This is a genomic window from Pseudidiomarina halophila, from assembly GCF_003987215.1.
Taxonomy (GTDB): Bacteria; Pseudomonadota; Gammaproteobacteria; order Enterobacterales; family Alteromonadaceae; genus Pseudidiomarina; species Pseudidiomarina halophila.
Map to the genome: position 1 here is coordinate 801,844 of NZ_PIPW01000001.1, position 57,671 is coordinate 859,514.

General features: G+C 48.7%; 49 protein-coding genes (2 of these 49 only partly in view). 25 read left to right on the plus strand and 24 right to left on the minus strand.

Annotated elements, in window-relative coordinates; genetic code table 11:
* The 4 genes in view from aroA to gyrA are tightly spaced (at most 18 nt apart) and all read right to left on the minus strand, a layout consistent with a single transcriptional unit that may run on beyond the window.
* Positions 1-389: the beginning of a 3-phosphoshikimate 1-carboxyvinyltransferase gene (gene aroA / locus CWI69_RS03845; RefSeq protein WP_377094588.1), read on the minus strand. 886 nt of this gene lie to the left of the window's left edge; the window shows 389 of its 1,275 coding nt (coding positions 1-389); the start codon lies at positions 387-389; the stop codon falls past the left edge of the window.
* Between the two features lie 7 nt (positions 390-396).
* Positions 397-1,494, minus strand: a complete 1,098-nt coding sequence (gene hisC / locus CWI69_RS03850) for a histidinol-phosphate transaminase (RefSeq protein WP_126762049.1) — start codon at positions 1,492-1,494, stop codon at positions 397-399.
* 18 nt (positions 1,495-1,512) lie between these two features.
* Complete coding sequence (gene serC, locus CWI69_RS03855; protein WP_126762840.1) at positions 1,513-2,601, minus strand: 3-phosphoserine/phosphohydroxythreonine transaminase; 1,089 nt, start codon at positions 2,599-2,601, stop codon at positions 1,513-1,515.
* A gap of 9 nt (positions 2,602-2,610) precedes the next feature.
* Positions 2,611-5,250 carry a DNA topoisomerase (ATP-hydrolyzing) subunit A gene (gyrA, locus tag CWI69_RS03860; RefSeq protein ID WP_126762050.1) on the minus strand — a complete coding sequence of 880 codons (2,640 nt, stop codon included), beginning with the start codon at positions 5,248-5,250 and terminating at the stop codon, positions 2,611-2,613.
* A 182-nt stretch (positions 5,251-5,432) separates the two neighbouring features.
* Here gyrA and ubiG point away from each other — a divergent pair, with 182 nt between their 5' ends.
* The 14 genes from ubiG to CWI69_RS03930 all read left to right on the plus strand — a co-directional run bounded on the left by ubiG (position 5,433) and on the right by CWI69_RS03930 (position 25,381).
* Positions 5,433-6,143 carry a bifunctional 2-polyprenyl-6-hydroxyphenol methylase/3-demethylubiquinol 3-O-methyltransferase UbiG gene (gene ubiG / locus CWI69_RS03865; protein WP_126762051.1) on the plus strand — a complete coding sequence of 237 codons (711 nt, stop codon included), beginning with the start codon at positions 5,433-5,435 and terminating at the stop codon, positions 6,141-6,143.
* Positions 6,144-6,151: 8 nt separating this feature from the next.
* The gene (locus CWI69_RS03870; RefSeq protein WP_126762053.1) at positions 6,152-6,817 is read left to right on the plus strand and encodes an HAD family hydrolase; all 666 of its coding nucleotides are present in this window, start codon (positions 6,152-6,154) and stop codon (positions 6,815-6,817) included.
* Positions 6,818-7,174: 357 nt separating this feature from the next.
* The gene (nrdA, locus tag CWI69_RS03875; protein ID WP_126762055.1) at positions 7,175-9,514 is read left to right on the plus strand and encodes a class 1a ribonucleoside-diphosphate reductase subunit alpha; all 2,340 of its coding nucleotides are present in this window, start codon (positions 7,175-7,177) and stop codon (positions 9,512-9,514) included.
* A 146-nt stretch (positions 9,515-9,660) separates the two neighbouring features.
* Complete coding sequence (locus tag CWI69_RS03880) at positions 9,661-10,938, plus strand: tyrosine-type recombinase/integrase (protein WP_126762057.1); 1,278 nt, start codon at positions 9,661-9,663, stop codon at positions 10,936-10,938.
* The gene (locus tag CWI69_RS03885) at positions 10,904-12,535 is read left to right on the plus strand and encodes a site-specific integrase (RefSeq protein ID WP_126762058.1); all 1,632 of its coding nucleotides are present in this window, start codon (positions 10,904-10,906) and stop codon (positions 12,533-12,535) included. The genes CWI69_RS03880 and CWI69_RS03885 overlap by 35 nt, the downstream gene beginning before the upstream one ends.
* Entirely contained in the window at positions 12,532-14,736 is a 2,205-nt protein-coding gene (locus CWI69_RS03890; RefSeq protein ID WP_126762060.1) for a hypothetical protein, read from the plus strand. The genes CWI69_RS03885 and CWI69_RS03890 overlap by 4 nt, the downstream gene beginning before the upstream one ends.
* A complete protein-coding gene (locus tag CWI69_RS03895) occupies positions 14,737-15,132 on the plus strand; it encodes a hypothetical protein (protein ID WP_126762062.1) in 396 nt (131 codons plus the stop codon). It begins immediately after the preceding gene.
* Position 15,133: 1 nt separating this feature from the next.
* Entirely contained in the window at positions 15,134-15,577 is a 444-nt protein-coding gene (locus CWI69_RS03900; RefSeq protein WP_157984236.1) for a BglII/BstYI family type II restriction endonuclease, read from the plus strand.
* 4 nt (positions 15,578-15,581) lie between these two features.
* Entirely contained in the window at positions 15,582-17,798 is a 2,217-nt protein-coding gene (locus tag CWI69_RS03905; protein WP_126762066.1) for an AAA family ATPase, read from the plus strand.
* 686 nt (positions 17,799-18,484) lie between these two features.
* Entirely contained in the window at positions 18,485-19,735 is a 1,251-nt protein-coding gene (locus tag CWI69_RS03910) for a TolC family protein (RefSeq protein WP_075610843.1), read from the plus strand.
* Between the two features lie 3 nt (positions 19,736-19,738).
* Positions 19,739-20,884, plus strand: a complete 1,146-nt coding sequence (locus tag CWI69_RS03915; RefSeq protein WP_058577379.1) for an efflux RND transporter periplasmic adaptor subunit — start codon at positions 19,739-19,741, stop codon at positions 20,882-20,884.
* Between the two features lie 11 nt (positions 20,885-20,895).
* A complete protein-coding gene (locus CWI69_RS03920; RefSeq protein ID WP_126762068.1) occupies positions 20,896-24,093 on the plus strand; it encodes an efflux RND transporter permease subunit in 3,198 nt (1,065 codons plus the stop codon).
* Positions 24,094-24,155: 62 nt separating this feature from the next.
* Positions 24,156-25,043 carry a cation diffusion facilitator family transporter gene (locus CWI69_RS03925; protein WP_011234878.1) on the plus strand — a complete coding sequence of 296 codons (888 nt, stop codon included), beginning with the start codon at positions 24,156-24,158 and terminating at the stop codon, positions 25,041-25,043.
* Between the two features lie 2 nt (positions 25,044-25,045).
* Positions 25,046-25,381, plus strand: a complete 336-nt coding sequence (locus tag CWI69_RS03930; RefSeq protein WP_011234879.1) for a YnfA family protein — start codon at positions 25,046-25,048, stop codon at positions 25,379-25,381.
* Between the two features lie 51 nt (positions 25,382-25,432).
* Here CWI69_RS03930 and merR read toward each other — a convergent pair whose 3' ends face one another.
* Entirely contained in the window at positions 25,433-25,876 is a 444-nt protein-coding gene (gene merR / locus CWI69_RS03935) for an Hg(II)-responsive transcriptional regulator (RefSeq protein ID WP_011234880.1), read from the minus strand.
* Between the two features lie 74 nt (positions 25,877-25,950).
* On the opposite strand from merR, the gene merT reads away from it, so the two are divergent.
* The 6 genes from merT (at position 25,951) to CWI69_RS03965 (ending at position 31,294) form a co-directional block, all read left to right on the plus strand.
* Positions 25,951-26,301, plus strand: a complete 351-nt coding sequence (gene merT, locus CWI69_RS03940) for a mercuric ion transporter MerT (RefSeq protein WP_011234881.1) — start codon at positions 25,951-25,953, stop codon at positions 26,299-26,301.
* A 13-nt stretch (positions 26,302-26,314) separates the two neighbouring features.
* Positions 26,315-26,614 (plus strand): mercury resistance system periplasmic binding protein MerP, encoded by a 300-nt coding sequence (gene merP / locus CWI69_RS03945; RefSeq protein ID WP_034818174.1) that lies wholly within the window; start codon positions 26,315-26,317, stop codon positions 26,612-26,614.
* Positions 26,615-26,669: 55 nt separating this feature from the next.
* Positions 26,670-28,073 carry a mercury(II) reductase gene (merA, locus tag CWI69_RS03950; RefSeq protein ID WP_126762070.1) on the plus strand — a complete coding sequence of 468 codons (1,404 nt, stop codon included), beginning with the start codon at positions 26,670-26,672 and terminating at the stop codon, positions 28,071-28,073.
* Positions 28,074-29,522: 1,449 nt separating this feature from the next.
* Positions 29,523-30,653 carry a class Ia ribonucleoside-diphosphate reductase subunit beta gene (nrdB, locus tag CWI69_RS03955; RefSeq protein ID WP_126762071.1) on the plus strand — a complete coding sequence of 377 codons (1,131 nt, stop codon included), beginning with the start codon at positions 29,523-29,525 and terminating at the stop codon, positions 30,651-30,653.
* Between the two features lie 5 nt (positions 30,654-30,658).
* Positions 30,659-30,922, plus strand: a complete 264-nt coding sequence (yfaE, locus tag CWI69_RS03960) for a class I ribonucleotide reductase maintenance protein YfaE (RefSeq protein ID WP_126762073.1) — start codon at positions 30,659-30,661, stop codon at positions 30,920-30,922.
* Between the two features lie 105 nt (positions 30,923-31,027).
* Positions 31,028-31,294: a GrxA family glutaredoxin gene (locus tag CWI69_RS03965; protein WP_126762075.1), complete on the plus strand. Its 267-nt coding sequence runs from the start codon at positions 31,028-31,030 to the stop codon at positions 31,292-31,294.
* Here CWI69_RS03965 and hrpA read toward each other — a convergent pair.
* The 3 genes from hrpA to CWI69_RS03980 are packed head-to-tail and all read right to left on the minus strand — an operon-like array spanning position 31,291 to position 36,604.
* A complete protein-coding gene (hrpA, locus tag CWI69_RS03970; protein WP_126762077.1) occupies positions 31,291-35,028 on the minus strand; it encodes an ATP-dependent RNA helicase HrpA in 3,738 nt (1,245 codons plus the stop codon). The two genes, CWI69_RS03965 and hrpA, sit on opposite strands and share 4 nt — an antisense overlap.
* Before the next feature lie 60 nt (positions 35,029-35,088).
* Positions 35,089-35,511, minus strand: a complete 423-nt coding sequence (locus tag CWI69_RS03975) for a CBS domain-containing protein (RefSeq protein WP_126762079.1) — start codon at positions 35,509-35,511, stop codon at positions 35,089-35,091.
* Between the two features lie 58 nt (positions 35,512-35,569).
* Complete coding sequence (locus CWI69_RS03980; protein WP_126762081.1) at positions 35,570-36,604, minus strand: isoaspartyl peptidase/L-asparaginase family protein; 1,035 nt, start codon at positions 36,602-36,604, stop codon at positions 35,570-35,572.
* Positions 36,605-36,691: 87 nt separating this feature from the next.
* Here CWI69_RS03980 and sbcB point away from each other — a divergent pair, with 87 nt between their 5' ends.
* Complete coding sequence (gene sbcB / locus CWI69_RS03985; protein WP_241971021.1) at positions 36,692-38,209, plus strand: exodeoxyribonuclease I; 1,518 nt, start codon at positions 36,692-36,694, stop codon at positions 38,207-38,209.
* Positions 38,193-39,812 carry a GMC family oxidoreductase gene (locus CWI69_RS03990; protein ID WP_126762082.1) on the plus strand — a complete coding sequence of 540 codons (1,620 nt, stop codon included), beginning with the start codon at positions 38,193-38,195 and terminating at the stop codon, positions 39,810-39,812. Before sbcB ends, CWI69_RS03990 begins: the two co-directional genes overlap by 17 nt.
* A gap of 17 nt (positions 39,813-39,829) precedes the next feature.
* On the opposite strand, the gene CWI69_RS03995 is transcribed toward CWI69_RS03990, so the two are convergent.
* Both CWI69_RS03995 and CWI69_RS04000 read right to left on the minus strand, forming a co-directional pair.
* Positions 39,830-42,172, minus strand: coding sequence for an efflux RND transporter permease subunit (locus tag CWI69_RS03995; protein ID WP_126762084.1), 2,343 nt, complete (start codon positions 42,170-42,172; stop codon positions 39,830-39,832).
* Positions 42,173-42,179: 7 nt separating this feature from the next.
* Positions 42,180-43,325 (minus strand): WD40/YVTN/BNR-like repeat-containing protein, encoded by a 1,146-nt coding sequence (locus CWI69_RS04000; RefSeq protein ID WP_198678877.1) that lies wholly within the window; start codon positions 43,323-43,325, stop codon positions 42,180-42,182.
* Positions 43,326-43,571: 246 nt separating this feature from the next.
* On the opposite strand from CWI69_RS04000, the gene CWI69_RS04005 reads away from it, so the two are divergent.
* Positions 43,572-44,933, plus strand: coding sequence for a DUF1329 domain-containing protein (locus tag CWI69_RS04005; RefSeq protein WP_126762088.1), 1,362 nt, complete (start codon positions 43,572-43,574; stop codon positions 44,931-44,933).
* 160 nt (positions 44,934-45,093) lie between these two features.
* On the opposite strand, the gene CWI69_RS04010 is transcribed toward CWI69_RS04005, so the two are convergent.
* The 4 genes from CWI69_RS04010 to CWI69_RS04025 are packed head-to-tail and all read right to left on the minus strand — an operon-like array spanning position 45,094 to position 48,430.
* A complete protein-coding gene (locus tag CWI69_RS04010) occupies positions 45,094-45,960 on the minus strand; it encodes an NAD(P)-dependent oxidoreductase (protein ID WP_198678903.1) in 867 nt (288 codons plus the stop codon).
* A gap of 15 nt (positions 45,961-45,975) precedes the next feature.
* Positions 45,976-46,875, minus strand: a complete 900-nt coding sequence (locus CWI69_RS04015) for a diacylglycerol/lipid kinase family protein (RefSeq protein WP_126762092.1) — start codon at positions 46,873-46,875, stop codon at positions 45,976-45,978.
* A complete protein-coding gene (locus CWI69_RS04020; protein WP_126762094.1) occupies positions 46,865-47,641 on the minus strand; it encodes a methyltransferase domain-containing protein in 777 nt (258 codons plus the stop codon). Before CWI69_RS04020 ends, CWI69_RS04015 begins: the two co-directional genes overlap by 11 nt.
* 6 nt (positions 47,642-47,647) lie before the next feature.
* Entirely contained in the window at positions 47,648-48,430 is a 783-nt protein-coding gene (locus tag CWI69_RS04025; protein WP_126762096.1) for a Nif3-like dinuclear metal center hexameric protein, read from the minus strand.
* Positions 48,431-48,511: 81 nt separating this feature from the next.
* Here CWI69_RS04025 and CWI69_RS04030 point away from each other — a divergent pair, with 81 nt between their 5' ends.
* Positions 48,512-48,901 carry a hypothetical protein gene (locus tag CWI69_RS04030; protein ID WP_126762098.1) on the plus strand — a complete coding sequence of 130 codons (390 nt, stop codon included), beginning with the start codon at positions 48,512-48,514 and terminating at the stop codon, positions 48,899-48,901.
* A 64-nt stretch (positions 48,902-48,965) separates the two neighbouring features.
* Here CWI69_RS04030 and CWI69_RS04035 read toward each other — a convergent pair whose 3' ends face one another.
* From CWI69_RS04035 to CWI69_RS04080, 10 genes are all read right to left on the minus strand, one after another.
* A complete protein-coding gene (locus tag CWI69_RS04035) occupies positions 48,966-49,493 on the minus strand; it encodes a DUF3833 domain-containing protein (RefSeq protein WP_126762100.1) in 528 nt (175 codons plus the stop codon).
* Entirely contained in the window at positions 49,490-50,014 is a 525-nt protein-coding gene (locus CWI69_RS04040) for a chalcone isomerase family protein (protein ID WP_126762102.1), read from the minus strand. The genes CWI69_RS04035 and CWI69_RS04040 overlap by 4 nt, the downstream gene beginning before the upstream one ends.
* The gene (locus tag CWI69_RS04045; protein ID WP_126762104.1) at positions 50,007-50,561 is read right to left on the minus strand and encodes a DUF2878 domain-containing protein; all 555 of its coding nucleotides are present in this window, start codon (positions 50,559-50,561) and stop codon (positions 50,007-50,009) included. The genes CWI69_RS04040 and CWI69_RS04045 overlap by 8 nt, the downstream gene beginning before the upstream one ends.
* A complete protein-coding gene (locus CWI69_RS04050) occupies positions 50,552-51,787 on the minus strand; it encodes an SAM-dependent methyltransferase (RefSeq protein WP_126762106.1) in 1,236 nt (411 codons plus the stop codon). Before CWI69_RS04050 ends, CWI69_RS04045 begins: the two co-directional genes overlap by 10 nt.
* 29 nt (positions 51,788-51,816) lie before the next feature.
* Positions 51,817-52,548 (minus strand): DUF1365 domain-containing protein, encoded by a 732-nt coding sequence (locus CWI69_RS04055; protein ID WP_126762108.1) that lies wholly within the window; start codon positions 52,546-52,548, stop codon positions 51,817-51,819.
* Positions 52,541-53,824 (minus strand): NAD(P)/FAD-dependent oxidoreductase, encoded by a 1,284-nt coding sequence (locus CWI69_RS04060; RefSeq protein WP_126762110.1) that lies wholly within the window; start codon positions 53,822-53,824, stop codon positions 52,541-52,543. Before CWI69_RS04060 ends, CWI69_RS04055 begins: the two co-directional genes overlap by 8 nt.
* 34 nt (positions 53,825-53,858) lie before the next feature.
* Positions 53,859-54,584: an SDR family NAD(P)-dependent oxidoreductase gene (locus CWI69_RS04065; protein WP_126762112.1), complete on the minus strand. Its 726-nt coding sequence runs from the start codon at positions 54,582-54,584 to the stop codon at positions 53,859-53,861.
* Positions 54,581-55,063 carry a nuclear transport factor 2 family protein gene (locus CWI69_RS04070; RefSeq protein WP_126762114.1) on the minus strand — a complete coding sequence of 161 codons (483 nt, stop codon included), beginning with the start codon at positions 55,061-55,063 and terminating at the stop codon, positions 54,581-54,583. Before CWI69_RS04070 ends, CWI69_RS04065 begins: the two co-directional genes overlap by 4 nt.
* Positions 55,064-55,127: 64 nt before the next feature.
* A complete protein-coding gene (phrB, locus tag CWI69_RS04075) occupies positions 55,128-56,534 on the minus strand; it encodes a deoxyribodipyrimidine photo-lyase (protein ID WP_126762116.1) in 1,407 nt (468 codons plus the stop codon).
* On the minus strand, positions 56,534-57,472 hold the full coding sequence (locus tag CWI69_RS04080; RefSeq protein ID WP_126762118.1) for a YbgA family protein: 939 nt from the start codon (positions 57,470-57,472) through the stop codon (positions 56,534-56,536). Before CWI69_RS04080 ends, phrB begins: the two co-directional genes overlap by 1 nt.
* A gap of 140 nt (positions 57,473-57,612) precedes the next feature.
* Here CWI69_RS04080 and CWI69_RS04085 point away from each other — a divergent pair, with 140 nt between their 5' ends.
* On the plus strand, positions 57,613-57,671 hold the 5' end (the start) of the coding sequence (locus CWI69_RS04085) for an LON peptidase substrate-binding domain-containing protein (protein ID WP_126762120.1). Its footprint extends 547 nt past the window's final position; 59 of the gene's 606 nt are visible here — the first part of the coding sequence; it begins with the start codon at positions 57,613-57,615; the stop codon falls past the right edge of the window.

Genomic DNA, 57,671 nt, shown 5'->3' on the forward strand with positions numbered 1-57,671 from the left:
ACCAGATCAGCGATAGGCCGCTGTTGCATGCGGGCATCACCGGTAAGGCAGACCGGAGCTGCGGACGTTGCCGCCAGCACCGCAGTGAGCGGCCGCATGGCTGTACCGGCATTTCCCAGATAAAGCTCGTCGGGCTGCAACGGCCAGGCACCACCACAGCCAGTTACCCTTACTGTGGTCGCATTCAGCTCCTCGATGGTCACGCCAAGCGCGCGCAGGGCTTCAAGCATGCGCTGCGTATCATCACTGCGCAACATGTGGCGCAGTTCAGTAACTCCGCCACATAACGCTGCCATCAGCAATGCACGGTTGGCAATGCTCTTCGAACCTGGCAAATCAACCGTGCCACGACAGCTGGTTAAGCCCTTAAGCGTTAGCGTCTTAGCCACCCGGGGATTAGCCCAATAACTTACGCATGGCGCGGATGAAAGCTTCATTTTCTTCCGGCAGGCCGATACTTACCCGTAAATGCCGTGGCAATTCGTAACCTGCAACCGGGCGCACGATGACCCCTTCGTGCAACAGCTGCTGATAAAGCTCGGCAGCATTATCGCCAACTTCGATGGTCAGGAAGTTGCCGTGTGACGGAATATAATTAAGGCCTGCTGATTCGCAAAACGCAATCAGCTGCTCCATACCTGCTGCGTTTACCGCAACGGATTGTTGCAGATAATCCTCATCATCGAGGGCAACTTCCGCCGCGCGCAGACTTAAACTGTTCATGTTAAATGGCTGACGACCACGATTCATTAAATCCGCGATGTCAGGATGCGATACCGCATAGCCGGCACGCAGACCCGCTAACCCATAAGCTTTGGAGAAGGTGCGGGTAACGATGAGATTAGGATACTCTGCAACCCATGCAAACGATGGTGCGCGCTCATCTTCCGCAACATATTCAGAATAGGCCTCGTCGAGAATGATCAAGACATTTTCCGGCACTTTACTAATGAATGACTGCAGCGCTTCGCTGCTTAAAAAGGTACCCGTAGGGTTATTCGGGTTAGCGACAAAGATCATCCGTGTTTTATCAGTAATGGCAGCCAGCATGGTATCCAGATCATGGCCATAATCTTTCGCCGGTACCGCGATCCCCTTAGCACCTATCGCTTGGGTAACAAGCGGATAAACGACGAAAGCATGTTGGGAAAAGATAACTTCGTGCTCAGCATTAACAAAGGTCCGTGCCACCAACTCAAGCACGTCATTGGAGCCATTACCAAGGGTAAGTTGCGCGCTATCAAGGCCGAACTTTTTGGCTAGTTTCGACTTAAGGTAAAAGCCATTTGCGTCCGGATAGCGTGCCAGACCGCTTAGGGTTTCCTGCAATGCCGCACGCACTTTTGAGCTCAGGCCCAGCGGATTCTCATTTGACGCAAGTTTAACAATACCCTGAATACCGAGTTCACGTTCAAGCTCTTCGATAGGTTTACCTGCCTGATAAGGCTGCAGATTACGTATGCCCTGGTTAGCTAACTGTTTTGCATCAAACATAATTTATGTGTCTTTTTATTAGGAGTGTTTTTGCTCAAATTCACGCATAAAGTCGACCAGTGCGACCACGCCCTCAAGCGGCATTGCGTTATAGATACTCGCCCGCATACCACCAACAAAACGATGTCCCTTTAAGCCCAGCAGCCCTTGTTGCTCTGCTGCTTTAAGGAAGTCACCATCGCGCTGCGCATCGGCAAGCACAAAGGGTACGTTCATTTTCGAACGAAAGTCAGGATGCACCTGATTACGATAGAAGTCGGAACTGTCAATAAGGTTATACAAAAGGTCCGCTTTGCGCTGATTCACCTGCCCCATGGCTGCTAAGCCACCCTGCTCTTTAAGCCATTCAAAGACCAGTCCGGACAGGTACCACGCCCAGGTGTTCGGCGTATTGTACATCGAGCGCTCCTTGGCCTGCGCCGTGTAGTCCATGATGGTGGAGGTATTGCTCTGAGCGCGGCCAAGCAGATCGTCACGAACGATAGCAATAGCAAAACCTGACGGTCCGATATTTTTCTGGGCTCCGGCATAGATAACACCAAAGCGTTCTACCGCCAGAGGTTCAGACAGGATATTCGAAGACATATCAGCCACGACGGGTGCGGTAACTGCTTCGGGGATGTCATGCAGAGCGACACCGTCCATGGTCTCGTTGGGACAATAATGGAAGTAGGCAGCGTCGGCACTTAACTGCCAGGACTCAGGTGAAGCAAGAGCGCGACCCCGTTTGGTATCAATGGCGCCGCCAACGACGTTTACCTGAGCGACATATTTTTGTGCTTCGCGGATGGCAAAGTCCGACCAGATACCACTGTTCAGATAATCGACCGTAGCATGGGGACCGGCAATATTTTGCGGTACCGCGCTAAACTGACCACGGCCGCCGCCGTGCATAAACAAGACCTGATAGTTCTCCGGAATAGCCATGAGATCACGCAAGTCTTGTTCTGCTTTGGCTGCCATTTGCATAAATGCCGGATCACGATGACTGATTTCCATCACCGAAGTGCCGCTGCCCCGCCAACTTCGTAACTCCTTTTGCGCACGTTCCAATACCGCACGCGGTAACATCGCTGGACCAGCAGAGAAATTATACGGGGCCGTCATCATGCTTTATTACTCCTCGTTCACATCCGTTGCGTTGTCGCCATCGTTACCCGTCGAGCTCTCAGTAGAGTCAGCTGCATCCAGCTCAGCTGCTTCAAGTTCTTCGACATCATCAAGCTCATCGATACGCTGCATACCGACCACTTTTTCATCAGCGGCGGTGCGAATCAAACGTACACCCTGGGTATTACGGCCAACAATTGAAACTTCATTCACACGGGTGCGCACCAGCGTACCCTTGTTACTGATCAACATGATCTGGTTGGTATCAACAACTTCCATCGCACCAACCACGGAGCCGTTACGCTCACTGACTTTAATTGAGACAACGCCTTTAGTGGCACGGCTCTTCGCAGGATAGTCAGTAATCGGTGTACGTTTACCAAAACCGTTCTCGGTGACCGTAAGAATGGTCGGAACTTCTTCTTCGATCTTACGCGGTACAATCAGTGATACAACCCGCTGACCTTCAGCCAGACGGATACCACGAACACCTGTGGCCGTACGGCCCATCGAACGTACCTGGTCTTCACTGAAGCGGACCACTTTACCAGCATCAGAGAACAACATGACCTCGTCGCCTGCAGAGGTCATATCAACCCCGATAAGCTCGTCCCCTTCAACCAGATTTAGCGCGATAATGCCGCCATTACGCGGCCGTGAGTAATCCACCATCGGGGTTTTCTTGACGGTGCCGTGCTTGGTCGCCATCAGAATAAACTTGTCTTCCGGGTAATCACGGGTTGGCAGAATTGCGGTAATCCGCTCATCCGCTTCCAACGGCAACAGGTTGACGATAGGCCGGCCGCGGGATGCACGGCTTGCTAACGGCAACTGGTACACTTTCATCCAGTAAATCCGGCCACGGGTCGAGAAGCACAAAATAGTGTCGTGGGTATTCGCTACCCATAAGCGTTCGATGAAGTCTTCATCCTTCATCTTCGTTGCTGCTTTACCCTTACCGCCACGGCGTTGTGCTTCGTACTCAGTCAATGGCTGATACTTCACATAACCGTGGTGCGACAAGGTCACCACAACATCTTCTTCGTTAATCAGGTCTTCCATGGAGATGTCATGAGCCGCTGCGGTAATTTCAGTGCGGCGCACATCACCATATTCTGCTTTGATTTTTTCCAGCTCTTCACGGATGACTTCCATCAGCCGCTCTGAACTATTCAGAATCAGCAATAACTCTTCAATCTGGCCAAGCAAATTCTTGTATTCTTCAAGAATTTTCTCATGTTCAAGCCCGGTCAGCTTGTGCAAACGCAAATCAAGAATTGCCTGTGCCTGTTCTTCAGTCAGGTGGTACTGACCGTCACGAATACCATACTCCGGCGCCAGGTGGTCTGGCCGCGCAGCATCAACGCCTGCGCGTTCGAGCATGTTGGCCACGTCACCTAAGATCCAGGCGCGGCTGACTAAACCAGCTTTTGCTTCCGCTGCAGTTTGCGAGCGGCGAATTAATTCAATGACATCATCAATGTTAGCCAGAGCAATAGCTAAGCCTTCAAGGATATGAGCCCGTTCACGGGCTTTACGCAATTCGTATACCGAGCGACGCGTCACCACTTCACGACGATGCAAAATAAAGCAATCGATCATGTCACGCAGATTGAACAGGCGCGGCTGGTTTTTATCCAGTGCAACCATGTTGATACCAAAGACCACTTGCATCTGCGTATTCGCATACAAGTGATTCAGTACCACTTCGCCAACTTCGCCACGTTTCAGCTCAATAACGATGCGCATGCCATCTTTATCAGACTCATCGCGTAAACCGCTGATACCTTCAAGGCGTTTTTCTTTAACCAACTCAGCGATTTTTTCAATCAACTTCGCTTTGTTAACCTGGTAAGGAATTTCGTTGACGATGATGGCTTCGCGGCCATTCGAATCCGTTTCAATTTCTGCTTTAGCGCGCAGGTGAATGCGGCCACGGCCCGTGCGGTAAGCTTCAACGATGCCGGCGCGGCCGGAAATTGAAGCCGCGGTTGGAAAATCCGGGCCTGGAATAAATTCCATGAGTTCATCGATAGTAATATCAGGGCGCTCGATCATGGCTAAGCAGCCATCGATAACCTCACCCAAATTATGTGGCGGTATATTCGTCGCCATGCCTACCGCAATACCCGAAGAGCCATTCACCAGAAGGTTAGGCACACGGGTTGGCAGGACATCTGGAATTTGCTCGGTGCCGTCGTAGTTAGGCACAAAGTCGACGGTTTCTTTATCTAAGTCAGAGAGCAATTCACTGGCGATTTTTGCCATCCGAATTTCGGTATAACGCATGGCGGCGGCGGAGTCACCGTCGACGGAACCAAAGTTACCCTGACCATCAACCAACATGTAGCGCAATGAAAACGGCTGTGCCATCCGGACGATAGTGTCGTAGACCGCACTATCACCGTGCGGATGGTATTTACCAATAACATCACCGACGATACGGGCTGACTTTTTATACGGCTTGTTGAAATCGTTGCGCAATTCGTTCATCGCAAATAATACCCGGCGATGAACCGGTTTTAACCCATCGCGCACATCTGGTAGTGCACGGCCAACAATGACGCTCATTGCATAGTCGAGATACGAACTTTTCAGTTCATCTTCGATATTGACCGGAACGACTTCTCTGGCGAGATCACTCATAGTTATATCCCTAAACGCTCAATCTTTCTTATAATTGTCTTAGTAGCAGCATTGTACCCTTAGCGCTGCCCTCTCGCATCCTTTTTCCGACGCTTTTTAGCCGTCGTGTGCTTTACCTCGACTTTTTTTAATTCGAGAGCTCCAGTACACTGTACCGAGTTTTTCAACTAAGCAGAAGTACTATGCAGCAATCTAATAATGTCGACCCAAAGGAAATTGAAAAGTTTGGTGCCCTCGCCTCAAGATGGTGGGATCCCGATGGCGAATTTAAACCGCTTCACCAAATTAATCCACTGCGTGTTGATTTTATTCAACGCCAGAGCGACGGCGTATTCGGTAAACGTGTACTGGACATCGGTTGCGGTGGCGGACTGGTGACTGAGGCGCTCGCGCAAGCCGGCGCTAAGGTCACCGGAATAGATTTAGCTGAACAATCATTGCAAGTGGCACGACTGCATGCTCTGGAAAGCAAACTCGACATCGATTATCAATGTATCGCGGCGGAAGACTTTGCCGCTCAGCATGCCGGTGAATTCGATGTCGTAACCTGTCTGGAAATGCTCGAGCACGTGCCCGCCCCCGCGAGTATCGTCGAAGCGGCCGCGAAGTTGGTTAAACCCGGTGGTACGCTGGTGTTTTCGACGCTCAACCGTAATTTTAAATCCTGGTTACTCGGTATTGTCGCCGCTGAATATGTGCTGCGCTGGGTGCCTAAGGGTACACACGAGCACGCTAAGTTCATTCAGCCGGCGGAGTTACTGCGGGTCACCGATGCAGTGGGGGCAAGCGCAAAAGCAATTACCGGCATTCATTATTTGCCATGGCGAGGGTTCTACCTCGACGACAGTAATGTTGACGTCAATTACATTGTTGCCTTATCCAAAGACGCTTGAGCTTGCCAATGAGTAAAGTAAAAGCAGTTCTTTTTGACTTGGATGGTACCTTACTCGATACCGCCGCCGACATGGGCGCCGCGCTGAATAACGTGCTTGGTGACGAAGGTCGCGCGCCGCTGGGCATTGAGGTGGCTCGCGCGTTAGCCTCACATGGTTCGCGCGGTCTGCTTGAACACGCGTACGGGCCTGAATTTCACACTCGGAAAAGCGAATTACGTAAGGCATTTCTGGATCATTATGCGAATGCTATTGCCGTGAACACCACGCTCTTTCCCGGTGTTGCCGAGCTATTAGGTGAACTGGCAACAGCACAAATTGCCGTTGCCATTGTCACCAATAAACCCAAAGACTTAACCGAGCAGCTTGTGCCCTATTACCCTGAACTCGCAGCTATTCAGGTCAGAGTCAGTGGTGACACCTTAGCCGTTGCCAAGCCCCACCCCGACCCCATCTTACATGCCGCGGATGCGCTTGGGTTTGCAGCACACGAGTGCTGGTATGTCGGTGACGCGGAGCGCGATATTGTGGCCGGGCGTGCGGCGGGTATGCGAACCGTACTGGCGCGCTACGGTTATATTGGCGCTGAAGAGCAGCCAGAAAGCTGGGCAGCAGACTACGAAATCCAGCAACCTCTGCAGTTACTCGAGCACCTCCGCAATCACCACATCTAGTGCCGCGCTGTTTTTATAACGCTAGATGTTGTGCAAGCCTTTAAAATTAAGGCTTAGAGTTTTGTTCTATTAACATCAGGTTTGAAAGAGCAAAAAGTTATTTAAAAATAATTATTTTGCCTTGCATTTGCTAAACCTTTAGAACGGCAAGACTTTTAGCGAAAGCCCTGGCAACTGTCACAAATCTCCTTCGGAATTTTAACGCAAACACGCTTGATCCCCTTGCGATAAGTGCTAGCATACGATTATCAAATCCAACCCAAGATATTGTGTAAATTTCACACAGAATGCCTATTCAACACTATATCTTGTGGTTCGCAACTAAAAACATAACGATAAAATTGGTGGGTGCGCCGCATGAATCAAAAGCTTTTTGTTACCAAGCGTAGTGGTGAACGGGAACCGCTCGATCTGGATAAAATCCATCGTGTTATCAGCTGGGCTGCCGAAGGCCTCGATAACGTTTCGGTCTCAGAAGTCGAAATCAAGTCACGAATTCAATTCTACGATGGCATCAAAACCGAAGACATCCACGAAACCATTATCAAAGCGGCTGCCGATTTAATCTCTGAAGATGCACCGGATTACCAGTACCTGGCCGCGCGCCTCGCTATTTTCCATCTGCGTAAACTCGCTTACGGCAAGTTCGAGCCGCCTCACCTGTATGACCAGGTAACTTCAATGGTCAACAACGGGCGCTACGATGAACACCTGCTGAACGATTACAGCAAGGAAGAATTCGAGCAGATGAACGAATTCATGGACCATTCACGGGACCTCAACTTCTCTTATGCTGCGGTAAAACAGCTTGAGGGCAAGTATCTGGTGCAGAATCGGGTGACCGGTGAGATTTACGAGAGCGCGCAGTTCTTGTATGTACTCGTCGCCGCCTGCTTGTTTGCGGACTATCCCAAAGATACCCGACTGGATTACGTGAAGCGCTTTTATGATGCGACATCACTATTTAAAATTTCATTGCCGACACCTATTATGTCGGGTGTTCGTACCCCGACCCGTCAGTTCAGCTCCTGCGTACTGATTGAAGCTGGTGATAGCCTTGATTCAATTAATGCCACCGCAAGTGCCATCGTTAAGTATGTATCACAACGCGCCGGTATAGGTATCAACGCCGGTCGTATTCGCGCTCTAGGCAGCCCTATCCGCGGTGGTGAAGCTTTCCACACTGGCTGTATTCCGTTCTATAAATACTTTCAGACGGCAGTTAAAAGCTGTTCGCAGGGCGGTGTGCGCGGTGGTGCAGCAACCTTGTTTTATCCGCTTTGGCATCTTGAAGTCGAAAGCCTTCTGGTCCTGAAAAACAACCGTGGGGTTGAAGAGAACCGGGTTCGTCACCTTGATTACGGCGTGCAGTTTAACCGCCTGATGTACTCGCGTCTGGTTAAAGACGATTACATCACCTTGTTCAGCCCGTCTGACACTCCGGGCCTGTACGATGCTTTCTTTGCAGACCAGGCCGAATTTGAGCGTTTGTACGTGCAATATGAAAATGATGACTCGATTCGCAAAAAGCGTATTAAAGCGCTGGAGTTATTTGGTTTGTTTATGCAAGAACGCGCCAGTACCGGGCGTATCTACCTGCAGAACGTGGACCATTGCAACACCCACAGCCCATTCGATCCAAAAGTCGCGCCCATTCGCCAGAGTAACCTGTGCCTGGAAATTGCGCTGCCAACCAAGCCGCTGGCTCATGTTAATGACGAAGAAGGTGAAATTGCCCTCTGTACGCTGTCAGCCTTTAACCTTGGCGCAATAAATACCCTTGATGATCTGGAGGAAATGGCTGACCTGGCAGTGCGCGCTCTTGATAACCTGCTGAACTACCAGGAGTATCCGGTACCAGCAGCACGCAATGCGACCATGGGCCGTCGCACGTTAGGAATCGGCGTCATTAACTTTGCCTACTATCTGGCGAAAAATGGCGTACGTTATTCCGATGGTTCTGCCAATGGGCTGGTTCACCGTACCTTCGAAGCTATCCAGTATTATCTGATGAAAGCCTCGGTAAACCTGGCCAAAGAGCGCGGCGCCTGTCCGAAGTTTAACGAGACCACTTACTCGCAAGGTATCATGCCGATTGATACCTACAAGAAAGATCTGGATGCGGTGTGTACCGAAGCTTTGCAACTAGACTGGGATCAATTACGCGCAGATGTGAAAAAGTACGGCATGCGTAACTCTACCCTGTCCGCATTAATGCCGTCTGAGACGTCATCGCAGATCTCGAATGCGACCAACGGTATTGAACCGCCACGGGGCCATATCAGTATCAAAGCATCCAAAGATGGTGTTACCAAGCAAGTGGTGCCAGATTACGAAAATCTGAAAGACGCTTATGAGTTGCTGTGGACGATTCCAAATAACAAAGGCTATCTGGAACTGGTCGGCATCATGCAGAAATTCGTCGACCAAACCATTTCGGCGAATACCAATTATGACCCGAGTAAATTTGAAAGCGGTAAGGTTTCCATGAAGCAGTTGCTGCAAGACTTGCTTTATGCCTACAAACTCGGCGTGAAAACCTTGTATTACCACAACACGCGTGACGGCGCCTCAGATAACCAGGTGGACTTACGCGACAAGATTGACGCCAAGCAACGCGAACAAGAGAACCAGCAAGCAACGGTAGACGTCACTGAAGAAGATGACGATTGTGCCGGCGGTGCGTGTAAAATATAGGACCTGTGTTTTTCAAAGTGTAACATTGTTGTGGATAACTTTCCGTTATTCTAACTAAATCAATAAGTTACAAAGGGGCGCTTGACGCCCCTTTTTTACTGACTATACTCTGAATATCTTACCTTAGTTTCAAGTGTAACATTTCGATGCGTTATTCAGTTCTAAGCTTACCTCACCCGCAGTACAACGATCAGAGGCTACCATTGCTGATCGATAAAAATAATTTTAGCGTCCCCGAGCCTAGTTCAGCGTTATGGGTGTGGGATTTATGGCTTTCCGGGAAGTTCAATACGGTAGAAGCTAGAGCACGCGATCTTTGCGTGTTTTATGAGTTCATAAGCACTGAATATAGCGATTTCTTTTCTGATGCTGCACGGTTAAAAACACTGTCTTCAAGGCAAGTGAATCAACTCACAAGTTTTCTGTTACTCAACTTTAACCATAACATTGAAGACCATATTTTGATCGCTCCCTCCACGTTTAATCGCAGGTTGGACTCCATTCGATCCTTTTTAAGATTTCACTACTCACGTTATATAGCCCGTGTAGAGAATATTGAAATGGCAGATATTCATCAGAAGAGAGTGGATAAGCTGGACGCTCTACTCAAGAAGAAGAAATATTCAACTGGGGATGTAGAAAACCAAACCCACCAGACTACTCCTCTTTCACCAGCTGAAATTGAAATAATCAAGCTTGTGATCCGCCCCTCAAGCGACGACATCAAAAACGACGTAAACCCCTTCCGTAAGAGCCTTCAAGTTAGAAATGCATGCCTTATATTGCTTTTAATTGAACTTGGCTGTAGGGCTTCTGAGTTGGTTTTGCTAAGGAATAACGACCTGGACTTAAAATTAACTCATAATGCCACGGTCGTTATTCAACAGTCCGCCGCGGGAAACAACTTAAAACGACATCGTCGAGACGGTGCATCTCACAAAACACGAAACCGCGAACTCCCTATCAGTCCTGGATTACGTGATTTAATCGTGGAATACGTTGAAGATCACCGGCCAAAGCTTCGCAAGCCTTATAAAGGACAATTGACAGATTATCTTTTTGTGAGTGAGCACGACGGCGGCGCAATGACAACTTCAGGCCTTGAGTATGTGGTCGAAACAATCTTTAATAGGACCAAAGGATTAGCTGGTGTTATAACACCCCATCGCTTTCGCGTAGCAAGAATGAATGAATTGCGAGAGTCGGTTGACAATAAATATGCGAACAGCAACTCTCCTATGATTAAAGCTGGTGACATGCAAGATACTCTTACAACTTGGGGGGGATGGACTGGCACAAGCTCGATGCCTAAGCGCTACACTAACGCTCATCTAATGAGAAAGATAAACGAATATTTAGCCGATAAAGATACTAATAAGGGGCCTGTGGATGGCGCATGCAAACACACTTTATCTAGCACATGAGAGCGTAGATTGTTATGAATACTTATACGAGGAAGCAAAGCGCTTAAATCATGATTACGAACCACTTCCTTTCGAGATAGAGACTTTTTTTGGTCAAAAGGTCAAGCTTCGGAAGTCAGACGGGCGTTTAAAAAAAACAGTCCGACTAATTAATTTAGGCAGCAATACGAGCAATTATAGACTGAGCGATACGTACTCGAAATATGCCTATTTAAGTTATATTGCCATACAATGCTGGGTCGACACAGCTATCTCCCGCAGTCCATCCATGATCAACCACTTATGTGAGGGTCTTTCTACACTTCAACACGTTTCACTTTCTGATGAAGCGCTAAATAATGAGGCAGTATTTGCTAAGGAGATCGCTTCTCAATTATCCAGGCTGATATTAGAAAACAAAGACAATCAAAGGGTCTGGCTGTCTATTCGCGCGTTTGCTAATTACGCTATTGAAAACTGCTATTGGGGTTTTGACGAGACCCTTGTGTTTAAACTTGCTGAAACAAAAATTAAAAATCATGGCCAGAAAGCGCGTGTATCTCTCCTGGATCATGAATACGGGCCTTTTACACGATCAGAAATAGGAGAGATCACGCAGGCATTGCAAAATGATGACGTAACTATCCATGAACGGGTCATGATAAAGTTAGCAATGCAGTTTGGTTTACGCCCTATTCAACTCGCGCTGTTGCGTGAATCAGACATTTATTATGACACCTCTAAGCTGGGTTGGTATATCAATATCCCTCGCGTAAAAGGGAAAGTATCCCAGCTTCGCCGAAATCAAAATAACTTCGTGCTTCGGGAGTTATCAGATGATCTGGCAAATGAGATTGGTGAACTAATCAAGCAGGATGCCGTTAGGTCACTAACTCATCCTAAAGGCACCCCACTTCCTCGTCCCCTGTTTAAAAGAGAGCAAGTCGACAAGGAGTTAATCGTAGATGATAAGTTAACAGAATATGCATGGCATAAAAATTCGAATGCGTTAACTCATAAATTCATTTCATTAGGCAAGCGATTAAACATATTTTCAAGACACGTAAAGGATGATAACGGCGGCCCCACGCTACTGAGAATTTCATGTTACCGGTTCAGGTATACCTTGGGTACTCGTATGGTTCTTGAGGGGAAAACCCCAGAAGAGGTCGCTATCGCTTTAGATCACGGCTCCACTGACTCAGTTCAACATTACTTTCGTTACAATAGAGACTTAATTGATTTTATTGATGACACATTTGACTCTTCAATAGTGCTAGAAAATGCCGTCATGCGATGGAAAGGATTCCTTATTGATGAAAACGACAGTTCCGTCGGAGGAAGGCTGATTCGGACGAGCTCAATTGCAAGTCTTGGGAAATGTTTAAAACAGGCCAGCTGTGAGTTTCATCCTACTGTTAGTTGCTATGGATGCGGAAAATTCAGGCCGTTTAAAAATGCAGACCACCAAGCCCAATTAAAAGTTATCGAAGCAGAGAGAGAGTTCGTCCAACAACATTCATCTGGGCCCGTAAAGCATCAATTAAATGAAGCGCTACAAGGGGCCATCGAGATCTGTGAGGCCCAAAAGTTGTTGAATAAGGAATCGGACTCATGAGTAGTGTCGAGAACCTCGGTAAGATTCGTGAAAATAAGCGTTTACGAGATGTTATATTACGATTAGGTGAACTGGAAAATAATGCCCAAGAAGAGTTCGAAGCTTTACGCCGAAAAGATCCTCTATTGGGTGTATGGTCAGATAACGTATGGCGATACCAAAATGGTAGTATCTATTTCACAAAGCCGGTCGACGTAAATGGAAATTTAATTACTGGAAAAAGTAAAAAATCCGATAGAGAGCCTGTAAACGGTGTCTGGGCAATTATAATGCGACTGTGGGCTCTAAAGGGCTTAAAGAAGGGCAAGAATAGGAAGTCTATTGCCTCAGAGATTGGAGCCTTATCGTGGTTAGCTGACTCTTTGTCATATAGTAATGAATCACTTATTAACTTTGACCAATCTACTCTGGATGCAACCATCCCGCTTCTTGAGTCTAAATTTCAACGGCGTGGCCCATTCGAGCGCTATAAAACCATGGTGTCCATTGCAAAAAACTTGTTGATTCCATTCAAAATTGTGCCGCGATTTAACCCAAAAATTAATATGAACAACCCTTCCAGAGAGCAAACTGACGTTACAACAAGTGAATACGAAAACCGCCGAGATAGAAAGTATGAGCAAGATATAGATAGGTATCTAGGACTGGTCAAAGCCAAGTTTGACAATTTTAAAATCCAGCTTGAAAATGGAGAGATTTGCTCCAATCCAGAGCCTAAAGAGGGTTACGATGAAATCAGGCTCCTTGCGGTTCCATTTTTGATGGCATTCGGATTACGCATAGGTGAATTATGTAGACTTACAGAAGATTGCCTCCAATATGACGAAATTAACGAGAAATACTACCTTAAAGTTTTAACGGAAAAAGGCGAACTACCTAGCCCTCGCCCGGTACCACGCATGTGGGAAGATGTTATTTTAAAATCTTACAAGCGGATACTAGAGCTGACTGAGGAGCACCGTTTATTTGCTAAAAGTGTCGAGTTGAATGGGCCTTTGGCTTTTATTGATGCTCTTAAGATGGAGTCGCGACCAGTTCCAATGGTCAAAGCCTTGGAAGAAAAAGGCTTCAATCCAGACTTGTTTTTGTTACGTTGCGAATTCGGACCGAATATTAAAGCACTGCACGCAAGTGGACTTAGTTACAGCAGCTTAAGAACTAACTACAAAGCAGCTGAAGTAGGTCGGATTAAATATAAAGGCCAAAATTCAAGAAATACAACGCTACACACCGTCTACAGCAAAAAAGAAATTGCATCAATAGCGTTTCAGAAGTACCAAACTTATCGACAGAAAGTCTACCAAGAAAACCACCTTGATGAGAATGAATCCGGGAGCTATTCGTCAAGCAGCTTCTCCGCATCCGTCTCGTTTAGTCAACTGCTCTTTATAGTAAAAGACGAAACATTTAAGAGCCAATCCTCAGGTCATGGATTCATCCCTCTCCCAATGACACCGAAGTCGTTTACGAGTTGGATAACAAACGATAAAACATCGAGGAATAAAACAGTTTTCGAGCGATACGATATAAGGGATCGAGACGGAAACGTAGTGTCGCTAAAGACCCATAAATTTCGTCATTGGCTCACGACTGCGCTTAAGCGTTCAGGGAAAAATGAAATGATGATTGACCTGTTCATGGGCCGAACACCGGGACAAGGTCGACATTATGATCATCGAACATCAAAAGAACGCGCTGAAACCATTCGTGAGCGCTATTTGAGCCAGACCCCACCAGATGATGCCCTTGGCCGACGAATAAAGCGTATGCGCGATAACGATGTCCCTGAAGGCGAGATAGATTGGGTTCTAAACCATACAATGTCGGTGATTCACTATACTCCGTGGGGTACATGCAAGAGAGACCTAGACGTAAGTCCTTGCGAAAAAGGTATGATGTGCCTAAGGGGAGATACAGGTGAAGGGTGCGAACATTTTGGTATCGACCCGGACGATTTAGAAGCAAAGCAAAACATCTTAAATACAAAAACTCACTACGAAAATCAGCTTGCCGCACTAATTCCAAATTACCGCGAATTAACTGAAAAACTCAATACAGAAGAACCTCTAGATCAGCATATTAAGTTTTGCATTGACACGGTAAAAGGATGTGAGAATGCTTTAAAGTCCTATGAAAACTGGAATGGGAAGAAGAACCAAAGAATAGACGTCGTTCAAGTGTATGACCCGGAGGCGATGTAGATGGCTAACAGAAATTGGGAATCTAAAGCGTTATCGTCCTTGCAGTGGTTTGCCGAAAACCCAGAATTTAAAGGTGAGTTTGGTCACCAGTATTTTGTCGATAACCTAGGTGTCAGCAGAATGACGCTTAATCGCAGTAAGAAATACATGAAGCGGTACAGAGAGGTGAAAGAAATACTTAAAGGGTACCAATCCACCGAGCCAAATACAGGCCCTGCTCCAGCTGACGGAATGAAGCAGAAGCTTGCAAGTAAGAATAAACAAATTGAAGACTTAAAGAATCAAGTTGAGAAGTTGCAGTTACGGCTTAACGACTGCTACCAAATGTTAGAAGACCACAATATAGACCCTCAATTTGTATACACTCAGCGACTGAAAAAACATAGAGAGGTCTAAGGTGGCTAATCCCCAGGCTGAAAAAAATTATCAAACCTTCAGAGCCTTTGTGCAATTGCACTGCATTGAAAATGATTGGGACGATTATGTCCTGCCAGACAAGCTTGATTTGAACAAAAAACGAATTGCAAGAGAATGCGAATTTGACCGCAAAAGGATTACAGGGAATACCAAGATCCTTAGGCTTTATAACCTAATAAAACGAAAACTTGTAAAGAAAGGCATACTCGTCACCGACTCTCGTTCAGGAACCGAAAAGCGGCAGCACGAGACTGCTTTGAAAATCGCTAGCAAAGACTCGAAACTTATGAGTTCTCAACAGCAACAAAATGCATCGTTACAGGCACAACTATACGACGTTACAAGGGACTTGAAAGAGGCTAACGAGAAGCTCAAGCACTTGAAGGCAATAGAGGACTACCTCATGGCCACTGGGAGACTTTAACGAAATGTTTGAAGGTCTCCTGCAAATTAGAAAGGTTCGTAACAGAGGTCCCTTTGGTGGGGTTATTTTTTCTGCGGCTACCTTGGAGGCCAGGCCCAAAAGATATGTCGTTAAAGCTGATTGGAAAATAGCTCGCTCCCCCAGTCTATTCAAAGATAGGCATATCTGGCGCGTCAAAGGCGCTGTCAAAGATGAAACCATAATTTGGAAAGACGGTACGACAGCGAATGAGCGCGTAATTGAAGCAGAGTCCCTCACGTTTGAAAAAGCAAAAAACGAGAACCTAGCGAAGCTTCTCGCGCAATCCAGTGACTTCAAAGGAATTAGCGACCTCAAAGCAGAAAAGCTTGTTGAGTGTTTTGGAGACGGGTTAATAAAGATCGCAGTTGAGGGAGATATTGAGCGTTTACTACCCGTCGTCGGTCGAAATGTAGCGGAACGTATCATTACTGGCTTAAGAGAATACGAACAGCTTGGGACGTTGCAGCTTCTCGATGAATTAGGTGTGCCGCCCCGTGTCGGGGAGTCAGTATTAGAAATCTGGAAGAGCAATGCCTATGAGCAAATAAAGAAAAACCCGTATTTTCTTACTGCATTTATGGCCGACATGCACATGATCGATGGCTACGCAATCGACCGGTTAGGGATGGCACCAGATTCACCCCAAAGACTCATAGCGTATACCAAAGAGGTGTTATTTAAAGCCTTTAATAGTGGGCATACGTGCCTTCCGGTCAACGAACTTAGATATCGATTAAAACGGACTTTGCCTCAACCACTAGACGCGGCTCAAGCGATAGAGGTCGCGAGAGCACACGATGAAATAGTAATCATTGGTGACTTTGCACAAGTTAAGAGTATGGCAATTGTTGAAGCTACTGTCGCTGACATCATTACAAAATCACAAATCAGAGTTGTTTCAGACACTTTAGATAAAGACCTTAGTCACGCAATTGAATACTACGAGAAGAATAGTGGGATTAAATTAACGGACGAACAAACGAATGCCGTATTCCAGTGCTGCAAGCACTCTTTCACTCTTCTAACAGGTGGTGCCGGTTGTGGTAAGACAACCGTAATAGCGGCTATATGCTCATCTCTGGAGGCTTTAGGCTACACAAGCCAGGTCATCCTACTCGCATTGGCTGGAAAGGCTGCACAGCGAATTACCGAGGCTACTGGCCGAGAGGCAATGACTATAGCGAAATTTGTGCTTGCTTTAGAGCAGGAAGAGATATCGGATGATGCAGTAATAATTGTCGATGAAGCCTCAATGGTCGATATTTTGTCATTGCTTAAGATTTTAAAACGGTTTCCAAACAAGGGGCGTATTATTCTCACTGGTGATGAAGAACAATTACCTCCGGTGGGGGTTGGCTTAGGGTTGCATACTCTGGTTAAGTTGCCACTACCCCATCCCCAACTAACTGCAATTCAAAGGCAAACTAAGGAGTCTGGAATACCGGCAGTTGCAATGGCGATAAGACGTTATCCTCAAGTTCCAGGTGAAATTAAATTTGAACCGTACAAAGGATTAAAAGATGGCGTTAGCTTTATTGAGTGCAATGAGTCAGAGTTAAACACCCGAGCCCTTGAGGTTTATCAAGCATTAGGAGGGAATGGAACTTCCAATGAAGTTGCAATGGTTTCCCCGGTTAAACACCAGATAGGAGGTGTTGACGCCTTGAATTTGCTTGTTCATGACTCTCTCGCCAAAGGGGAGTCGATGTCCTTTAGTTCATCCGACTTCGGCTATTTTAATCACACCATATTAGGTAGCGCCTTACGTATTGGTGAATTGGTCATGTGCACTGTGAACGACTATGAGCGCGATATTCGTAATGGGTCGATTGGAAAAGTTATTGAACAAAAAGGAAATGAGGTCATTATTGATTTTACAGGACGAATCGTGAACCTCCCTGCCTCCAAGCTTTGCTCTCTGGACTTTGCCTACGCATTGACTGTACACAAGTCGCAAGGTAGTCAATTTGATCGGGTTGTAGTGATTGTTAAGCAGAGTCGAAATTTGGATAGACACATGCTTTACACTGCAATCACGAGAGCAAAAAAACAGGTTGTTTTAATTGGCGATCGAAACGCATTCATCGATGCTCTTTCTCAATCGAATGCCTTGAATAGGCACACTTTGCTTACACATCACTTCGAAGAGCACACTAGCTATCATTCACTCGGGACGCTAAATAATGCATCAGCTTTCTAGACAGATTTTAAAGTTACTGGAAGACACATCCTTCCCCGCTCGTTAGACCTAACGGGGAATGGGGTGAAGGTAAAACCTATTATGTCATGGAAAATTTAATCCCAGACCTAAAAAAGGACCAACAAGAATGTGTTTACTTCTCTCTAACTGGTCTATCGGGTTCTGACTTCAAGCTCCGATTGTTGTCTTTACATCACTCCGGCAGACACAGTTGCAGCTTGAAATTGAACACGGTATTCTAACCTTGTTAATGTAAATGGCTAAGGTTTGAAATGCTTAGACTGGGATTTTTATTACTAGTGATTGCTGCCGTTCTGACTCAAATCAGTCAGTCGGTTGCTGACGTGCATCAATCTCACCAGTCATCTTCTGAGCAACACCTCAATTTTGAGCATGACGAATCGCACATCGATAAGCGAAACCTACCTAAAAGTGGCGAAATCAGCTTTGACTGCCATCATTGCTGTCACTGCCATGGTTCATTTCATTTATATGCCATGAAGGCTGAAAAAACTCTCGCGTTACCACGAATGGGCACAATACGTCCTGGGTATACTGAGTTTTACACTAACCCTCTATCATCTCCGCTGTTCCGGCCTCCCATCTCCTCATAACTGCCTAATAAGCTGCGTTAGCAGCGCAAGAAATCATTATTTTACGCAGTAATATGACTGAGGAGTCTATCTATGGGTCCGTTTTCGACACATAGCAAACGCTTGTTTGTTGCCGTAAGTCTGGCAATAAGTTCAAGCTACGCCAATGCACAACAGTTGCCCGAGCAATGGCAAAAAACTGTGCAGCAACACCCCAGTGTTGAAGCCGCTCAACAGCAGGCTGAAGCGCTGATCCAACAGGGCAAACAATTAAATCAGCCTTTGTACAACCCTAGCTTATCGTCACGCTTAGAGCGCGAGGGTGACATCAATAATTACGCTGTTGGTCTAAGCCAGACGCTGGACTGGAGCACTCGCAATGAAGCAAGGGCCAGTCAGAGTGACGCCATGACGGCTATGGCAGTGAGTATTTATCGCCAGTCGGCGACATCGCATGCTAAAACTTTGTTGAATGCCTATGTGCAATGGCTGGACGCAAAACAGCGTTACGCACTGGCTGAGCAGCAAGAGAAAATCGTTAAACAGGCGATAAGCCTGGTTGCCGAACGACGTAAAGCCGGTGACTTAGGTGCCGTCGACGAACAACTGACGGTACTCGCGCTAAGTCGGCAACTGCAACAAACGGCAGCGGCTTATCAACAACTGCAATCCGCTGAAGCAGAGTTAAACGCTCTGCTAACAACGTCTGATGTCGGTCAACTCTCCATTAATGAGGAGCTATTTAACGTTGAACCTGCGTTAACGGCTCGTTGGCAACAACATCCAGCGTTAAAAGCCGCTTACCTGCAATGGCAATTAAAGCGCGCCGATGTCGACTGGAAACGCTCGTTAACCACCGCCAACCCAACCGTAGGCGTCGAAGCGGGCGAGAGCGATAACGAAACAGTAATTGGCTTATCATTCAGCATTCCACTACAGGTTCGCAATAACTACAGCGATGCGGTGCGCGCAGCCAATAGCGAAGCTGTTGCTGAAGAAAAACGTTTGATTGCACTAAGGCAACAATGGCAAGCAGCACTGAAATCGTCTCTTAACAATTATCGTTTTGTGAAAAAACAGTGGCAAAGCTGGCAAAGAGACTTTCAATCTCGGCAGGATGAGTCGATGCAGGTGATTGAACAATCCTGGCTCGCCGGTGACCTATCCACCACCGACTACCTCACCGCTGTGCAACAGCAGCTCGATAGCCAATTTGCAGGGATAGCGCTGCAAACACAATATCGGTTGGCCGCCATTGAATGGTTGTACCGTTCGGGCGAACTCAGTAAAGCGCTGACGTTATCGCCGTTAAGCCAGCAAACAAACGCAGAGATTGGAGAGTAAACGATGTCAGTAAAACCTTTATACGCAGCAATAGCACTTGCGCTGAGCTTTTCGGTTATGGCGCAGGATGAACACGGACACGACGAAAAAGAAGATACCCACAAGGAAGAAGGCAAACACGAGCAAGGTGAACATAAGGAAAGCTCAGGCGTGGAGCTATCCAGCAAGCAGCTATCCATGGCAGATATCACCACGCGAACCTTGCAAACTCAAGTCATTGAATATCCGGTTTATGCCCCGGGCGAGGTGGTTGCTAACGACTTTAATAGCTATATCGTGAGTCCGCGCATCGACTCGACCGTGCTCAAACGTTTTGTCAGTATTGGCGACCACGTCGAAAAAGGTGAGCCGCTGGCAACCCTCTTCAGCGCGACCATGGCGGAGGCGCAAAGTCAGTATTTGGTCACACTTAACGAGTGGCAACGCGTGCAGTCACTCGGCGAGTCAACGGTGGGTGAAAAACGCTTTGTCGAAGCGAAAAACGCCTTTACCTCAGCGCAAGCGCAACTCAAAGCATTTGGTATGTCAGCCAGCGACATTAAGCGTTTAAGTAAAGCTAACTACCCTATCGGCGAATACCAACTGACCTCAGAAATTGGCGGGATTGTGGTTAGCGATAACTTCAAGCAAGGCCAGCAAGTTAATGCCGGTAATCACTTGGTTGAAGTGCTGCAAGAAGAAACCTTGTGGGTTAATGCTCGTCTACCAGGCTCAGCTGACCTTAGTGTGCAGTTTGGTGATCCTGTTACAGTGAGTGTCGACAATCAGCGCTTTGCGGCAAAAGTCATTCAGGAAGGCCACACAATAGACCATAAAACCCGCACTCGAACGGTACGACTTGCGGTAAATAACGAAAAGGACCAATTACACCCTGGTTTATTTGCGGATGTTTATTTCTCAGTCAAGTCGGATGGACCGGTGCTTGCAGTTAAGGACTCAGCCTTAATGCGGGCCCCTGATGGTGACTGGCAGATATTCATTGAGCACGAACCCGGAAAGTTTGAACCGAAGAAAGTCGAATTGGTTGATGAAAAGGGTCCGTGGAAAGTTATTCGAGGCGTTAAGGAAGGCACAAAATACGTAGACAACGGCGCGTTTTTCGTTCGCTCACAAATCGCTAAAGGCGGTTTTGACCCACATAACCACTAACAGGAGGTTGTATGTTTCAGCGCATTATTCAGTTTGCTGTCGCCAATCGCCTGTTATTGGTATTGGCTTTATTCAGCATCAGCATTGCGTCATTTTTTATTATTCCCAAACTTAATCTGGATGCCTTTCCCGATGTTACCAACGTTCAGGTAACGGTAAATACGGAAGCACCCGGATTAGCAGCGACCGAAGTCGAGCAGCTGATTACCTATCCGATAGAGTCGGTGATGTATGCCCTGCCCGACGTCAAAGAAGTTCGGTCAATCTCAAAAACAGGTTTATCGGGCATTACCGTGGTATTTGACGAGAGTGTCGATATCTACTTTGCCCGGCAACTGGTATTCGAGCGGCTGCAAGCGGCAAAGGAATTGATTCCAGAGGGAGTCGGCACGCCCGAAATGGGCCCTAACTCTTCCGGTCTCGGCCAGGTTTATCAGTATCTGCTACTTGCCGAGCCGGGCTCTGATGTCAGTAGCATGGAGCTACGCAGTCTTAACGACTATGTGGTTAAACTGCTACTGATGCCCGTTGAGGGAATTACCGAAGTCTTGTCCTTTGGCGGTGAAGTTAAGCAATATCAGGTTAACCTCAATCCCGCCAAGCTGCTGTCTTACGACCTTACCCAGCAAGACGTCATGGGCGCGGTCAACAAGAATAACGGTAACGTTGGTGGTTGGTATATGCCCCGCGGTCAGGAGCAGTTGGTTATTCGCGGCACCGGCTGGCTGGAAAGCGGTAAAAAAGGTCTACAGCAGATACAACAAATACCGCTCAAAACCGTTGACGGCGTTTCCGTAACACTGGGCCAGGTTGCCGACGTCGAAATCGGCAGTGAAATTCGCCAGGGAGCGGTCTCAATGTCGCGTAAAGTCGACGGCGAGGTCAACCAGCTGGGCGAAGTGGTGTCGGGTATTGTGCTCAAACGCATGGGCTCGAATACCAAAGCCACCATCGACGGTATTAAAAAGCGCATTCCGCTTATTCAGCAAGCATTACCCGAGGGTGTCACCTTTGAGCCGTATTATGATCAGGCCGATTTAATACAAAAAGCCGTATCTACGGTCGCATATTCACTGCTCATTGCCTTTGTCTTTATTATCGCAGTATTAGCACTGTTTTTGCTCAACATACGCGCTACTTTTTTAGTGTTACTGTCCATTCCCGTTTCTATCGCCATTGCCCTGATGGTAATGTCCGCGATGGGCATGTCAGCTAACCTGATGTCGCTGGGCGGGATTGCTGTTGCCATTGGTATGCTGGTCGACGGCTCCGTGGTGATGGTTGAAAACATCTTTAAGCACTTAAGTCGTCCGGATAGTGAACACCAAGGCGACGCCGAGCAACGCACAGAGCACCGCGACCCGGATCTTCAGGCAGCCAAACTCGATAGCCATGGTATCAAGCTGCGAGTTAAGGAAGCGGCTAACGAAGTGGCACGACCGGTATTCTTTGCCGCCATGATTATCTTGGTGGTCTTTATGCCACTGTTTAGTTTTCAGGGTGTTGAAGCTAAATTATTTGAGCCCATGGCGATCAGTATTATGTTGGCCATTATCTCCGCGGTTTTTGTGGCCATTATGGTTGTCCCGGCATTAGCCAGTTACTTTTTCAGTCGGGGTATTAAGCCTCGTGAAAATAAACTGCTTAAACCACTAGATAATGGTTATAAAAGACTATTATCGGTGGCGTTACGCAGTAAAAAGGCTGTTATTACCCTGGCCGGTGTGCTGTTTGTCGGCGCTTTGGTGTTAGTGCCTCGTCTCGGCACAGAATTTGCGCCCGAATTGGAAGAAGGCACGATTAATATTCGCGTGACATTAGCCCCCTCCTCTAACCTTGAAACGGCCTTAGAGGTGGCTCCGAAGCTTGAAAAAATCCTGATGTCGTTCCCGGAAACCACCTACGCACTCAGCCGCATTGGACGAGCTGAAGTGGGTGGTGATCCAGAGCCTATCAGCAACATCGAGATATACGTGGGTCTCAAGCCGCAGTCTGAATGGACAACAGCATCGGATCGCTACGCCTTACAAGAAAAAATGGAGGCAAAACTCGATGCTCACCCAGGCTTGTTGTTTAATTTTTCACAACCTATCGCAACACGGGTTGATGAACTGCTCTCAGGTGTAAAATCGCAGCTAGCCATCAAACTATTTGGACCCGAGCTTGACGTGTTGGCCCGTAAAGGCCAGGAAATAGAAAGTGCCGTCAAGCAAGTTGACGGGGCCGTTGCAGTAGCGATGGAGCAAATAAAAGGTGAAGCACAACTCGTGGTTTCGCCGAAACGCCAACAACTCTCACGCTACGGCTTAAATGTCTCCGATGTACTGAGCGTTGTCGACAATGGCTTGGGTGGCGCTTCGGCAGGCCAGATCATTCGCGGTAATGAGCGCTATGATATTTACGTGCGGCTGGCCAAGCAATTCCGCGATACGCCGGAGTCTATTCGCTCGTTACGCTTGTTAACTCCTTCGGGAGCCTGGGTAACCGTAGGCGAAGTCGCCCACGTCGCAATTGAATCAGGACCACCGCAAATCCGTCGTGATGACGTACAGCGTCGCGTTGTGATTCAATCGAACGTTCAGGGTCGTGACATGGGTAGCGTGGTTGCCGATATTAGGAAGGCGATTGACGAGAAGGTGGATTTACCAACCGGTTACTCAGTCGACATTGGTGGCCAGTTCGAAAGTCAACAACGAGCACAGGAGCGCTTGTCCATTGTCGTTCCCATATCGCTGGCACTCATCGCCCTGCTGCTTTATTTTGCTTTCGGCACCATGGGTCAAGCCATGTTGATTTTGGTGAATGTACCATTGGCAGTCATCGGCGGTATTGTGGCACTCTATGTGTCAGGACAGTACTTATCGGTGCCCAGCGCCGTGGGTTTCATCACACTGTTTGGTGTGGCGGTACTAAACGGTGTGGTTCTGGTCGAGAGTATTAACCAGAGAATAACCGATGGGCATGCGGTTAATGATGCCGTGTTTGATGGCGCGTGGTCGCGACTACGCCCGGTATTAATGACAGCAATAACCTCAGCGTTAGGACTCATTCCCATGCTGTTTGCAACCGGTGCAGGGGCTGAAATTCAACGCCCACTGGCTACCGTCATTGTTGGTGGTTTGGTATCAGCTACTCTGCTGACATTGGTTATCTTACCCGTGCTCTATCCTTGGTTTTCGAAACAAAAAATTAAGGATCTGAGCCGTTAGGGTTCAATAGCATTTAAGGGGGCGGTTATTGTCGCCCCCTTTTATTAAAAGAGGAACGTATTATGGGACATCACCATAACCATGATCACTCAAAGGACATGCCGTCCAACCGATTAGGTTGGGCATTCCTGCTTAACTTTGTTTTTACCATTATTGAGTTCATTGGTGGTTTTCTTACCAACAGTACCGCCATTTTAGCTGATGCCGTTCATGATCTTGGCGATAGCCTGTCGTTAGGTCTCGCGTGGATACTAAATAAACTTGGCAAAAAACAGGCTAACCAACACTTTACCTACGGTTATAAAAGACTGAATCTTGCCGGTGCATTTATTAATGCCGTTGTGTTAATCGCAGGCTCTGCCTGGGTACTTGTGGAAGCAATTCCCAGACTCTGGAACCCTCAGATGCCCGTCGCTGATGGCATGATTGCTTTAGCCGTCGTTGGCATTACAGTTAATGGATTTGCTGCTTACAAATTGTCAGAGGGCAAAACGTTAAACGAACGCGTTATTAACTGGCACTTGCTGGAGGATGTTCTCGGCTGGGTCGCTGTACTTATCGTTGGTATTGTTTTGCTGTTTGTGGATTGGCCAATTCTCGATCCGCTACTGTCGATTGGTTTTACTCTATTTATTTTAGTGAATGTGCTGCGCAACCTGTGGGCAACGCTGAAACTCTTCATACAAGCAACTCCGGACAAAGAAACCTACAGACAAGTCGCTGACACTTTGCTGGAGCTACCTCATGTTGCTGACCTACACCATCTGCATTTTTGGTCACTAGATGGCGAGGAGCATGTATTAACCGTTCATTTGGTGTTATCTAAAAACCTTGATATCGAGGCCCGTAGCGATTTAAAACAGCGCATCGATGACGTCCTTGCGCCCTATGCTTTAAGCCATACAACGGTAGAACTAGAAGATCCTGATGAAGCCTGTAGGGACAACTGATAATGAGTGCATTATTTTTAATGAAAACATTGGGCTTATTTATTGCCACCGCAATTGCTGAAATTGTCGGATGCTATTTACCCTACCTATGGCTCAAAGAGGGCCATTCGGTTTGGTTGCTCATTCCGGCGGCAGTGAGCTTAGCCTTATTTGCTTACTTGTTAACACTTCATCCGGCGGAAAGCGGGCGGGTCTACGCAGCTTATGGTGGTATTTACGTGTTAACTGCCATAGTCTGGCTGCGAATTGTCGATAAATCGCCACTATCCAATTTCGACCTGATTGGCACGGCGTTTGTGCTAACCGGTATGGGGATTCTTGTGTATGGCTGGCGTTAGCTATAAAGCAATTCAGTTAAAGAACTCCGCTCAAAAGTTTTACTACACAGACTAACGCACCTTATGTTTGTCCGTGGTAGCGTCCTCAACCCCGTCATTAAGCGAGGCCATCAGTGGACAATAGACATCTCCGTGTCCGGCGCTGCATTTTTGCACCAGCTCATTCAACGCTCGTTCAATTTGCTGTAAGTGCGATATCTTTCGACGAACACTGGTGAGCTTTTGCTCCCCAAGCTCCCGTGCCTCATCGCAATGAGCGCCATCTTGCAGAGTTAATAGCTCACCAATTTCATCCAGACTAAATCCAAGCCATTGAGACGCGCGAATAAAATGAAGCCGAGCAAGCGCTTGTTCGTCGTAATGTCGGATCCCCCCATACGGCTTTTCCGGCTCGCTCATTAGCCCTCGGCGCTGATAATAGCGCACCGTTTCCACGCCCACGCCGGCTGTTTTGGCCAGCGTGCCAATTGTCATTACGTTGCGTTTTTTTAACATAGCTATTGCTTCCGTAGTGAGGTACGGGTTTAAGATTAACACATTAAAGCAAAATGCCCGAAGGAGTTACTCTTATGTCAAATTCAAAATCTGGTCGGGGCTCTCTTCTCGCGGGAGGGATCGCAGCGACTCTGGCATCTGCGTGTTGTCTGGGTCCCCTCATATTACTTGCACTCGGTGTATCCGGGGCCTGGATTGGGAGCCTCACAGCACTTGAGCCTTATCGACCCATTTTTATTACCATTGCATTGATTGCCATATTCTTTGCCTGGCGTCGAATATACCGGCGTGCTGATGACTGCAACCCTGATAACACCTGCGCAACGCCAAATGCTCGTAAGAGCTACAAAGTGATGTTTTGGCTCGTTGCGGTGCTTACTTTAACAGCATTGGCTTACCCCTATGTTGTTCCTTTGTTTTACTAGGAGGCAATACACGATGAAAAAAACAATGATAACAACCATTTTATTTTTACTGTTTAGCATGCCCGCATTGGCGGTTGAGAAAACGGTTACGCTATCAGTACCCGGTATGACATGCGTCACCTGCCCAATTACTGTCAAAGCTGCACTTGGCCAAGTTGCAGGTGTGAGCGCCGTCGATGTCCGTTTTGAAGAGCGGGATGCAACCGTGACATTCGACGACGAAAAAACGTCAGTTAAGCAGCTCACTGAAGCAACGACAAATGCAGGATACCCATCAACACTGAAAGCAACGGCACCAAAAAATCAGTCATGAAACATCACAATGCCTTATAGCTGCTGTAAAACTGAAAGACCAAGGAGTAACCGTTATGAGTAATAACAATTTACACATTGCTGTCATTGGTAGCGGCGGCAGTGCGATGGCTGCGGCACTCAAAGCGACCGAGGGAGGTGCCCGAGTGACGCTCATTGAGAGAGGTACTATTGGCGGAACTTGTGTCAATATTGGCTGTGTCCCGTCTAAAATCATGATCCGAGCGGCTCATATCGCCCAACTGCGGCGAGAAAGCCCTTTTGATAAAGGCTTAAGTACCCATACTCTTAAGGTAAATCGATCAGCTCTCCTCGAGCAACAACAGGCTCGGGTAGAAGAACTCCGTGAATCCAAATACCAGAGTATTCTTAGAGAGAATTCCGCCATTACCGTTATTAACGGCGAAGCCCGCTTTATAAACGATGAAACTCTTTCCGTATCACTTTGCGATGGCGGTGAGCAAACGGTTCACTTTGACCGTGCTTTTATCGGCACCGGGGCCCGACCCGCACAACCACCCATCCCCGGCTTAGCTGAAACCCCTTACCTTACTTCGACAAGCGCATTAGGGCTAAGTAACATTCCTAAGCGCCTCGCTATTATTGGAGCCTCGGTCGTTGCTCTTGAATTAGCACAGGCCTTCGCGCGTCTCGGTAGTGAAGTTACTGTTTTGGCTCGCAGTCGGGTGTTATCCCAAGACGAGCCTGCCATTGGTGAGGCAATAGCCACTGTTTTTTATCACGAAGGCATCAATGTGCTTGAGCATACAGAAGCCAGCGAAGTGCGTTACGACGGACAACACTTCATTCTCAAAACCAATGCCGGAACATTAAAAGCAGAACAACTGCTCGTGGCCACAGGCCGCACGCCCAATACGGAAAACCTCGATTTAGAAACCATCGCCGTACAAACCGAGCGCGGTGCCATAACGATTAACGATCGCATGCAAACCTCTAACTCAAGAGTATATGCGGCAGGCGACTGTACGAATCAGCCGAAGTTTGTCTATGTCGCCGCCGCAGGCGGCAGCCGAGCCGCTATTAACATGACGGGCGGTGATGCGCATCTTGATCTCAGTGCCATGCCCGAGGTTATCTTTACTGATCCACAAGTCGCCACGGTGGGTTTATCAGAAGCTGATGCTAAAACTGGTGGTTACGTCACCGAAAGCCGCACGTTGGGCCTTGAAAATGTCCCACGGGCATTGGTTAACTTCGATACCCAAGGGTTTATAAAAATTGTCGCAGAAAGTGGCAGCGGCCGGCTGCTCGGTGTTCAAGTCGTCGCAGGAGAAGCTGGTGAGTTGATTCAAGCTGCTGTAATGGCGATAAGAGCAGGAATGACAGTCAATGAGTTGGCTGATGAGCTCTTCCCATACCTTACGATGGTAGAAGGCTTAAAGTTATGTGCTCAAACATTCACTAAAGATGTTAAGCAATTATCTTGCTGCGCTGGATGAGACAATTGATAGGGAGAAGACAAGACCAACGGCAGATCAATAAGCAGTAAAAGTACGCTTGAGAAGGGTTCGCAACTACGAGCTGCTGGCTCCTACCAAGAGCAGTAGTACATTTATAAAACAAAAGATACGGGTTCATTGCATGCAATACATCGTGAAACATTGAGAATTTTCAGACTGTTCGCGAGCAAGTACCGTCAGTAAGGCTCGGGCACCTAAATTTGTACCATTGACGACGATGTTATTCACATTGATGATTTATTTCTTAATGAAGCGCACCGCTAATACGGAATTGGCAGTGGCCTGGTAGAGACACTGCTCAATACTAGACTCCGAAAATTTTACGAGAAGTTCGGTCTCTACTTCGATGAATAACCCGACGACCGTGGGCAACAGCCATTTAGATTGCATTTAGTTGACGCCGTAGAGCACTAGAGCAGAAAGCTTCGGCCGCTATCAGCGCAAGATACCTTAGATGTCCTGGATCCATTCTATCCAATCTGGTTACTTTCCAACAGGACACACGATTAAGTTAAAAATCCACAATTATCAATTGAGTAGACTAGGTTTGGCGATTTCTGTATAAATCCCGGCTTACCCTCTATTTCATTATCTTTACGGACTGGTGCTATAAAGTCTTATTTTGTTTTTGGTTGCTCAATAATTGAGGGGATTTTGGCAAGTCGGGGAGAACTTTTAGCCGTATCAAAGGCAGCTATCTAAGAAGTCATTTGGTAAATTGTTGACAGCTTGGTCAACCGATGGTGTTCCGCGTGAAGAGATTGCAGCTATATGGGATGGCTTGAATTTGCTGCTTGAGTACAGAAATTTTATACACGTAGGGAAGGCCGTACGAAACGAAAATGCATACTGGCAAAACATTCTTAATAGGGAGCCAGAACTGATTTCCGCAGTCGATCGATGCCTAGAGTATTTGTCTGATTGCTGCAATGGATTATAGCCAACTTTTCCGCAAACCCCTTTCCAACTTGATGGCAGTAGTTTACTGTTGAAGCTTAGACAAAGGCCGGGGTACTTTAGGTCATTCGCATTCTCTTAGAGATTAAGTTTGATGATGGCAGGTCTGCTAACAGGCGCTGTTATAACGCCCTTACAAGACAAGAAAAACCGTGAATAATATCTCCTGCACCAAAATACTCAACCGTTAAACAGTTGAAGGTGGGAAACATCCTCAACCGTTCAACGGAGGATCTGAGTAATGAAATGTAACATTTTGACGCTTTTGCACTTGTATCAAAAGGGTTCTTTTTTGCTCAAATAGAGCCTGATTTTGTGATACATTAGAGGGCAGTTACAAATTATGTTGCTATGTAAGTAAAGAGTGAGTGTAGTGAGCTATAGTCGGCGGGATTCAGAACCGACCCACCCACCCAGCTGTTACATAAAAACTAACTACATAGCAAAATCTAATAATAAGGCGCTAATTTAATGAGTTATTCAACCTTTAATAAGAACCAGATTAATCCGTTGCAGGAACCGATGTTCTTCGGAAATTCGGTCAACGTAGCGCGGTATGATCAGCAAAAACATAGTATTTTTGAAAAGCTCATCGAGAAACAAATCAGCTTTTTCTGGCGCCCGGAAGAGATTGATGTCAGTCGCGATCGCGTTGACTTTCAAAACCTAACCGAAAGCGAAAAACATATTTTTATCTCGAATCTGAAATACCAGACGTTGCTGGACTCGGTACAGGGACGCAGTCCGAATATCGCCCTGCTCCCGATCGTTTCCATTCCTGAATTGGAGACCTGGATAGAAACATGGTCATTCTTTGAGACCATTCATTCGCGCTCGTATACCCACATTTTGCGTAACCTGTTTACCGACCCAAGCCAGGTTTTTGAAGACATCGTCATTAATGAAGAAATTCAGAAGCGGGCTAATGATATTTCGCAATACTATGACGACCTGATATTTTACACCCAGCTTTGGCAAACCCATGGTGAGGGTGATATCGAAATTGATGGTGAGGTTCATCACGTCTCCATGCGCGAGCTCAAAAAGAAGCTGTTTCTGTGTATCAACTCTGTGAACGCCCTTGAAGCCATCCGCTTCTATGTCAGTTTCGCCTGTACTTTCGCCTTCGCTGAGCGTGATTTAATGGAAGGTAACTCGAAGATCATTCGTTTGATCGCGCGCGATGAAAACTTACATTTAGTCTCGACGCAGAACATCTTGAATCTGTGGCAATACGGTCAGGACGACCCAGAAATGAAGGAAATTGCCGAAGAGCTTCGTGATGAAGCCCTGGCGATATTCATGAAAGCGGTTGAACAAGAGAAAGAATGGGCGCATTACCTGTTTCAGCACGGCTCAATGATTGGTCTCAACGAAGAGATCCTGTGCCAGTATGTTGAATACATCGCCAACATGCGCATGGAAGCTATAGGTTTTGATGCGCCGTTTAAACAGCGCAATAATCCATTACCCTGGATGAACAAATATTTAGTCTCGGATAACGTTCAGGTTGCACCACAGGAAGCGGAGATTTCGTCTTACCTGGTCGGCCAAATCGATAGCTCGGTGAGCGCATCGGATTTAGGGGATTTTGAGCTGTAACTGCCATGAGCACCACCTTTAAAGTACGCGTCAACGGTCAGCATGAGCTGACCGTTGATCCATCCGAGGGCTCTTCTTTGCTCGAAGCGATGGAAGCAGCTGGCATCGAAACACGCTACCACTGCCGTGACGGTTTTTGCGGCGCCTGTCGCACACAAGTTACCAGCGGCACCATTGCCTACATCAACGAACCCCTCGCTATCGTTCGCCCGGGCGACTGTCTGGCGTGCTGTTGCGTACCCACCTCAGATTTAGAAATTGACCACTAATCGATTAAACCGATACCGGCAATAGATCGAGATCATTGGCGATCACCAGCCATTTCAGGCAGAATACGCCACATAGTATGTAGTTTAAAAATTGTGGGAGTAAGTATGTTTACAGTAATTTTTGGTCGCCCTGGTTGTCCGTTTTGTGTCCGCGCCAAGCAAATCGCAGAGAAATTGGTCGAAGATCGTGACGACTTCGAGTTTCGTTACATCGACATGCACGCAGAAGGGATCAGCAAAGCTGATCTTGAAAAAACCGTAGGCGCGCCGGTACTAACAGTGCCGCAGATTTTCATCGATGAAAAACACATTGGTGGCTGCACAGAGTTTGAAGCTTACGCACGAGAAAACTTAGACTTGTACGCTGCCTAAGTTTTCACCGCTGCCAGCGCTTGTTGAACCCGCTTCTCCGACACCGGATAGCGGGTTCCTAGTTTTTGGGCGAAGAAACTTACCCGCAACTCCTCCAGCATCCAGCGAATTTCGACAACCGGTTCAGGCAGTGCCTGTCCCGCTGGCCATTTGGCCTTAAGCTCTTTATACGCAGCAGTCAGTTTTTGTAAAGTGAGTAAATGCAACCGATCGCGATTTGGATCCACCGGCAATTTCTCGAGACGCTGCTCAATGGCCTTCAAATAGCGCTCAATATCCATTAATCGCTGCGCTCCTGCCTCACTGACAAAACCTGGATACACCAGCTCATCAAGTTGTTGTTTTATGTCCGCATGCGCCTGAATTTGATCCAGTGCCACCGAACCTTTCAATTGTTTACGAATTTTTTGCGTACGCACTAAGCAAGGTTCAACCTGCCGGGCGATGGCAGTTACACGTTCATTGAGCTCCCCCCGAGCCAGTTCTACCACATCGCGAAAGGCCGTTTCGTTACGAATCGGTTGTGCTGCAATAAATTCATCGAGGGCAGCAACAATGCAGTCTTCAATTAAAGCATCGACTTTGCCCCAGGGGTTGTAGTACATCGCCAGCTTAGCTTTATTCGATAAGCTTTGCTGCAAGTAACGCACCGGTGACGGCAGTTGCAGTTGCAACAGTTTTCGTAATGCTTTTTGATGCGAGTATATCGCCTGCTCAGGCTTATCAAATAAGGTTTCCCGCACGCCGTCTTTGGTCGCTTCCAGAGCCGGATAAGCTTTGACCGAGTAGCCACGGTGCTGACGTTCACGAACTTCCACTAAGGTTCCAAACTGCCAGTCTGTTACCGCCTTCTGCGCTGGCTGTTCCGCCACAGCTTCACGTAACGCATGCTGCACCTTGCCCTGTAAGCGCTGTTGCAGCATCAAAAGATCACGACCATCAGCAACAGTAGCGCCCTTTTCATCTTCGATAACAAACCGCAACTGCAGATAGTCTGGTAGCTGGGCGGCATCCCAGGCATCGTCAGGCACAGTTACCCCCGTCATACGCCGTAACTTCTCGCTCAGTACCTCAAGCAAAGGACGCTGCAGTAACGCATGAGGATCTTTTTCCTCAGCACAGGCCTGCAGGAATGCCTGCGCGTAATTCGGCGCAGGCACGAAATGGCGGCGCCAGTTTTTTGGCAGGGATTTGATCCAGTGCACCACCAGCTGCTCGCGCAACGCCGGTACCTGCCAGTCGAAGCCCTCGGGTTTAAGCTGGTTCACCAACGTCAATGGTACATGCACCGCCACCCCATCAATGGGATCATTGGGCTCAAAGTGATAGCTCAACGGCAAGGTCAGATCCCCTTGTTGCCAGCTATCCGGGTAATCCAGCTCGGTGACATGGCCGGCATCCTGCGTCATCAAATCTGTACGTTCAAAGAACAGCAGTTGCGGATCATTCTTCGCAGCTTTATGCCACCACCCTGCCAGCAACTGTTCGTTGTAAATGCCCGCCGGGATTTCTGCTTCATAAGCATGGAAGAGTGCTTCATCGTCCACCAGGATGTCGCGCCGTCGCGACTTATCCTCAAGTTCACGAATTTCTTCTATTAAGGCCCGGTTATGTCTGATAAAGGGTAACTGCCGTTTCAGTTCACCGCTCACCAGACCGTCACGAATAAAAATTTCACGGGCAGCTACCGGATCAACCGGGCCATACTGCACCCGCCGCCGCGGTACGATGATCAAGCCGTATAATGTCACCTGCTCATCCGCAACCACAGAGCCTGACTTTTTCGAAAAGTGTGGCTCGAAATAGTTACGTTTCACCAGATGCCTGGCCGCGGGCTCAATCCACTCAGGTTCAATGCGGGCATTAACGCGCGCAAATAAACGACTGGTTTCCACCAGTTCTGCCGCCATTACCCATTTCGGTGGCTTTTTAAACAGACCAGAGCCGGGGAAAATGTAAAACTTGCGATTACGCGCCCCTAAAAACTCGTGACCTTCCTGCTTATTACCTAAATGCGACAATAAGCCGGTTAACAGTGCCCGATGTACGGCCTCAAAACTCGCTTGTTCCTGATTGATCTTATACCCCAGACCGCGAACCGTCTGCCGGATTTGGCTGTAAACATCCTGCCACTCACGCACCCGCAGAAAATGCAAAAACTCAGCTTTTAACTGTTTCCTGAACTGGCTTTTTGATAGTGTCCGCTGTTGCTCCTGCAAATAATTCCAAAGATTCAGATAGCCATTGAAATCAGAATCTTTGTCATGAAAACGTTGATGGAACTCATCTGCCTTTTGCCGTGCTTCCTGGGGCCGTTCCCGCGGATCCTGAATACTCAGCGCAGCCGTAATCACCATAACTTCCTGCATACAACCGAATTCATTGGCGGCCAATACCATCCGTGCCAGACGAGGATCTATGGGCAATTGTGCCAGTTGTCGGCCCAATCCGGTCAATTGCGGCCCCGGCGGCTGGCCGCGACGCCGCTTACCTTTACTAAGCTGTAAGGCATGCAGTTCCTGCAACAGATTCATGCCATCTTTAACAAAGCGCTCATCAGGTCGGTCAATAAAGGGAAATTTGCGGATATCGCCAAGCTTCGCTGCGGTCATCTGCAAAATAACCGCTGCCAGGTTAGTACGTAGTATTTCCGGCTCGGTATATTCCGGCCGCTGCAGAAAGTCTTCTTCGCTGTACAGACGGATACAAATGCCTGGCGCGACCCGGCCACAGCGCCCCATACGTTGATTGGCACTGGCCTGGGAAATCTTTTCAATAGGCAGGCGCTGAACTTTAGTGCGGTAACTGTAACGGCTGATTCGCGCCGTACCCGGGTCGATTACAAAGCGAATTCCGGGGACGGTTAAGGAGGTTTCTGCAACGTTGGTTGCTATTACAATCCGCCGCTGACTGTGACTTTGAAAGACACGGTTCTGCTCGTTCGCTGACAAACGGGCGAACAAGGGCAGGATTTCCGTATTCGGCAAGTCCAGCTCGCTAATTGCTTCGGCAAAGTCGCGTATCTCCCGCTCGCCCGAGCCAAATATCAAAATATCGCCGCTGGCCTCACGAAAGAGTTCCTGCACTGCATCGCAAACACCCTGTACCACATCGCCGCTATCCTCATCCCCTTCAAGTGGGCGATAGCGTGTTTCAACGGGATAGGTACGGCCACTTACGGAAATCACCGGCGCGTTATTAAAATGCTTGGCGAAGCGCTCGGTTTCAATGGTTGCTGAGGTGATCACCAGTTTCAAGTCAGGACGCTTAGGCAGGAGTTTGGCCAGTACACCCAGCATAAAATCGATATTCAGACTGCGCTCATGCGCCTCATCGATAATAAGTGCATCGTACTGGCGTAGCATGCGGTCATTCTGTAACTCAGCCAGCAACATACCGTCCGTCACTAACTTGATGGCGGTACTGGGCGCGGTCTGATCCTGAAAGCGAACTTTATAACCAACGGTTTCGCCTAACGGTGTCTTTAACTCGTCGGCAATACGTTGCGCTACACTGCGGGCAGCGAGGCGCCGCGGCTGGGTATGGCCAATCAGGGTACCCTGTTGATGCTGGCCGTAACCAAGTTCTAAGAGCATTTTGGGCAGTTGCGTGGTTTTACCTGAACCAGTCTCGCCCGCCACGATAACCACCTGGTTATCACGTATCGCTTGTTGGATCTCAGCTTTGGCCTGGACGACCGGTAGGTCGTCAGGGAAATGAATCGTCGTTTGCACGCACTATCCTGCAGTTACATCAGCGGAAAGGCCAGAGTTTACCAGTGTCGCGCCAGCTTGTTAACGGCGTCGGTAAGAATCGAGGAAATAGCAGTCAATAGCGCCGAGTATATCGGTGCGCGAAATAACCCCAACCAGCTGGCGGTTGTCATCATCGAGCACCGGATAGACCTTTGGCTTTTTCGCATCCATACGCTGGGCGATGTCAGTAATAGAGTCACCGGCGAAAACACTTAAAACTTCACCTTTGAACATACAATCGCCAACATTAGCCGACATTTCCTTATGATAAGTATCGCGCAGCATGGTCGCGAGGCAATCCTGCTCAGACAAAAAGCCGATTACACGCCGTTGGTCATCAACCACAGGACCGCCACGCTGGCGAGTCTGCAGTAATCTTTCCACAGCCACCTCGATAGGCATTGTGGCCGTAAAAACAGCCGGACGACGATTCATAAAATCAGCAACTTTCATCGATTCCATAATTACCTCGCTTTCGCTTACCGCAAACCAAACGCGTTATGCCTTAAGCTAATTATAGTCAATCTTTATAGATCGCAACCTCAGCTTCAGCGTTGCCGACGCGACTGGCCCGATACATCCCTTCAGTATTAAACGGCATGTGCACGTTACCCTCAGCATCAAGGATAATTACGCCACCCGTGCCGCCAGCGGGAAGTAGAACGTCATGAATAACCGTATCGCCTGCAGTTTCTACCGACTCACCTAAGTATTTCACCCGGCTACAGATATCTGCAGCAACATGGTAGCGAATGAAGTATTCACCGTGGCCGGTCGCGGAAACTGCACAGCTAGCATTATCGGCCCAAGTGCCGGCGCCAATAATTGGTGAGTCGCCAATACGTCCATAACGTTTTGCCGTCATGCCACCGGTTGATGTTGCCGCACTCAGATTACCGTACTTATCAACCGCGACCGCACCCACGGTGCCATACTTGTATTTCTCATCGAGTTCTAAATAGGCTTGCTTATCGGCAACGCCAAGTTTTTCCCGCGCTTGCTCAAGTTGCTGGTAACGATGCTCGGTATCAAAATAATCATTGGGTACCTGCTCCAGGCCTTGTTCGGCTGCAAACTGCTCGGCGCCTTCGCCGCTCAACATCACATGTACCGAGTTTTCCATGACACTACGCGCCAGTGCAATTGGGCTTTTGATGGTCTTTACGCCGGCAACAGCACCAGCTTCAAGGGTCGCACCGTCCATAATAGAGGCGTCAAGTTCGTGCCCGCCATCAAAGGTATAAACCGCGCCAAGTCCGGCGTTAAACAGCGGCGAAGCTTCCATAATTTGCACCGCTGCGATAACCGCATCCATGCTGGTGCCGCCTTCGGCTAAAATTGCATGACCCGCGTTTAACGCTTCGGTCAGCTTTGCAGTGTATGCCGCTTCCTGTTCCTCGGTTAAATCTGCCCGGGTAATCGTACCGGCGCCACCATGAATGGCGATGGCAAACGTATTATCTTCAGTTGCAGACGATGCAAAAGCCGGTTGTGCGATGCTCAATGTGGCACTGACCGCCACGAGCGCTGCGGCAAGAGTCGAAAATTTAATCATATCGCTACCTTTTTTGGTTGAAATCTGGTTGAAATAACAGAGTCGTCATTTATCCTGCCATGCAGCAGGCTTAACTACTAGTTCTAAATGCGCGGTCGAGCGCAGCAATTGCGGCAGCTATCGCAATCAGGTAGTCTGATCTTCAGTTTTCCTTCAACACGTTACCTTCATATGAGCGAAGCAAGCTTTTACTGGCACGACTACGAGACCTGGGGCGCAAACCCGCAAGTTGATCGACCGGCTCAGTTCGCCGGACTGCGAACGACACTTGATTTTGAACCGCTACAGCGGCCACTGACGATCTACAGTCAGCCCACCCCTGATTTTTTGCCGCACCCGCAGGCTGTGCTCATTACTGGAATCACGCCGCAGCATGCATTAGCGCAGGGCATGAACGAAACCTCGTTTGCTGGCAAAATCGCGCAACAGATGAGTGAACCTAACACCACAATTGTGGGTTACAACTCTATTGCATTTGATGATGAAGTGACGCGCCATCTGTTCTACCGCAACTTTATCGATCCTTATGCACATACCTGGCAGCACAACAACTCGCGCTGGGACCTGATTGACGTGGTGCGCGCGTGTTATGCGCTGCGACCAGAGGGCATTAGCTGGCCTGAAAATGAAGCTGGACAGGTAAGCATGCGACTCGAGCATTTAACCAAAGCGAACGGCATCGATCATGGTCAGGCGCATGACGCTATGGCTGATGTTTATGCCACTATCGGCATCGCCAAACTGCTGAAAAAAGCCCAGCCGAAGTTGTTTGATTACGCTTATAACATACGCCGCAAACAAGCACTGAAACCCTTAATTGACTTAGTCAACTTTACCCCCATCGTACATATTGCCGGCTTCTATGGGGCCGACAACGGTTACCTCTCGCTAATCATGCCGCTTGGGTTTAAAGATGATAATCCAAATGCGCTGGTGTACTGGAACTTACGTCAGGATCCGCGCGAATTAGCGCAACTTAACGCTGACCAATTACAGCAACGTCGCTTCGCCCCACGCGAGCAACGCGATGCGGCTGGCTGGGGCGTCTACGGTGCGCAGCAGTTGCAACTTAATCGCTGTCCGTTTCTGGCACCGCGTAGCGTACTCAGCACCGAAGTTCAGCAACGTTGGCAACTGCCACTTGAGGAAATGTTAGCCCGCGCTGCCTGGCTGCAGCAACAACCGGAATTCCGTGAGCGATTGCTTGCCAGCACCGATTCCAATTTTCAGGACACGGGTCCGTTGGATCCTGAGTTGCAGCTTTATGCAGGCGAGTTCTTTAGCGACCAGGATCGCTCCGCCATGGCAATTATCCGGGCTACCGAACCTGAACAACTTGCTGCGCTGGAGCTGAATTTTTCCGACGCACGCCTACCGGAAATGCTGTTCCGCTATCGTGCGCGGAACTTCCCTGCCACCCTGAACGATACAGAACTTCAGCGCTGGCGGCAGTTCTGCCAGACACGCATGCTGGAGCCCTTGCCTAAAGCGCTGTCAGCGGAACAGTTCATGGTGGAATTAGACCAATGCGCGAGCTTGTACGCTGATGATGGCCGTAAGCAGCGTTTACTGAAAGACCTTTACCACTATGTCCAAAATCTCTGATGCGCGCTCTACATTTGATTATATTATCGTCGGCGCAGGCTCCGCCGGTTGCGTTCTGGCGGAAAAGCTCTCGCACGATGGCCGTTTCCGAGTCGCATTAGTTGAAGCCGGCGGCGATGGCACATCCCCTTTCGTAACCATGCCGGGCGGTGTCGCGCTACTATTGCACCACAAAGGCTTAAACTGGCAATTACGCAGTGAGGATGCCAGTTTGCGCCAGGGCAAGGGTCTCTATACCCCGCGGGGCAAGGGGCTGGGTGGCAGCAGCGCCATCAACGCCATGATCTACACCCGTGGCGCAGCCAGCGACTATGACAGTTGGGCAAAAGTAAGCAGCGCGGACTGGGCCTGGCAGGCACTACTGCCGCGCTTTCGCCAGCTGGAAAACAACCAACGCGGGGCCGATGCTTTCCATGGCGATCAGGGTCCCCTGCGCGTGAGTGATGTAGCACCCTACTACAAGGTATCTGAACGCTTTATTGACGCCGCTGTGCAGGCAGGGATCCCGCATAATCATGATTTCAATGGTGCTGACCTGTATGGAGTCGGCGCGTTTCAGTTCACCATCCATGAGGGCAAACGCTTTGGCGTGCGCCAGGCATTTCTCGAACCGGCAACGGAACGCAGAAATTTGTCTATCCTGACCGGGTCTCAGGTTGAACGGGTGGTGATTAAGCAACAACGCGCCACCGGTGTATTACTTCGCACCGGCGCAAGTAGCCACGAATTCATTGCTGCAAGCCGTGAAGTCATCCTTAGTGCCGGCGCGTTTCACTCACCCCAGTTGCTCATGTTGTCCGGCATCGGACCAGCTGACGAGTTGCACCGCCATGGCATTATTCCTATCGTTGACAGTCCTGATGTTGGCGCTAATCTGCAAGAGCACGTCGATATATTAGTGCACTATCGCAACCGCCAAAAAGACAGTATCAGTCTGGGTCCTGTCGGTCTTGCCAAACTGGGTTGGCAAACGCTGCGCTACTGGCGCAAGGGCGATGGCGCCATGGCACACCCGCCCGCGGAAGTCGGCGGCTTTTTACGGAGCTCAGCAGAGGTGACAACACCCGATATTCAGTTGCATCTGGTGCCTACCCGTTTCGACGATAGCGGCTACGACCTGCGGCCCGCGTTTGGCCATGGTTTTGCCTGCCATGCTTGTGTCTTACGGCCGGAAACCCGTGGCCGGCTTTATCTGCATAGTGCTGACGTTCGTCAGGCCCCCGGCTTCACTTATGACTTTATGCGAAACCACAACGATAGCCAGGTGTTGCTATCAGGGGTACGCCAAATTCGCGAGATCATGAATCAGCCGGCGATGGCGGAACATAACGGCGGTGAAGTGTTGCCGGGAGCAACACAGGATGAAGAACAGCTACTCGCGCAAATGCGCAAACACTGTGGACTGATTTACCATCCGACCAGCACCTGCCGCATGGGCAACGATATCAATGCGGTTGTCGATGCGCAGTTGCGGGTAAGAGGCGTTGACAGTTTGCGGGTAATTGACGCATCAGTGATGCCCACAGTGATTAGTGGAAATACCAACGCGCCAACTATGGTGATCGCAGATGCAGGTGCCGACCTTATCCTTGCCGACACCTGATCCTTTACCAGGTTTACTTAATGGATACGCTTGCCAAACCGCGAGAATAACCGCGCCAGCGCTGGAATCAATATCAATGCACCTAACATATTCCAGATGAACATGAAGGTTAACAAGATCCCCATATCTGCCTGGAACTTGATGGGTGAAAAGATCCATGTGGCTACGCCAATCGCCAGAGTTAGTCCCGTAAAGCCAACGGCCTTACCCGTACTATCGAGGGCATATTTATAGCAGTCATCCAGATGCATTCCACGCTCAAGACCTTCCTTCATCTTGGCGTAAATATAGATACCATAGTCGACCCCGATACCGACACCGAGCGCAATTACCGGCAAAGTGGCAACCTTAACGCCGATACCGAGCGTGGCCATCAGACCTTGACTCATAACTGTGGTTAGCGCCAATGGTAAAACAATACAAGCGACCGTGCGTAAACTGCGGAAGGTGATAAATACCAGGACAATCACTACGCCATAAACCCACAACAACATTTCGTACTGGGCATCTTCAATGACCGCATTGGTCGCCGCTTCAATACCTGAGTTACCAGCGGCCATCAGCAATTCCAGGCCTTCCTGCTGGTAATTCGCATTAAAGGTATTAACCGCTTCAACCACCGTCCGCAGCGTCTCTGCTTTGTGATCGTTAAGGTAAATTATGATAGGTGCCATGGAGCAGTCAGGGTTAATTAAGCCCGGAGGTGTCCGTCCCGTGTTTGCGTTAAGCACGTACTGGTTGCGGTTAAGACTAAACCACTTCAAGTTGCCTTCATTAAGCGCAAAAGAGCCCATTTTGGCTACATAGACGACGGATTTTACATCCTGCACACCTGGGGTATTTTCCATATGCCAGCTGAAGCGGTCCATGACCTCTAAGTTATCATAGGCGATGCATTGAGAAGGTTCAGTCTCCGCCATCACTACAAAAATATCCGTGCTGGAACTGTAGTTATCAACGATAAACTGGTTATCCAGATTATAACGACTGTCAGGGCGTAATTCCGGCGCGCCAGCGTCAAGGTCCCCTATCTTCAGTTGTTGCCCCTGAATAATCCCCCAGCTTAATCCGATGAGCGCAACAGCGAGCGCACTGTACGCCCATTTTGGCTGCGAAAAACGTGAGAACAAGGTCAGTACCGGGTGGTCTTCGTCACGAACACGCTCGCTATATCGCCGCCCGCGCTCAGAAATCCCAAAGTAGGACATCAAAATCGGCAACAAACCAAGGTTAGTCAGCACGACCACGGCAACCCCAATACTTGCCGCAATTGCCAGCTCTTGAATCACCGCAATATCAATGACCATCAGGGTGGTAAAGCCGATTGCATCGGAAATCAATGCAGTTAAACCGGCAATGTAAAGCGCGCGAAATGCAAGACGCGACGACATCAGCCGATTATGGCCCTCGACCCGATTGCTGCTCATCGCGTTGATGATTTGCACACCGTGACTCACGCCTATGGCGAAGACCAAAAACGGTACCAGCATAGAGTACGGGTTAATTCCGCTGCCAATCAGTTTGATGATGCCCAGCTGCCAGACCACGGCGATAATTGAGCAACCTAAAACGGCAAAGGAACTGCGCCAGCAGCGACTATAGGCAAACAACATAACCAGCGTGATAATGATGGCAATGAGGAAGAAAAGCCCAACCTGCATCGCTCCTTCGATCAGGTCGCCGATGATCTTTGCAAACCCGGTAATATGAATTTTAATATCATCGGATTGATACTTTTCCCGTACCCGATTTTCCAGTTCTTCGGAAAACGCCTGATAATCGAGGGGCTCACCGGTGTCTGGATTGATCTCATTCAACGGCACATAAATCAGTGCTGACTTGAAGTTATTGGCGACCAGGTTACCTACTTCACCCGAGCGTAATACGTTGGTTCGTAACTGTTCCAGCGACTCTTCTGAGGCATCCCAGTTATCAGGTATCACAGGTCCGCCGACAAAGCCTTCTTCGGTAACCTCACTCCAGCGGACATTGGGTGTCCAGAGGCTTTTTAACCCGGTTCGATCAACCCCCGGAATAAAAAACACTTCATCCGTGATTTCCTGCAAGGTCTTTTGGAAGTCGGCAGTAAAAATAGTGTCGTCGGTGGTTTCGACCGCAATCCGCACTACATTACCTAAACTTGCCAAATCATCGCGGTGTTCAAAAAAGTTTTGAATAAACGGATGATTGGTCGGGATCATTTTCATCAAGCTCGCTTCCGGGCGCACCTGACTTGCATGCCAACCTAAAAACACGGTCAGCAAGGCAAAAAGTACCACCCAAAGCGGTCGGAAATTAAAAATTAAGCGCTCGAGAAAAACGCTTTTATCTGCTTTTTTTTCTACTTGCTGTTCAGACATTGCGATTCTAGTCCTTCTCGGTTAGCGCACTGCTTGGCATTGATAACACGCCGCGTTGCCCTACGAATGTCAAATTACCATCTGCGTTAATAACCAAATCGGTTAAAACAGCGCCACTTTTATGGGTGTGTTCAACCAGTTCACCGTCCGCTGACAAATAGGCGACCACGCCGCCATTGCCAACGAAATATAAGCCGTCGTCAGGCGCATCAATAGCAGCGTTGATGTTAACCGGGTCTTCAAGTTTCACCTGGGTAAATGACTCACCCTGGTCTTCACTGACAAAGATATTACCTCGCAGGCCGTACACCCACAGACGCTCCTGTTGATCGATATACATCCCGAAAAACGAACCATAATAGGGTGAAGTTAACGTTTCCCAGCTTAGACCGCGGTCATCACTACGAAACAGCTGCCCTGCTTCACCGGCAAGAAATAGGGTATCACCCAGATTCTGTATTGCATTCAGATGAAAGCCATCGGGGTTCTCGATGCGGTCATCGCGGATTTGCCAGGATGCACCTCCATCATTACTGGAGAGCAGCGCTCCGTATGCCCCACTGACGATCAGCTCGTCGGCAGAAAGAGCAAGGACATCAAGAAAGGGCTTGGTCGGGCCTTCTTCTTGTGCGAAAACGGCGTTATCCAGCTGAAACAAAGCATTATCCAGCTGAAACTCCAGCTCCATTTGCTGTTCAGGATCAAGCTCATCGCTGGCGAGTTCAGCCTCGAGTTCGGCAACGCGCTCTTCATAATAAGCCAGTTGCAAATCAATATACTGAAAACCATCAAGCTGGCGTTCCCAGGTTTGTCCGCCATCGGTGGTCTGCAGAATCACGCCGTGATGACCAACCGCCCAGCCGATACTGTCATTGGCAAAGTCAACGCTGGTAAGAAATACACTGGTTGGTACGTCAGCCTGCTGCCAATCATCACTGCCGTGCTCACGGGTCACGATCACGCCGTAATCCCCTACTGCAACTTGCCGGTCAGCGGTCGTTGCAATCTCTGTTAACACCGCCGATGTCGCCTCAGGTGCAATCATCGCTGGTGCGTAGATAACGTCATAGTCGTCTACCGGCGCTTCCTGCGCTGCAGCAGCCAAGCTAAACGCCAGAGCCACTGCGCTTGCACAGACTCTAGTTCTTATCATGGAACCCTCTTGCTTTTTCTCTGTCTTAGAATTGTTATGTTTACTGTTGCAAATTTTTCCGAAGCCGTACATGCTATGGATAAATTCGTACAGGTCAAACCAGCTGCTACCTTACCGTGAGATGTTTGTAAACGCTAGTACCAGCTGGGCAATTAATTTAGACTCTTATTACTATAGCTTTAGACGATTAACTTTAGTAAAAGTACGTAAAGTAAAAGTACATAGAACAAACAAGGAAATCCAATCATGAATAAATTGATGCTGAAGGCTGGGGTTTTTGCGCTATCTGTTATTTCAGCAAGCGTGATGGCAAAAGTACCACCGGAAGAAGCGGCACGCTTAGGCCAGGATTTAACGCCTGTCGGTGCCGAAATGGCAGGTAATGCAGATGGCTCTATCCCACCCTGGACAGGTGGCTACAGCGTCGAACCTGAAGTGATAGGTGAAGCACCGGAACGTCCGGCGGATCCGTTTGCCGATGATGAAATTCTTTTCACCATCACCAAGGACAACCTTGATGAACACAAAGACATGCTTTCAGCGGGTCAGATTGCAATGTTCAGCAAGTACCCTGATTACAAAATGAACATTTACCCCACGCATCGTTCTGCGGCATACCCGCAAATCGTTTATGATGTGATTAAGCATAATGCATTAAATACCGAGTTAGTTGCCGGTGGTAACGGTTTAGAGGACTTCAGACGCCATATTCCGTTCCCAATTCCAAAGAGCGGTGTGGAGATCATCTGGAACCACATTACCCGCTATCGCGGCGGCGCGGTACAACGATTGGTGAATCAATTCCCCGTGCTTGAAGATGGTAATTTCGTACCCGTATTATTGCGCGAATCATTAGTGTTCCCTGAGTACCTGGAAAGTGGCCGTCAAGACGCTGATAACAATATTCTGTTCTATTTCTTACAGGAAGTTTTAGCGCCCGCACGACAAACCGGTACCGTACTGTTAGTACACGAAACCATTAACCAGGTTAAAGAAGGTCGCCGCGCATGGCTTTACAACGCCGGTCAGCGTCGCGTACGTCGTGCACCTAACGTAGCTTATGATGGCCCGGGTACAGCATCTGACGGTCTGCGTACTTCTGACGGTCTTGATATGTTCAACGGCGCGCCTAACAAGTACAACTGGGAGCTGGTTGGTAAGCGTGAAATGTACATTCCGTACAACAACTACAAGCTGATGGACACCAGCCTGGACTATGATGACATCATTAATCCTGGTCACATGGATCAAGACCTGGTGCGTTATGAAAAACACCGTGTATGGGAAGTTAAAGCCACGCTGAAAGATGGTGAGCGTCACATTTATCAAACCCGTCATATGTTTATTGACGAAGATACCTGGACTGCCAGCGTCATCGATCATTACGATAATCGTGGTGAACTATGGCGTGTCGCTGAAGCTTACAACACCCAGTTCTACTATCACGATACTCCGTGGATGGCAGCAGAAGCACTCTACGACCTGAACTCAGGCCGTTACATTGTGCTTGGCCTTGCGAATGAAGAATCTGAGTACATGGATTTTCATATTCAACCAGAGCGCAGTGATTTCACTACATCTGCATTACGCCGCATGGGTATTCGTTAAGAACACCCAGAGCGTTAATGGATAACAGTTATTGGTTAATAAAAACCCCGCATCAGCGGGGTTTTTTGTGGTGGAAGACAAGGTAGCCCGTAGTTCTACTACGGGGGAAACCCGCCGACACCGCAGTTGCTGAGAATTGAACCCGTAGTAGAACTACGGGCTACTTTTCCAACCGGGCGAGCAGACTTGAGGTGTCCCAGCGGCTGCCACCCATCTGCTGAACTTCAGCATAAAACTGGTCAACAAGCGCAGTCAGCGGCATACTCAGCCCGTTGCGATCTGCTTCAGCCAAAGCAATTTTCAGATCTTTACGCATCCAATCGACCGCAAAACCATGCTCATAGTGACCCTCCCACATGGTTTTATAGCGATTCTGCATTTGCCATGAACCCGCAGCGCCCTGACTGATCGCGCGAATCAGGGTATCCGCATCCAAGCCAACCTTACGCGCTAACTGCAGGCCTTCCGCTAAGCCCTGAACTACCCCGGCAATACATATCTGGTTCACCATTTTCGCCAGTTGTCCGTGTCCTGCCGGCCCCATGTACTCACGGGTCTTGCAGTAACACTCAAGCACCGCCTGGGCATCTTCAAAAGCTTCTTTATCGCCACCGATCATGGCCGTTAACACGCCATTAATCGCGCCCTGCTCACCACCTGAGACAGGCGCGTCAAGAAACACTGCGATGCGCTGATGGACTTCATCAGCTAATTCCCGGGCAAGTTCAGCTGAAGCCGTAGTATGGTCGATGACAATGGTATTTTCGCTGATGCTGGCGAGCAAGCCATCGTCACCATAGAACACGCTACGCACGTCATCATCGTTGCCGACACAGACCAACACCACGTCAGCTTCAAGCACTGCTTCACGCGGCGTTTCTGCCATTCTGCCGCCAAACTCATCAACCCATTGCTCAGCTTTTTTGCTGGTACGGTTGTAGACCGTTGTTGTAAAACCCTTGTTCTGTAAATGACCGGCCATGGGGTAACCCATAACACCCAGTCCAATAAAGGCACATTTCATAATGGTATCCCTTCTTTACTATTGACTACGAGGGCGCCGCACGGCCAGGCCGCCGACACAAATCTCTACTGTTACCGGACCGCGTAACTGCACACAATCGCCATCCAGTTCAATCAGGTTTTCGGAATCAGCAAAAGTCACGCTGGTGGCCTCCCGGAAATGTACCAGCCGACTTCGCTGCGGCTGTTGTCGCAGCAACCAGAACAGTACATTGAGTTGCTGCCAACGCGGACGCTTCGGCACACGCAGCAGAGCAAGCTGCTTCTGCGTTAAACTGGCATCAGGATACACCACAATGCCACCGCCTATGGTGCGGTTCACCGCGACCACCTGCAGCTCGTCATAACTAATCGAGCCGTCGGCTGCAGTCACAGCTATCCGACAACGGCGACTCGGTAACCAGAATATATAACGTAGCAAGGCCCAGAGATAACTGTATCGCCCTAACCAGCGTTTACTGAAACCTCCCTGTAAGTGTTGCAGTGCCAGGCTAATCCCGCAACCAGCGTGATTAATAAAATAATAGCCGTTAATTTTACCCAGCGATCGCTCAACCCGTTCACCCTCGTCTCGCAGTCGCCAGCGCCAGTTAGTAATTCCCAGTGCATAAGCAAAGTCATTGCCGGTACCACTTGGCACCACGCTAAGCTCGAATTTATGTTTCGCTGCTACCTGAGCGACGATATTAACGCTGCCATCGCCACCTATGACAACGCACTCCCGGGCGTCATGGTCGGCGGTATTAGCGCACCAGTCACGCAACTGTTCGATATCGTTTTCGCGCTCAGGCTGGCTGGCGATCAGGTGAATGGGGTTAAAACGGTAGTGCTGACTGAGCTGCTGCTGATAAATCTCCGCGTAGTTTCGAGCTCGCGCAGAATTCGAGTTGTAATAAATCGCCAGAGCTTTAGTCGGCATGACAGATTTGCCAGTGCTGGTAACGTCCTAATGCTGCAAAGGGAGCAGTTTGATTGTACTGCAGCTCAAGCCGCAACAGCTGTTCGAAACGTTCCGCAGCAAGCGGGTCGCGCAGGTAATCATGAAAACACCGGACTCCGGTCCGCTCGGTCACTTCGAGCTGGTGTTGTTTTAACCAAGCTGTCATTTGCGCAGGCGCAATCGGTTGCTGGGGGCTCATGCGCACACGTTTTTTTACCTGCAGGTTCGCTTCAACATAGTCAAAGTTACCAAATACCATATTCGCCATGAGTTTGGCGTCACGATTGTAAAACATCAGTGACAAACAGCCGTCTATGGCAAGCAAATGCTTAAGTAGCGGCAGCGCTGACTCAGGCTCCGCCAGCCACTCCAGTACCGCATGACACAACACCACATCAAACTTCTTTGCAGCAAGGTGCTCAGGGAGTTCCTGCAACGGCGCAGCGATATAAGTATACTGCTCCTGCAATCCTGCCTTACGATGATGACGTTCTGCCTCGGCCACCATATCCGGGGCAATGTCTGTGTGTATCACGTGGTGTCCATGACGGGCAAATTGCTGCGATAGCTGCCCTATGCCGCCACCAACATCAAGCACTGACAGTGGTTTTTTACTGGTAAATAGCGGAGCGAGATCACGCTCAAGTACAGCCAACCGTATCTTGCCTTTAGCAGTCGCGTAGATATTCTTAGCAAATTTATCGGTCAGGCCGTCAAAGCTCTGGTCTGTTGGTGGTTTGCTCATCGTCAGTTATGCCGGACTATCGACATCAATGAACTGATGATCTAAACCAAACTTTTCCGCCAGGTGCTCACCCAGCGCCTGTATGCCATAGCGCTCAGTGGCATGATGTCCGGCCGCAAAAAATGCGATGCCCTGCTCTCGTGCGCTATGTACGGTGGGTTCGGAAACCTCACCGGTAATAAACAGATCGCAGTCAGCTTGCGCTGCAGCATCAATAAACCCCTGTCCGCCGCCGGTACACCAGGCGATACGACGAATTTTTTGTGCTGGCTCGTGTACCGCACAGACCAAACTACGGCCCAATCGTGTCTCCAGTTGAGTAGCCACTTGTTCAACAGTTTCGTCGTGGGAAAGTTCGGTATACATCACCACGCCCTCCGGCTCGATTTCACTCAGTACTGAAGGGTCAGGCCAATCCATTAGCCGGGCCAGCTGCGCATTATTACCAAGCCGTGGATGCACGTCGAGGGGCAGATGGTAGGCAAACAAGTTCAGGTCATGCCGTAACAAGGTTTGCAGACGGCGCTTTTTCATACCTTTTACCGGCTGCGGCTCACCCTTCCAGAAATACCCGTGATGTACCAGAACTGCGTCGGCATCCACCATGACGGCACGTTCCAGTAACTCCTGACAGGCCGTCACCCCAGTAACGATTTTTTGGATCTGGTCGCGTCCTTCAACTTGCAGGCCGTTCGGACAATAATCACTGATTTTGTCGGTTGCCAGAAACTGGCGTAAATAAGCTTCTAATTGTTCACGTTCCACGAGTTTTACCTCTCGTTTTAACATTTTGCGTCAAATAATAGACATAGTGCGCAAAAAGCGGTATAAAAATGGAGAACTTTTACTCAATATGCAAGGGATTTATCCATGAGCAAACTTGATAAAGACCAGGTCATCGCTGATTTTACTGCAGCTTACGAAAAGGCTCACGGTAAAAAGCCAGTTATCGAAGCAAGTAGCGGTTGGTACAGTGTTGATGGTGGCAAAAATATGCGTTTAGCACAACTCGCAGACGAAGCTAAAACGCTGGTTGGTGGCAGTAAGCCTGCTGCTGCGAAAACCAAAACGAAACCAGAGGCTAAAGCTGAGAAGCAACCTACTGCGAAAGTTGCAAAAAAACCTGCATCGAAAAGACTCGCAGAAAATAAATCTACAGCGAAAAAATCTGCAAAATCTGGTGGGTTAACTGCACGCGAACTGTGGCGCGAGAAACTGGAACAGGGTAGCTCTTTATCGCGCTTACCACGCGGTTTCTAAGCCCTTTTCTATTCAAAAAAAAAGCAGCTCAGTGAGCTGCTTTTTTTATTGACGGTTTATCAGGTTACTTTTTACCGATATAAAGCGTAATCTCACCGACGTTAATACCGTATTTATACATTTGCGTTCGATTTATCATGTTGTCTTTATCAACCAGATAAAGCCAGTCATCTAACTTCACCGCAAAGGGTTCACCGTCCATTTCAATATTTAATACGTAACTCCAGTTCAATACGTTGCCTGCAACTTTACCGTAAGCCACATCCTCAACGTCGCTGGCCCGCCCTTCATACTGATCGGGTGCTGTTTTGGTTAGATACCAGATACGTTTTTCTTCTCTGCCATCGGCGTAATAAAAGGTCTCATCAAGCACCCCTTCATTACCTTCCCAGCTACCTTCAAGTTCAACCCGAAAACGCTGGATCACTTCGCCACTGTAGTCCTGAACCATGCCGTAAGCGACCAGTTCACCGTTAAAAAACTCTTCTAATTTAAGGTGTGGTTCTTCATCACGATAAGTATCAAGTGACGTAGAACAGCCAATGAGCGTAAACATGACCACTACCAGGGTTACTGCAATTAGTTTTTTCATTTGCTTACTCCAATTAGCTCGTTACGTTCGCTCTTGAATTTTGAGTCGGGACTCAGCCAAATCGCCAGAAAGTCATCCGTAAACTCGCTAGATTCGATGGTTCCGAGTTTACCTTCGGCGTTAAAAAACTCACTGTGCCCCTGCTCCGTTTCGACCAGCATCAAACAGTCGCCTTCCTGTACGTCCGGCCACATCTGGTTCAACCGCTTGAGCCACTCATCATGCTTTGCTGTCACAGTTATATCGTCCATCCGCTGCCATTCTTCCCTGGTGGTCTCAACCAATTCAGTCGCTTCAATCTCTCGCAAATAACTCAACCGTAGTGCACGCCGCTCATAATCTTCATAATTGCCGGTGTCTGTCAGCAACTCTGCGTCATAAACATCCCAAAACCAAACGGTAAGGCGCGTTTTGCCTACGGTCTCAAGATCCTTGCCCGCATCCGGGTTACAATTTGCCGCCGCCACTGTACTCGTCAGTGCGGTCAGGAGCGTGATAACCGGTAAACTTAATTTAACCATTTGATTCCTCCTTACTTCTGGCATATGCCACCGCATTACGTTGCATCAGGTATGCAAAGACAACCATATAAGCTGCCCATAACACACCGTAAGCAATCCACATCAGGTACTCATCGACCAATAATTCAGCTGCACCTAGCCGACTACCTATCGCATAAGTTAAAGGCCCTGAGGCAGCTCCCAACAAACCCGCCAGTACATAGCGTCCGGACAACCAGTCCAGTGTTGTGGTAACCATAGCAGCAAAGCCAAGCCACAAAGCAATCAGCCACAAGGGTAACCAGCCGCCGGTGAAATCCAGAATCCCCAGCACAACCACCGTGCCTTCCAGTGCTAACCCCAGCACCAGCAGTTGCACATATAGCAGCCAGTTAAAACCTTGCCGGGTGCTGCTCAGGTAAATTTGCACCGCAACTATGGGAACTGCTATCAGCAACCAATCATTGCGCCCTGCGACGGTACTAAACCACACCAGATCAAACCACAACAGACCTGCGATCCGTCGCAGGTTATCTTTCGCCAGCCAGCCTGCCACAGTTAGCGACATGCGGGTTTACTGGCAACAAGCTGAACGGCGGAAACACTCCGTTCGAGAAAGCCACCTTCGCAATAGCAAAGGTAAAAATTCCACAAACGCCCAAACTGCGCATCGTAACCTTGCTCCTGCAATTGTGGATGCGCGTGATTGAACCGTTCGCGCCAGTCACGCAAGGTGCGGGCATAATCAAAACCTATATCCTGCAGCTGACGCACCACCATATCCGTATGCTTAGTAAACATTTCAGTGATCATGGTCAGCGACGGCAAAAAGCCACCCGGGAAGATATGTTGCTGGATAAAGTCAACAGAATTGGCATAACTGCGCATGCGTTGATCAGCTATGGTAATGGCCTGCAGCGCCATTTTCCCATGGGGTTTTAACAATTGGCTACAGGTTTGAAAATAGGTTGCCATGTACTGACGACCGACAGCTTCGATCATCTCTACCGAGATAAGCTTGTCGTACTGGCCCTCAAGATCACGATAATCTTTTTTTAATACCGTCACTTTGTCCGTTAATCCAGCATTCGCGACCTGCTGTTTGGCGTACTCATACTGTTCATTTGAGATCGTCGTTGTTGTTACCTTGCAACCATAATGCCGGGCTGCGTATATCGCTAAACCACCCCAGCCCGTGCCAATCTCAAGCAAATGATCGTCGGCCTGCAGTTCAAGGCTGTCACAGAGTCGCTTAAGTTTATATTGTTGCGCTTCAGCCAGCGTACTTTGGGGAGTTGGATAAACCGCACTGGAATACTGCATGGCCGGATCGAGAAAACTTTCATAGAGATCGTTACCTAAATCGTAATGTGCAGAGATATTTTCTTTTGCTTGTTGCTTATGATTACGACGCTGCCAATGCTGAAATTTCTGCCAGGGCAGCAACAACCAGCTAAATTTCGCCTCGAACGCATCAAGCGCGGGCAAATTGCGGGCGAATAGCTGAATAACTTTGGTTAAATCAGGTGTTTCCCAGGATTTATCAATAAAGGTCTCACCCGAGGCGATACTTCCACCAAGCAACATGCGGCGATAAAAACCCGGCTTCAGCACATTGATTTCAGCTTTGAGATCACTTTGTTCACGGCCGAAGTGGCCCAGCAACTCGCCTTGCTCACGCAAAGTGACATAACCGTCTTCTAATTCACTTAATAACCGTACTACGGCCCGACGCGCCCATTTATCGGTCGTCGTGCCCTGTTTCATAGTAACTAGCGCTGTTTCTGTATTCATCGGATCCTCAAACCTTTCCGCTTTAATTGTTATGGATGGTTGTAAACTGGTGTACGTTTCAACCACAACCGCAGGGCTTGCCAATAAATTGCCGCAACGGTGGTCACTGTATTTATCGGATATCTCAGTAATACGCCGCGAATCGTCCGACGGTTCAGTTCCTGCCGCTGTAATTTCACCGTCGCAATAAAATGCCGTTCACCTTTTCGCACTGCCAGGTGAATTGAACTTTGATGATTAGCTCGCATCAGCGGTGGCTTGATTTGCCACTCATAACGCATGTCCATTGGGTTAAACGGGGATACATGAAACTCTTTATCATGACTTGGCGCTTCGCGAAGATCGAGTAAATAGTATTGACGTTCATTCCATGGCGTATTACTCACTTCTGCAAGCATATGAGTGTAGCTTTGCTCGCCCGGAGGCTGCAGAAAATAGCAATTGATGGGACTGAAATAGAGTCCAAAAGTCCGTAAGTTACCGAGGAAAAAGACCCGGCCTTCGAGCCGCTTGTTAGCCAACTTTGTCATTTTCTCCCGCACCGCGGTCGCTAAGTCACCGTGCGTGCCGCGCAGGTAATCTTGCCGGCGAAACCATAAAGGGGCGAAGCCGCGGGTAGATAACAGCTTGCTTTGCTGATGCAGTTGCTCAAGTTCATCGAGCGCAACCCACCACTGGGCAGTGGCGTAATCAAACTGATGCTGGGTCGGTTGCAGCCGGCGATGAAACACCCGGCCACGCATAATTGCGCTACTAAGCATGCCATTCAACTCCTAACCGTCGCACAACATCAAGGGCACTGCGCACGCCATCTTCATGAAACCCGTTGTACCAGTAGGCGCCGCAATAATGGGTATGCTGCTGCCCACAGATAGTGTCACGCTCAGCGCGCGCCTGCATTGAGGCCAAACTGTACACCGGATGCGCATAGGTAAAACGCTTTAAAATGCGGTCCGGATGAATCGCAGCAGTATTATTTAAGGTGACACAAAAGGTTTCCGGTGCTTCGAGTCCCTGCAGGATATTCATATTATAGGTTACTGAACTCGGCCGTTGCCGGGCGTCTTCGCTGCTGTGCAGCAAATAATTCCAACTGGCCCAGGCTCGTGGCTCCCGCGGTAACAATCGAATATCGGTGTGCAGAACCACGTCATTATCCTGGTAAGGAATAGCTGCCAGCACCTGTTGTTCAGCTGCGCTTGGCTGGGCCAGCAAGGCTAAAGCCTGGTCACTGTGGGTGGCGATGATGATTTCATCAAAATCGCGCATTTCACCCGAGCCAAACTCCAGGGTTACCGCCCCATCACGGCCATGCAATTGCCGGTGTACAGCTTTGATATCTGCCTGCAGATGGACCCGCCCGCTGTTTATCAGATCGCCAATAAGGGGCTCGATATAGGCCGATGAACCGCCACATACGGTCGCCCATTGGGGACGGTCAGCAACATTTAACAAGCCGTGGTTTTCGAAAAAGCGCAGGAAAAAGTCTAACGGGAAATCAGCGGCTTCATCAATGCTGGCCGACCAGATGGCGGCCACCATGGGTAACAGATAGTAATCGGCGACATCTCGCGGCAGCTGCTGAGCACGCAGGAACTCGCCTAAGGTTTGATTTACCGGACCATCAAGTTGCCGGTGTGCTGCTTTAGCTTGTTTATTGAACTTAAGGATGCCGTTGATCAATCGGTAAAACGAAGGCCGCAACAGATTCTTACGTTGTGCGAATAAGGTATTGATTGAGTTGCCGTTGTACTCAAGCCCAGAGGCAGGATCGCGCACACTGAAACTCATTTCGGTATCGCGCCAGGAAACGCCAACTTTTCGCATCAGCGCCCGGAAATTGGGGTAGGTACGGTCATTGAATACGATAAAACCGGTGTCAACAGCAAAGCTTCTGCCTTGGACTTCAACGTCGACGGTGTGGGTATGGCCACCAATATAATCGTTCTTTTCATACAGCTGCACATCGTGCTGGTCATGTAGAAAATGGGCAGCAGTCATGCCTGCGATGCCACTGCCTAATACTGCTATTCTCATTGATTTATCCTGCTCAATGCCAACTTGAAGTGGCTTAACTGGCTTGTTTAAAACGCCGCGATAAAGCCAGTTGCCAGCTTTGGGGCAACCGTGATGCAAATTTTAAAAACCAACCAAAGGTTCTGGGAAACGTGATGTCGAGGCGATTTTTGTCAATACCCTTGCGGATAAATTGCGATGCAAATTCCACGCTGACTTGCATTGGCATCTCAAAATCGTTTTGTTCGGTCATCGGTGTTTCGACAAAACCTGGCGATACACTCAACACTTTGATGCCACGATCTTCTAGATCCACCTGCAGGCTGCGGGTAATGTAATGAATCGCGGCTTTAGAGCCACCATAAGCTTCTGCTCTTGTGAAGGGCAACAGACGCGCGGTGCTACCTACGATCACCAGCTTCGAGCCAGATTTTAAATTAGGTAAAACGGCTTCAACACAACGCATGGTTCCTACCACATTGACATCGAACACCCGGGCGAATAAATCGGCACTGAAGGCATCCATGTCAAGGTATTCACAAACACCAGCAACCAGGATCACCAAATCGACATCGGTGTAACCGCGCAAGTCACGCACGGTTGCCTCGGCGTCAGTGATATCCAGTTTTTGTCCGGCAATATGGTCAGGGAATTGTTGCTGCAATGCAGCCAGGGCCTCTTCGTTGCGTCCGCAAGCCACAATATGATGACCGGCTTTCGCGTAATCGATGGTAAGTTGTTTACCAATTCCGGATGTCGCTCCGGTAATAAGAATATTCATTCTGGCACCATTCGCGCTTTGACCTTGCCAATGATGTAACCGAGCAGCGTTATGTGCTCGTATATCATTGCCCCCAGGTCGTAATAATCGCGCTGTTTAATAATTTTATCGTCTTCAAACTCAAGGTGGCTGACGCCCGGGACTACAATCTCTGAACCATTGGCTAATTTCGGATGACACAGACGCATTTGCCAGTTTACAAACCACTGGTCATTGTTCTGAGCATAATCAGTGAAAACAAAATGGCATTGTTCGACGCCTTCCATGGTTCCTTTAAAGTAACTCTTTAAATCGTCTAAGCCATGTAGTTGATGGATCGGATCAATGAAAGTGACATCTTCGTGATAAAGTTTATCGAGCTCGTCTATCTTGACGTCGCTAAACTCATCGTAGTAATCAACCAGCCGTTGAATGGTCTCAGGATAGTCCTCTGGGTAGTTTTCCTGCTCAGCAAGTTCTTCAGCTTTATTTTCCGCCATACATTGCCTCCTTGTTGCATACCCTACTATGAAAAAATCATCACTTTTAAGTGTAGCTGATTTTCTACAATGCTTTGAACTTACTTAAAAAAACTTCCCGCGCTTGCTTATGATCAACAATCGGTTGCGGGTAATCTACCGAATGCTTTTTCACCCATTTTCCGGGTTCATGAATCTCACTGGCCGGGCAAGCAGCCAACTGTTCGACATACTTACGAATATAGCTGCCGTCCGGATCAACTTTTCGGCTTTGTGAGGTTGGATTAAACACCCGGAAATAAGGCACCGCATCGGTGCCTGTAGAAGCGCTCCATTGCCAACCGCCATTATTCGCCGGAAAACTCCCATCGATCAGATTTTCCATAAAAAACTGTTCGCCCTTACGCCAATCGATATGCAGATCTTTGACCAAAAAGTTGGCAACAATCATACGTACGCGATTGTGCATCCAGCCTTCGGCTTGTAGCTGACGCATACCTGCGTCAACGATAGGATAGCCCGTACGCCCCTGGCACCACGCCACAAAATCTTCTTCGCTGTCATTCCAGCTAAAGGCTTCGGTATGCTGTTGAAAGGCCTTACCGTAGCTAAGTCGGGGTACGGCATCCATCAGGTGCTGATAGAACTCACGCCAGGCCAACTCACTAAGCCAGGTTTTAGCGCCTTCCGGTAAACCATCGGGGAATTCCGGTGCCAACTTTTGCAACTGTCGTGCAGCTGTTTGTGGTGCAAGGACACCGAGCTCCCAGTAGGGTGAGAGTTTTGATGTACCGTCGAGCGCCGGCAAATCACGATCTTCATCATAATCGGCAACAGTGTTATCAATAAATTGCTTTAGTTGCTCATAGCAGGCGTTTTCGCCTACCACCCAGGCGCTGCTGTCACGCTGCGGGTAGTCGATACGTTCAGGAAAATCCGGGCAAGCTACGGAGCTACGTTCAGGCTTACCATAAGGCTCAGGCAACCCGCGTAATCGCAGATGTTCCAGCCAGGAACGGTAATAGGGAGTGAACTTTTTATAATAATCACCAGCCTGAGTTCGCAACACCGGCGGTACCAGCACCATGCCATGGAAACTTTGTACGCCAATCCCTTGTTCAGCAAGCCAGCTACGGGTGGCCCGGTCACGTTTTTGTTCGTCGACTGGATACTCGCTGTTGTAGGTCACATCGGTAATGTCGTATTGCGCACAAAAGTCGCGAACCACGCGAGGCACGGTATGCCAGTCACGCACGCCTTTAATATGCAGTGCGATGCCCCACTCTGCGGCCTCCTGCTGTAATGATCGTAACTGCCGGAGTAACAAATCAACTTTTATTGGCGCCCAGTTATGCCGTTGCCATTGCTTTTCACTATAGAGGAATAAGCCATAAATGGCTTCGTCATTAGCCTCGGTCGCAGCCAGAGCACTAGCCACAGCGGGGTTATCACGCAAGCGTAAATCGTTACGGAACCAGACAAGGTGTGCCATTACAATCCATACCTCAGTTTTAGGTCTTTCGGATAGGGATTGAGGTAACGTTGCCCTGTCAGATAATCACTGGGGTATTCGCGTAAATAATGGCGCAGCAAGGTTAAAGGCACCAGTAGTGGCTCGGTTCCCTGACGATAGGACAAAATGCTATCAGTCAGTTCTTCGCGCTGATCTGAGCTCAGATGCTGCTTGAAGTAACCCTGAATATGCTGCAACACATTCGTGTGATTCGCGCGGGTCGCCGGGCTGGCCAGTGCAGACATGACTCCTTCAATATAGGTTTTGCGGGCAGCGTCGTTGACAGTCTGAAGCTGCGCAACTTCACGACCCAGTGAGCGGTACGCCTGCTGATTGTGGGCCAGTAATAACAATTTGAGACTGGTATGGAAGTTCAGCAAGTCCGCTTTGCTGAACGCCTCAGGCAAACTCTGCCAGGCCGCATAAACAAAGACGCGCATCACGAAATTTTCGCGCAGTTGAGGGTCCTGTAAGCGACCATCTTCTTCAAGTGGCAAGGCTGGGAACCGCTGTCTCAACTGTGCAGCAAAAATCCCTTCTCCCGCTTTTTGCGCGTGACCGTTATCCGGGTTATACAGTTTCACACGCTCCATACCACAGCTGGGTGATTTCGCACACAACACGTAACCACTCACCTGCGTGATGTGTGATTGCGCCCGATCAGCGAAAGCTATCAGTCTTGCAGTGACATCTTCACCGGTTTTTGGCACCACAGCACGGGCTTCGCCATTGTGCTGCTCCAGCCGGATTGTGGGGCGCGGCACCGGCATGCCTATGCCGACTTCGGGGCAGAGCTTAACGAACTCGACATGACGGCCCAATTCCTCAGTGCAAAATGCTGAGCGCTTATGACCCCCATCAAAGCGTACTTCATCCCCTAGCAAACATGCACTGATCCCGACTTTGATTTGTTGCATACATCCCTCTAAAAGCATTGTTACTCCGAACATTACGCGTTTGTTCGAAAAAAGTTCAATCACAACGATCTTATCTAAGCCAATGAGCGTAATCACATCATAACTAAAGATACAGGCCAACAGCTCAAGAGGCTAACGTCATGAACCGTGCACTATCAAATTTACCATTGTTCCCGTTGTCAGGGCATGTTCTGCCTGG

Bases quoted from the DNA above. Each gene is read 5' to 3' on its own strand.
- hisC (WP_126762049.1), bottom strand. From the start codon at position 1,494: ATGTTTGATGCAAAACAGTTAGCTAACCAGGGCATACGTAATCTGCAG.
- serC (WP_126762840.1), bottom strand. From the start codon at position 2,601: ATGACGGCCCCGTATAATTTCTCTGCTGGTCCAGCGATGTTACCGCGT.
- gyrA (WP_126762050.1), bottom strand. From the start codon at position 5,250: ATGAGTGATCTCGCCAGAGAAGTCGTTCCGGTCAATATCGAAGATGAA.
- ubiG (WP_126762051.1), top strand. From the start codon at position 5,433: ATGCAGCAATCTAATAATGTCGACCCAAAGGAAATTGAAAAGTTTGGT.
- CWI69_RS03870 (WP_126762053.1), top strand. From the start codon at position 6,152: ATGAGTAAAGTAAAAGCAGTTCTTTTTGACTTGGATGGTACCTTACTC.
- nrdA (WP_126762055.1), top strand. From the start codon at position 7,175: ATGAATCAAAAGCTTTTTGTTACCAAGCGTAGTGGTGAACGGGAACCG.
- CWI69_RS03880 (WP_126762057.1), top strand. From the start codon at position 9,661: ATGCGTTATTCAGTTCTAAGCTTACCTCACCCGCAGTACAACGATCAG.
- CWI69_RS03885 (WP_126762058.1), top strand. From the start codon at position 10,904: ATGGCGCATGCAAACACACTTTATCTAGCACATGAGAGCGTAGATTGT.
- CWI69_RS03890 (WP_126762060.1), top strand. From the start codon at position 12,532: ATGAGTAGTGTCGAGAACCTCGGTAAGATTCGTGAAAATAAGCGTTTA.
- CWI69_RS03895 (WP_126762062.1), top strand. From the start codon at position 14,737: ATGGCTAACAGAAATTGGGAATCTAAAGCGTTATCGTCCTTGCAGTGG.
- CWI69_RS03905 (WP_126762066.1), top strand. From the start codon at position 15,582: ATGTTTGAAGGTCTCCTGCAAATTAGAAAGGTTCGTAACAGAGGTCCC.
- CWI69_RS03910 (WP_075610843.1), top strand. From the start codon at position 18,485: ATGGGTCCGTTTTCGACACATAGCAAACGCTTGTTTGTTGCCGTAAGT.
- CWI69_RS03915 (WP_058577379.1), top strand. From the start codon at position 19,739: ATGTCAGTAAAACCTTTATACGCAGCAATAGCACTTGCGCTGAGCTTT.
- CWI69_RS03920 (WP_126762068.1), top strand. From the start codon at position 20,896: ATGTTTCAGCGCATTATTCAGTTTGCTGTCGCCAATCGCCTGTTATTG.
- CWI69_RS03925 (WP_011234878.1), top strand. From the start codon at position 24,156: ATGGGACATCACCATAACCATGATCACTCAAAGGACATGCCGTCCAAC.
- CWI69_RS03930 (WP_011234879.1), top strand. From the start codon at position 25,046: ATGAGTGCATTATTTTTAATGAAAACATTGGGCTTATTTATTGCCACC.
- merR (WP_011234880.1), bottom strand. From the start codon at position 25,876: ATGTTAAAAAAACGCAACGTAATGACAATTGGCACGCTGGCCAAAACA.
- merT (WP_011234881.1), top strand. From the start codon at position 25,951: ATGTCAAATTCAAAATCTGGTCGGGGCTCTCTTCTCGCGGGAGGGATC.
- merP (WP_034818174.1), top strand. From the start codon at position 26,315: ATGAAAAAAACAATGATAACAACCATTTTATTTTTACTGTTTAGCATG.
- merA (WP_126762070.1), top strand. From the start codon at position 26,670: ATGAGTAATAACAATTTACACATTGCTGTCATTGGTAGCGGCGGCAGT.
- nrdB (WP_126762071.1), top strand. From the start codon at position 29,523: ATGAGTTATTCAACCTTTAATAAGAACCAGATTAATCCGTTGCAGGAA.
- yfaE (WP_126762073.1), top strand. From the start codon at position 30,659: ATGAGCACCACCTTTAAAGTACGCGTCAACGGTCAGCATGAGCTGACC.
- CWI69_RS03965 (WP_126762075.1), top strand. From the start codon at position 31,028: ATGTTTACAGTAATTTTTGGTCGCCCTGGTTGTCCGTTTTGTGTCCGC.
- CWI69_RS03975 (WP_126762079.1), bottom strand. From the start codon at position 35,511: ATGGAATCGATGAAAGTTGCTGATTTTATGAATCGTCGTCCGGCTGTT.
- CWI69_RS03980 (WP_126762081.1), bottom strand. From the start codon at position 36,604: ATGATTAAATTTTCGACTCTTGCCGCAGCGCTCGTGGCGGTCAGTGCC.
- sbcB (WP_241971021.1), top strand. From the start codon at position 36,692: ATGCGCGGTCGAGCGCAGCAATTGCGGCAGCTATCGCAATCAGGTAGT.
- CWI69_RS03990 (WP_126762082.1), top strand. From the start codon at position 38,193: ATGTCCAAAATCTCTGATGCGCGCTCTACATTTGATTATATTATCGTC.
- CWI69_RS03995 (WP_126762084.1), bottom strand. From the start codon at position 42,172: ATGTCTGAACAGCAAGTAGAAAAAAAAGCAGATAAAAGCGTTTTTCTC.
- CWI69_RS04000 (WP_198678877.1), bottom strand. From the start codon at position 43,325: ATGATAAGAACTAGAGTCTGTGCAAGCGCAGTGGCTCTGGCGTTTAGC.
- CWI69_RS04005 (WP_126762088.1), top strand. From the start codon at position 43,572: ATGAATAAATTGATGCTGAAGGCTGGGGTTTTTGCGCTATCTGTTATT.
- CWI69_RS04015 (WP_126762092.1), bottom strand. From the start codon at position 46,875: ATGCCGACTAAAGCTCTGGCGATTTATTACAACTCGAATTCTGCGCGA.
- CWI69_RS04020 (WP_126762094.1), bottom strand. From the start codon at position 47,641: ATGAGCAAACCACCAACAGACCAGAGCTTTGACGGCCTGACCGATAAA.
- CWI69_RS04025 (WP_126762096.1), bottom strand. From the start codon at position 48,430: ATGTTAAAACGAGAGGTAAAACTCGTGGAACGTGAACAATTAGAAGCT.
- CWI69_RS04030 (WP_126762098.1), top strand. From the start codon at position 48,512: ATGAGCAAACTTGATAAAGACCAGGTCATCGCTGATTTTACTGCAGCT.
- CWI69_RS04035 (WP_126762100.1), bottom strand. From the start codon at position 49,493: ATGAAAAAACTAATTGCAGTAACCCTGGTAGTGGTCATGTTTACGCTC.
- CWI69_RS04040 (WP_126762102.1), bottom strand. From the start codon at position 50,014: ATGGTTAAATTAAGTTTACCGGTTATCACGCTCCTGACCGCACTGACG.
- CWI69_RS04045 (WP_126762104.1), bottom strand. From the start codon at position 50,561: ATGTCGCTAACTGTGGCAGGCTGGCTGGCGAAAGATAACCTGCGACGG.
- CWI69_RS04050 (WP_126762106.1), bottom strand. From the start codon at position 51,787: ATGAATACAGAAACAGCGCTAGTTACTATGAAACAGGGCACGACGACC.
- CWI69_RS04055 (WP_126762108.1), bottom strand. From the start codon at position 52,548: ATGCTTAGTAGCGCAATTATGCGTGGCCGGGTGTTTCATCGCCGGCTG.
- CWI69_RS04060 (WP_126762110.1), bottom strand. From the start codon at position 53,824: ATGAGAATAGCAGTATTAGGCAGTGGCATCGCAGGCATGACTGCTGCC.
- CWI69_RS04065 (WP_126762112.1), bottom strand. From the start codon at position 54,584: ATGAATATTCTTATTACCGGAGCGACATCCGGAATTGGTAAACAACTT.
- CWI69_RS04070 (WP_126762114.1), bottom strand. From the start codon at position 55,063: ATGGCGGAAAATAAAGCTGAAGAACTTGCTGAGCAGGAAAACTACCCA.
- phrB (WP_126762116.1), bottom strand. From the start codon at position 56,534: ATGGCACACCTTGTCTGGTTCCGTAACGATTTACGCTTGCGTGATAAC.
- CWI69_RS04080 (WP_126762118.1), bottom strand. From the start codon at position 57,472: ATGCAACAAATCAAAGTCGGGATCAGTGCATGTTTGCTAGGGGATGAA.